The 56,134-nt window shown below is 60.2% G+C and carries 56 protein-coding genes (1 of these 56 running past the window's edge); 23 read left to right on the top strand and 33 right to left on the bottom strand.

Annotated elements, in window-relative coordinates:
- The first annotated feature begins 283 nt into the window (after positions 1-283).
- Entirely contained in the window at positions 284-787 is a 504-nt protein-coding gene (locus K5R88_RS28140) for an inclusion body family protein (RefSeq protein WP_008025740.1), read from the top strand.
- A gap of 126 nt (positions 788-913) precedes the next feature.
- Entirely contained in the window at positions 914-1,450 is a 537-nt protein-coding gene (locus K5R88_RS28135) for an AidA/PixA family protein (protein WP_226300292.1), read from the top strand.
- A 98-nt stretch (positions 1,451-1,548) separates the two neighbouring features.
- Here K5R88_RS28135 and K5R88_RS28130 read toward each other — a convergent pair whose 3' ends face one another.
- From K5R88_RS28130 to K5R88_RS28090, 9 genes are all read right to left on the bottom strand, one after another.
- Positions 1,549-2,052: a DUF4142 domain-containing protein gene (locus K5R88_RS28130; RefSeq protein WP_223416125.1), complete on the bottom strand. Its 504-nt coding sequence runs from the start codon at positions 2,050-2,052 to the stop codon at positions 1,549-1,551.
- 73 nt (positions 2,053-2,125) lie between these two features.
- On the bottom strand, positions 2,126-2,284 hold the full coding sequence (locus tag K5R88_RS28125; protein ID WP_008025734.1) for a KGG domain-containing protein: 159 nt from the start codon (positions 2,282-2,284) through the stop codon (positions 2,126-2,128).
- A 117-nt stretch (positions 2,285-2,401) separates the two neighbouring features.
- Entirely contained in the window at positions 2,402-3,751 is a 1,350-nt protein-coding gene (locus K5R88_RS28120; protein ID WP_008036168.1) for a sensor domain-containing protein, read from the bottom strand.
- 87 nt (positions 3,752-3,838) lie between these two features.
- Entirely contained in the window at positions 3,839-4,477 is a 639-nt protein-coding gene (locus tag K5R88_RS28115; RefSeq protein ID WP_008036165.1) for a LysE family translocator, read from the bottom strand.
- 17 nt (positions 4,478-4,494) lie between these two features.
- On the bottom strand, positions 4,495-4,959 hold the full coding sequence (fos, locus tag K5R88_RS28110) for a fosfomycin resistance glutathione transferase (RefSeq protein ID WP_226298760.1): 465 nt from the start codon (positions 4,957-4,959) through the stop codon (positions 4,495-4,497).
- 332 nt (positions 4,960-5,291) lie between these two features.
- The gene (locus K5R88_RS28105) at positions 5,292-6,623 is read right to left on the bottom strand and encodes an MFS transporter (RefSeq protein ID WP_008025730.1); all 1,332 of its coding nucleotides are present in this window, start codon (positions 6,621-6,623) and stop codon (positions 5,292-5,294) included.
- Between the two features lie 193 nt (positions 6,624-6,816).
- Positions 6,817-7,743 (bottom strand): hydroxymethylglutaryl-CoA lyase, encoded by a 927-nt coding sequence (locus tag K5R88_RS28100; protein ID WP_226298759.1) that lies wholly within the window; start codon positions 7,741-7,743, stop codon positions 6,817-6,819.
- Positions 7,740-8,933 (bottom strand): CaiB/BaiF CoA transferase family protein, encoded by a 1,194-nt coding sequence (locus K5R88_RS28095; RefSeq protein WP_223553555.1) that lies wholly within the window; start codon positions 8,931-8,933, stop codon positions 7,740-7,742. The genes K5R88_RS28100 and K5R88_RS28095 overlap by 4 nt, the downstream gene beginning before the upstream one ends.
- A gap of 224 nt (positions 8,934-9,157) precedes the next feature.
- Positions 9,158-10,066: a LysR family transcriptional regulator gene (locus K5R88_RS28090; protein WP_008025723.1), complete on the bottom strand. Its 909-nt coding sequence runs from the start codon at positions 10,064-10,066 to the stop codon at positions 9,158-9,160.
- A gap of 243 nt (positions 10,067-10,309) precedes the next feature.
- Between K5R88_RS28090 and K5R88_RS28085 the strand changes: the two genes are divergently transcribed.
- Positions 10,310-11,545 carry an aminotransferase class I/II-fold pyridoxal phosphate-dependent enzyme gene (locus K5R88_RS28085; RefSeq protein ID WP_223553553.1) on the top strand — a complete coding sequence of 412 codons (1,236 nt, stop codon included), beginning with the start codon at positions 10,310-10,312 and terminating at the stop codon, positions 11,543-11,545.
- Between the two features lie 15 nt (positions 11,546-11,560).
- Positions 11,561-12,727, top strand: a complete 1,167-nt coding sequence (locus tag K5R88_RS28080) for an MFS transporter (RefSeq protein ID WP_226298758.1) — start codon at positions 11,561-11,563, stop codon at positions 12,725-12,727.
- Here the strand turns inward: K5R88_RS28080 and yiaY are convergent.
- Positions 12,724-13,872 (bottom strand): L-threonine dehydrogenase, encoded by a 1,149-nt coding sequence (gene yiaY / locus K5R88_RS28075; protein WP_008025719.1) that lies wholly within the window; start codon positions 13,870-13,872, stop codon positions 12,724-12,726. The two genes, K5R88_RS28080 and yiaY, sit on opposite strands and share 4 nt — an antisense overlap.
- A gap of 156 nt (positions 13,873-14,028) precedes the next feature.
- On the opposite strand from yiaY, the gene K5R88_RS28070 reads away from it, so the two are divergent.
- Complete coding sequence (locus tag K5R88_RS28070; RefSeq protein WP_008025718.1) at positions 14,029-15,048, top strand: DUF4917 family protein; 1,020 nt, start codon at positions 14,029-14,031, stop codon at positions 15,046-15,048.
- 133 nt (positions 15,049-15,181) lie between these two features.
- On the opposite strand, the gene K5R88_RS28065 is transcribed toward K5R88_RS28070, so the two are convergent.
- A complete protein-coding gene (locus K5R88_RS28065) occupies positions 15,182-15,724 on the bottom strand; it encodes a helix-turn-helix domain-containing protein (RefSeq protein WP_008039507.1) in 543 nt (180 codons plus the stop codon).
- Positions 15,725-15,882: 158 nt separating this feature from the next.
- On the opposite strand from K5R88_RS28065, the gene K5R88_RS28060 reads away from it, so the two are divergent.
- Both K5R88_RS28060 and K5R88_RS28055 read left to right on the top strand, forming a co-directional pair.
- Positions 15,883-16,665: an aldolase gene (locus K5R88_RS28060; protein ID WP_008025714.1), complete on the top strand. Its 783-nt coding sequence runs from the start codon at positions 15,883-15,885 to the stop codon at positions 16,663-16,665.
- 29 nt (positions 16,666-16,694) lie between these two features.
- The gene (locus tag K5R88_RS28055) at positions 16,695-17,582 is read left to right on the top strand and encodes a dihydrodipicolinate synthase family protein (protein ID WP_223449612.1); all 888 of its coding nucleotides are present in this window, start codon (positions 16,695-16,697) and stop codon (positions 17,580-17,582) included.
- 143 nt (positions 17,583-17,725) lie between these two features.
- Here the strand turns inward: K5R88_RS28055 and K5R88_RS28050 are convergent, their stop codons facing one another.
- The 3 genes from K5R88_RS28050 to K5R88_RS28040 form a co-directional block, all read right to left on the bottom strand.
- Positions 17,726-18,070 carry a YegP family protein gene (locus tag K5R88_RS28050; protein ID WP_226298757.1) on the bottom strand — a complete coding sequence of 115 codons (345 nt, stop codon included), beginning with the start codon at positions 18,068-18,070 and terminating at the stop codon, positions 17,726-17,728.
- A 165-nt stretch (positions 18,071-18,235) separates the two neighbouring features.
- Positions 18,236-18,541 carry a ribbon-helix-helix domain-containing protein gene (locus K5R88_RS28045; protein ID WP_226298756.1) on the bottom strand — a complete coding sequence of 102 codons (306 nt, stop codon included), beginning with the start codon at positions 18,539-18,541 and terminating at the stop codon, positions 18,236-18,238.
- Between the two features lie 14 nt (positions 18,542-18,555).
- Positions 18,556-19,137 (bottom strand): DJ-1/PfpI family protein, encoded by a 582-nt coding sequence (locus K5R88_RS28040; protein ID WP_192228667.1) that lies wholly within the window; start codon positions 19,135-19,137, stop codon positions 18,556-18,558.
- Between the two features lie 268 nt (positions 19,138-19,405).
- Here K5R88_RS28040 and K5R88_RS28035 point away from each other — a divergent pair, with 268 nt between their 5' ends.
- The gene (locus K5R88_RS28035) at positions 19,406-20,296 is read left to right on the top strand and encodes a DMT family transporter (protein ID WP_226298755.1); all 891 of its coding nucleotides are present in this window, start codon (positions 19,406-19,408) and stop codon (positions 20,294-20,296) included.
- A gap of 139 nt (positions 20,297-20,435) precedes the next feature.
- On the opposite strand, the gene K5R88_RS28030 is transcribed toward K5R88_RS28035, so the two are convergent.
- The 4 genes from K5R88_RS28030 to K5R88_RS28010 form a co-directional block, all read right to left on the bottom strand.
- Entirely contained in the window at positions 20,436-21,650 is a 1,215-nt protein-coding gene (locus tag K5R88_RS28030; protein ID WP_223453174.1) for a class I SAM-dependent methyltransferase, read from the bottom strand.
- Between the two features lie 228 nt (positions 21,651-21,878).
- Complete coding sequence (locus K5R88_RS28025) at positions 21,879-22,496, bottom strand: TPM domain-containing protein (RefSeq protein ID WP_008025698.1); 618 nt, start codon at positions 22,494-22,496, stop codon at positions 21,879-21,881.
- A 28-nt stretch (positions 22,497-22,524) separates the two neighbouring features.
- On the bottom strand, positions 22,525-23,280 hold the full coding sequence (locus K5R88_RS30750) for a TPM domain-containing protein (protein WP_268945181.1): 756 nt from the start codon (positions 23,278-23,280) through the stop codon (positions 22,525-22,527).
- A gap of 34 nt (positions 23,281-23,314) precedes the next feature.
- Positions 23,315-23,923 carry a LemA family protein gene (locus K5R88_RS28010; RefSeq protein WP_008025694.1) on the bottom strand — a complete coding sequence of 203 codons (609 nt, stop codon included), beginning with the start codon at positions 23,921-23,923 and terminating at the stop codon, positions 23,315-23,317.
- Positions 23,924-24,162: 239 nt separating this feature from the next.
- Here K5R88_RS28010 and bglX point away from each other — a divergent pair, with 239 nt between their 5' ends.
- A complete protein-coding gene (gene bglX / locus K5R88_RS28005; protein ID WP_226298754.1) occupies positions 24,163-26,454 on the top strand; it encodes a beta-glucosidase BglX in 2,292 nt (763 codons plus the stop codon).
- A 211-nt stretch (positions 26,455-26,665) separates the two neighbouring features.
- On the opposite strand, the gene K5R88_RS28000 is transcribed toward bglX, so the two are convergent.
- From K5R88_RS28000 to K5R88_RS27980, 5 genes are all read right to left on the bottom strand, one after another.
- A complete protein-coding gene (locus tag K5R88_RS28000; RefSeq protein ID WP_223450943.1) occupies positions 26,666-27,823 on the bottom strand; it encodes a phospholipase D-like domain-containing protein in 1,158 nt (385 codons plus the stop codon).
- A gap of 1 nt (position 27,824) precedes the next feature.
- A complete protein-coding gene (locus K5R88_RS27995) occupies positions 27,825-28,415 on the bottom strand; it encodes a YceI family protein (RefSeq protein WP_223436427.1) in 591 nt (196 codons plus the stop codon).
- A 268-nt stretch (positions 28,416-28,683) separates the two neighbouring features.
- Positions 28,684-29,013: an amidase gene (locus K5R88_RS27990; protein WP_226300291.1), complete on the bottom strand. Its 330-nt coding sequence runs from the start codon at positions 29,011-29,013 to the stop codon at positions 28,684-28,686.
- Positions 29,010-30,104, bottom strand: coding sequence for a serine hydrolase domain-containing protein (locus K5R88_RS27985; RefSeq protein ID WP_226298753.1), 1,095 nt, complete (start codon positions 30,102-30,104; stop codon positions 29,010-29,012). Before K5R88_RS27985 ends, K5R88_RS27990 begins: the two co-directional genes overlap by 4 nt.
- 156 nt (positions 30,105-30,260) lie before the next feature.
- Positions 30,261-31,139, bottom strand: a complete 879-nt coding sequence (locus tag K5R88_RS27980) for an acyl-CoA dehydrogenase (RefSeq protein ID WP_008039481.1) — start codon at positions 31,137-31,139, stop codon at positions 30,261-30,263.
- Positions 31,140-31,293: 154 nt separating this feature from the next.
- Here K5R88_RS27980 and olsB point away from each other — a divergent pair, with 154 nt between their 5' ends.
- The gene (gene olsB / locus K5R88_RS27975; RefSeq protein ID WP_008025682.1) at positions 31,294-32,049 is read left to right on the top strand and encodes an L-ornithine N(alpha)-acyltransferase; all 756 of its coding nucleotides are present in this window, start codon (positions 31,294-31,296) and stop codon (positions 32,047-32,049) included.
- On the top strand, positions 32,049-32,840 hold the full coding sequence (locus tag K5R88_RS27970) for a lysophospholipid acyltransferase family protein (RefSeq protein WP_008025680.1): 792 nt from the start codon (positions 32,049-32,051) through the stop codon (positions 32,838-32,840). Before olsB ends, K5R88_RS27970 begins: the two co-directional genes overlap by 1 nt.
- 106 nt (positions 32,841-32,946) lie before the next feature.
- On the opposite strand, the gene K5R88_RS27965 is transcribed toward K5R88_RS27970, so the two are convergent.
- Positions 32,947-33,525 carry an acyl carrier protein phosphodiesterase gene (locus K5R88_RS27965; protein WP_223416337.1) on the bottom strand — a complete coding sequence of 193 codons (579 nt, stop codon included), beginning with the start codon at positions 33,523-33,525 and terminating at the stop codon, positions 32,947-32,949.
- 156 nt (positions 33,526-33,681) lie between these two features.
- Between K5R88_RS27965 and K5R88_RS27960 the strand changes: the two genes are divergently transcribed.
- The 5 genes from K5R88_RS27960 (at position 33,682) to K5R88_RS27940 (ending at position 37,886) form a co-directional block, all read left to right on the top strand.
- Complete coding sequence (locus K5R88_RS27960) at positions 33,682-33,984, top strand: ArsR/SmtB family transcription factor (RefSeq protein WP_226298752.1); 303 nt, start codon at positions 33,682-33,684, stop codon at positions 33,982-33,984.
- Positions 33,985-34,018: 34 nt separating this feature from the next.
- Entirely contained in the window at positions 34,019-35,185 is a 1,167-nt protein-coding gene (locus tag K5R88_RS27955; protein ID WP_192228657.1) for an MFS transporter, read from the top strand.
- A 29-nt stretch (positions 35,186-35,214) separates the two neighbouring features.
- Positions 35,215-36,264 (top strand): alkene reductase, encoded by a 1,050-nt coding sequence (locus K5R88_RS27950; protein WP_226298751.1) that lies wholly within the window; start codon positions 35,215-35,217, stop codon positions 36,262-36,264.
- 164 nt (positions 36,265-36,428) lie between these two features.
- Positions 36,429-37,127, top strand: coding sequence for a hypothetical protein (locus tag K5R88_RS27945; protein WP_226298750.1), 699 nt, complete (start codon positions 36,429-36,431; stop codon positions 37,125-37,127).
- Between the two features lie 111 nt (positions 37,128-37,238).
- Positions 37,239-37,886, top strand: a complete 648-nt coding sequence (locus K5R88_RS27940; protein WP_226298749.1) for a hypothetical protein — start codon at positions 37,239-37,241, stop codon at positions 37,884-37,886.
- Positions 37,887-38,077: 191 nt separating this feature from the next.
- On the opposite strand, the gene emhR is transcribed toward K5R88_RS27940, so the two are convergent.
- Positions 38,078-38,710: an efflux system transcriptional repressor EmhR gene (emhR, locus tag K5R88_RS27935; protein ID WP_008039456.1), complete on the bottom strand. Its 633-nt coding sequence runs from the start codon at positions 38,708-38,710 to the stop codon at positions 38,078-38,080.
- Positions 38,711-38,978: 268 nt separating this feature from the next.
- Here emhR and emhA point away from each other — a divergent pair, with 268 nt between their 5' ends.
- The 7 genes from emhA (at position 38,979) to K5R88_RS27900 (ending at position 49,070) form a co-directional block, all read left to right on the top strand.
- Complete coding sequence (gene emhA, locus K5R88_RS27930; RefSeq protein ID WP_008025666.1) at positions 38,979-40,136, top strand: efflux RND transporter periplasmic adaptor subunit EmhA; 1,158 nt, start codon at positions 38,979-38,981, stop codon at positions 40,134-40,136.
- Positions 40,137-40,139: 3 nt separating this feature from the next.
- Positions 40,140-43,301 carry an efflux RND transporter permease subunit EmhB gene (emhB, locus tag K5R88_RS27925; protein ID WP_226298748.1) on the top strand — a complete coding sequence of 1,054 codons (3,162 nt, stop codon included), beginning with the start codon at positions 40,140-40,142 and terminating at the stop codon, positions 43,299-43,301.
- Positions 43,301-44,761, top strand: a complete 1,461-nt coding sequence (gene emhC / locus K5R88_RS27920; RefSeq protein ID WP_008039450.1) for an efflux RND transporter outer membrane subunit EmhC — start codon at positions 43,301-43,303, stop codon at positions 44,759-44,761. Before emhB ends, emhC begins: the two co-directional genes overlap by 1 nt.
- Before the next feature lie 432 nt (positions 44,762-45,193).
- Positions 45,194-46,447 carry an OprD family porin gene (locus K5R88_RS27915; RefSeq protein ID WP_226298747.1) on the top strand — a complete coding sequence of 418 codons (1,254 nt, stop codon included), beginning with the start codon at positions 45,194-45,196 and terminating at the stop codon, positions 46,445-46,447.
- Positions 46,448-46,640: 193 nt separating this feature from the next.
- Positions 46,641-47,831 (top strand): NAD(P)/FAD-dependent oxidoreductase, encoded by a 1,191-nt coding sequence (locus tag K5R88_RS27910; RefSeq protein ID WP_226298746.1) that lies wholly within the window; start codon positions 46,641-46,643, stop codon positions 47,829-47,831.
- Positions 47,832-47,853: 22 nt separating this feature from the next.
- Positions 47,854-48,231: a DUF1641 domain-containing protein gene (locus K5R88_RS27905; protein ID WP_226298745.1), complete on the top strand. Its 378-nt coding sequence runs from the start codon at positions 47,854-47,856 to the stop codon at positions 48,229-48,231.
- A gap of 20 nt (positions 48,232-48,251) precedes the next feature.
- Positions 48,252-49,070: a methyltransferase domain-containing protein gene (locus tag K5R88_RS27900; RefSeq protein ID WP_223450956.1), complete on the top strand. Its 819-nt coding sequence runs from the start codon at positions 48,252-48,254 to the stop codon at positions 49,068-49,070.
- A gap of 112 nt (positions 49,071-49,182) precedes the next feature.
- Here the strand turns inward: K5R88_RS27900 and pcaC are convergent, their stop codons facing one another.
- From pcaC to K5R88_RS27860, 8 genes are all read right to left on the bottom strand, one after another.
- Positions 49,183-49,575 (bottom strand): 4-carboxymuconolactone decarboxylase, encoded by a 393-nt coding sequence (pcaC, locus tag K5R88_RS27895; protein WP_008025653.1) that lies wholly within the window; start codon positions 49,573-49,575, stop codon positions 49,183-49,185.
- An 11-nt stretch (positions 49,576-49,586) separates the two neighbouring features.
- Positions 49,587-50,393 (bottom strand): 3-oxoadipate enol-lactonase, encoded by an 807-nt coding sequence (pcaD, locus tag K5R88_RS27890; RefSeq protein WP_223436409.1) that lies wholly within the window; start codon positions 50,391-50,393, stop codon positions 49,587-49,589.
- An 11-nt stretch (positions 50,394-50,404) separates the two neighbouring features.
- Positions 50,405-51,769 carry a 3-carboxy-cis,cis-muconate cycloisomerase gene (locus K5R88_RS27885; protein WP_226298744.1) on the bottom strand — a complete coding sequence of 455 codons (1,365 nt, stop codon included), beginning with the start codon at positions 51,767-51,769 and terminating at the stop codon, positions 50,405-50,407.
- A 45-nt stretch (positions 51,770-51,814) separates the two neighbouring features.
- The gene (locus K5R88_RS27880) at positions 51,815-53,119 is read right to left on the bottom strand and encodes an MFS family transporter (protein ID WP_226298743.1); all 1,305 of its coding nucleotides are present in this window, start codon (positions 53,117-53,119) and stop codon (positions 51,815-51,817) included.
- 199 nt (positions 53,120-53,318) lie between these two features.
- Entirely contained in the window at positions 53,319-53,885 is a 567-nt protein-coding gene (pcaG, locus tag K5R88_RS27875) for a protocatechuate 3,4-dioxygenase subunit alpha (RefSeq protein WP_008025646.1), read from the bottom strand.
- A 1-nt stretch (position 53,886) separates the two neighbouring features.
- Positions 53,887-54,591: a protocatechuate 3,4-dioxygenase subunit beta gene (pcaH, locus tag K5R88_RS27870; protein WP_008039436.1), complete on the bottom strand. Its 705-nt coding sequence runs from the start codon at positions 54,589-54,591 to the stop codon at positions 53,887-53,889.
- Between the two features lie 36 nt (positions 54,592-54,627).
- Entirely contained in the window at positions 54,628-55,833 is a 1,206-nt protein-coding gene (pcaF, locus tag K5R88_RS27865; RefSeq protein ID WP_226298742.1) for a 3-oxoadipyl-CoA thiolase, read from the bottom strand.
- A protein-coding gene (locus tag K5R88_RS27860) for a CoA-transferase subunit beta (RefSeq protein ID WP_008025640.1) crosses the window boundary here: on the bottom strand, positions 55,830-56,134 show its 3' portion. 475 nt of this gene lie beyond the right edge of the window; only the last 305 of its 780 coding nucleotides appear in the window; its start codon lies beyond the right edge, outside the window — the gene reads right to left on this strand; the stop codon is at positions 55,830-55,832. The genes pcaF and K5R88_RS27860 overlap by 4 nt, the downstream gene beginning before the upstream one ends.

Below are 56,134 nucleotides of genomic sequence, written 5' to 3'. Positions count from 1 at the left end.
CAGGTCGTTTCTTATCGCCAAATGATCAGAATCCATAACCATATCGACCGTTCGTCGAGCCACCACCAAAGCAGTTTTGACAGCCTGAATTTCACTTCTATAGTCCAATCGCGGCCCGTCGGAAGGAACCCGAACCCGTTGGTTTGTACTCAAGGAGCAAGGCCAGCTCATGCCCGTGACAGGTGGGTTCCGTCCGTAGTGTTTGCGCAACGACCGCAAGGCAAGCAAGCGTTGTTGAGCCTGGAAAGATGCCAGGCATTCACTATGAACAAGGAGTTTCACTATGTCTCGAGTCACGGATGTACTGGTTTCCATTGACACCGAAACCATTCTGAAAAACTACCCGAACATCAGCAAAAACCCTGCTGCACCAACGCTGATCGACGTCAATCACGTGTACATGGTGACCAACCAGAACAACGTGGTGAGCGGCCAGGCCGGCGGCGAACTCAACTTGAAGGCCCAGGTGGGCGACCTGATTCGCTGGCGTGAAACCAGCCTGTCGCAGAGCTTCGAGACCGCAGTGATTTTCTACAAGTTCGTCGGCAATATCGGCCTCGACTTGATCTCCACACCCACGCCACGCAAGGCTGTCGCCTGCGTTGCCGTGCCCAACACCAGCAATCCATCGGTGCCCAGCTGCCAGAAAGTCGATAACCATTACTGGTCTTCGGAAACCCTGTCCAGCGGCAGCGTGACGTATCACTTCCACTTCCTGATCGTGGATCGCGAGTGCAAGATCGTCGGCTGCTGCTCGTGGGACCCGTTCATTACCATCCGCAACTGACGAGCGTCAGGCCCCTTGGCAACGAGGGGCTTTTGCTGACTGCGTTGCCGCCTCGACAGGAACGGAATGCCTTGCATAAACCGAAGCGGCTACCGTCAAGTGTCACCATCATGAAAGGAATCCATGATGACTTCCGAACCGATCAAATCTCCTTCCTCAAGCGTCGCGACTGCCAACAATGTGTTGCTGATCGTCGATGCCGAATCACTGCTTCTACGCTACCCGGACCCGAGTCTTGAGGCGGACAATCCGACACCCATTTCCGATGGATTCGTCTTCAGCATCAACGGATCGCCAGAACCACAAAGTACAACAAATGACAGCCTGATCACGTTGACCGCTGGCAGCAATGCGACTTTCCATATCCGTGGAAGAACCGTCAGCTTGCTCGCTGAGCACAGCGTGGTGTTTTACGAGATGTCTGTGGGTGACGCCGGCGTATTGTCGACGCCGGAACTGGTGGTACGGGGCAGCCTGACAGTGCCAGCACCCGACGCTGAAAACCCGACTGAACCGGGCACTCACCAGGCCGATGATCATTATTGGGCATGCACCCGACTCGCCGCCGGAGTTGAGGCGTGTGAGCTGCATTTCATGCTGGTTGATAAAAACTGCGAGGCGTTGGGGTATTTCAGTTGGGCGGTTGAAGTAAGGGTGCCCTGATCTGTAGGAGCCGGCTTGCTAGCGATGGCATCACCGCGGTTAATCAGCCACACCGCGTTGTCCGGATCGCCAGCAAGCCGGCTCCTACAGAAAGCGCGTCAGCAATCTGCTTGCAGCGCCCTGGCCATTTGCAGGTGGTTCTGCAGTTTGGGCAGGGTTTCTTCAGCGAAGGCTTTGATTTCCGGTACGTCCGTGCTCTGCGCCTCCTGCTCCAGTTGTTCGATGGCTTCCTGCGTGGTTTTCACCTGGCTGGCGGCGTATGCCTGATCAAAAGAATCGCCCTCCTGCACTTGCGGCATCAAGGCTTTGGCCTTGTCGACCACCTCTTCCCGTGGCGCTACCGGCAGATCCAGTTGCCTGGCGATTTTCGCCAGGTGCTGGTTCGCAGTGGTGCGGTCGTTGATGACGATGATGGTGAAGTCCTTGATCTCTTTGGATTCGGATTTCTGGTGCGCCAGGCGACTGGCTTCGATGTCGGCCATGCCTTTGGCCGAGGCATCGTTGATGAATTCGGCGGGGGACTGGGCAAAGGCACTGCTGGCACACAGGCCCAGTAACGTGGCAAATCCGGTGCTGCATAATCGGGTGGCCATCTGGCTCATGGTCGCGCCCTCCTCTCTATAAATTCAAACGGGAGCTTTCGCTCCCGCCTCTCAATCAAAACCACTTTCACCACTACTTGGATTTCTGGCCACCTTTGCGGCCCATGTCGGGTTTCAAAGGTTCTTTATCGACAGTCGTGGTGGTCGTTTTCCCACCTTTGCGACCGGCTTCAGACGCCTTCGTTCGATCGTTGGCGAAACTTCCCGAGTTCGAGTTTCTTGAGTTAGGCATGATTCTCTACCTCTTGGTGATGATCGCAGCGAGCAGGAGCCCGCATAGGATCTGAATTTCCATCACCGCAAAGGTTTAAAAAAAAAGGGATCGACGCGACGAACGGTGCCGTGGTTTTCAGGCCCCGAGTCGCAGGTGATGCTGGCGTTTGGCTGTGTACATCGCCTCGTCGGCATGGCGGAACAATTGCTTTTCTTCCGTGCCATGCTCGGGAAAATGTGCGACGCCGATGCTCAATTGAATGTTCAGGCTGTGCCCATCCAGCCGCAGCGGTTGCGCCAGGATATGACGGATTTTGCCCGCCACGCTGTCGGCATCTTCCGAGGCCTGAATGGTGTGCAGCAGCACCACGAACTCATCGCCGCCGATGCGCGCCACGGTGTCGGTTTCCCGCACGCAGCCTTTCAGACGATTGGCGACCGCTTGCAGCAGCATGTCGCCGACTGCATGGCCGTGGGTGTCGTTGACTTCCTTGAAGCGGTCGAGGTCGACGTACAACAGCGCCATGCGCCCGCTTTCCGACTTGGCCAGTGCCAGTGAGGCTTTCAGCCGGTCCCGGAGCAACTCGCGATTGGGCAGTTGGGTCAGTTGATCGTATTGGGCCATGCGCTGCAGTCGGGCGTGCAACTGCTTGCGCTCGATGGCGGTGGCGACCTGGGCGCACACGAACTGCAACAGTTCCTTGTCTTGCTCGGTGTAGCGCTCGCCGCCCGCCACGCTTTTGACGATCAGCGCGCCGATGGTGCCTTTCTGGGAGTTCAACGGCACGCCCAGCCAGCATGGCGAATGCTGGCCCGTGACCAGCGCCTCGAATCCAGCGGGGGTGTTTTCCTGATTCGGGGTCAGCAGGATCGGTTGACCGCTGCGGATCACTTCGGCACACAAGCGTCCGGTCACCGTTCCAGGCTGTTCGGGTTGCTGCTCGTTGTCGTCGACGTGGTAAGGGAAATTGAGCTGCGCGCAATGCTCGTCATACAGCGCCACGGAGAAGTTCAGCGCCGGCAGCCATTCACCGATGATCAGGTGGATGCGTTTGAACAACGCCAGCAAATCCTCCGCCGCGTGGGCCGCTTCGGAGATCGCGTACAGCGCCGCTTGTCGGGACTCGGCCTGCTTGCGTTCGGTGATGTCACGGGCCACGGCGATGCGCAGTTGATCGACTTCCGACCAGCGTGCGGACCACAGGATATGCACCACCCGGCCATCCTTGCGCACGTAGCGGTTTTCGAAGTTGAGTTTGGGGTCGCCGCCCATGATCTCCCGCGCGGCGTCGAGGGTGCGCTGGCGGTCGGCGGGATGCACCAGTTCGATCATCGGCTGGCCGACCAACTCGTCAGGCGTGTAGCCGAAAATGCGCTCGCAGGCCGCGCTGACAAAAACGAAGCGACCCTGTTTATCGACCGCGCAAACGGCGTCCAGCAGTAGATCGATGTAACTCGCCGACGGCGCGGAATTTCTGGTTGCCATGGTGCAGAGAGCATGTCCGAACAATGCAGCAATAAAGAACCATCCCTGACCAGTGATGATGCCGCTGACGCGTCCCTGCGATCAGTTTCAAGCCTTGTTCGGCATCAACCCCGGCAAGGCATGCACCAGGGCGTTGATGGCGAAACCGATAAACATCACCCCGCACAACCGGGTGATCGCCAGTTCATGCCGTTGATACAGGCTGCGCACCTGCCGTGCACCGACGATGCCAATGAGGATAGCGTAGGCGATCAAACCGCCAACGAAGCTCAGAACGATCAGCCACGGCAACATCGACCAATGCAGCAGTTCCGCACGACTGGACAGCAACGCCGTAAAAGTCGCCACCGCCACCGGATAGGCTTTGGGATTGGTCAGACCGAACAGAATGCCGTGCCAGAACGGCTGCCGCGCCGGGCCTTGCGGCGCTTCGGCGCTGCTGCGTTTGGCCCGCACCGCGCGCAAACCGAGCCAGAACAGATAGAGCCCGCTGAGCACGCCCAACACGTCAAACGCAGTGCTGCCGATTTCCCGCGCACCGACAATCGCGATCAGCGCGGTGCTGCACCAGACCACGTCCCCGAGCAAATGCCCGCACAAAAAGCCTGCCCCTGCCCTTCGCCCACGCGCTGCACCAATACCGAACACCGCCAAAACGCCGGGCCCGGGCGTGATGCCGTAGATAAAGCCCGAGGCGAGAACGGCCATTAGCAGCGATGGGGTCATCGGGAAATCCTTTTGTACTATCCGGTGAATGGGCGCAAGTCTATATCAGGTCCCGGGGAATCGACTGACTGATCGTCGAAGAACTTCATTCCTGCGTACGGCCGCTGACGACAGGCGGCCAATCGCGACGCCAGGTCGCCGACATGGGCTTCGAGCTGGTGGCCGTCGGGGTCGAGGAAGTAGAAGGACGCACCTTCGCTGCGGTTATCGCGCCATTCGCGGACGTTGGCGGCACGAAGACGTTCGACGAATGGCAGGAAGCCGGATGCGCTGATGCTGAAGGCGTAATGGGTGTAGTCGGTGGCGGGCTCGGTGTTGCGCAGAGGGTCGAGGGAAAGGCACAGCCACAGGCCGGGTAGCGAAAGATAGGCGCCGGAGTCCCATGTGGCTTCGAGCTTAAGTTGCAGGAGGTCGTGATAGAACGCCACGCTGCGGTTCAGGTCGGTGACGGCGAGGGTCAGGTGGTTGAGGCCGGTTAGCAATCTGATTACCTCGAACGTCGGAAGACAGGCTGTGCAATATCTCCTCCTCAATCCGCTCATACAACCTGTTCAATGTCTGATTCAGGACCAGATCCCTTGTATGAGCTGGCTTGCCAGCGATGGCGGTCTGAAGTTGCAATGCGGTTTTCGAGGGACTCATCGCCAGCAAGCCGGCTCCTACGGGGTTGTGCGTGCTTTGGGAGCTATCGTTACTGCCTGCACGCTGCGGTTCTGTGGGAGCTGGCTTGCCAGCGATGGCGGTCTGAAGTTGCAATGCGGTTTTCGAGGGACCCATCGCCAGCAAGCCGGCTCCTACAGGGTTGTGTACTTCCCTAGAATTTGTCGAGTGTGCGCAGTTTTTGCGGCAGCCCCCACAACAACAGCGCAACCGCGATCAGCGCGCAGACGCCGATGACGTACAGCGCCGGTGTGGTGCTGCCGGTCAGGTCTTTGATTCGCCCGACCATGACCGGGCTGACGATGCCGCCGAACTGGCCGAGGGTGTTGATCACCGCGATCCCGCCCGCAGCCCCTGCGCCGGCACCGGCCAGCAGTTTCGGTGGCAGGGTCCAGAAGCTCGGAATCGAGGCGATGATCCCGGCGCCGAGCAAGCCCAGCGCGACGATCAGGAAAGTCGTGTGGTTAGCGAAGATCCCGGCACAGAAGAACCCCAGCGCGCCCACCGCCACCAGCCCGGCGACAAACTTGCGCCGCTCGCCGGTCGAGTCGGACAACCGCCCGATCACCACCATGCTGATCGCGCCGCAGATGTACGGAATCGCCGTCAGCAAACCGATCATCACCGGGCTCTCGGTGCCTGCACTGCGGATCAGTTGCGGTGCCCAGAAGTTCAAGCCGTAGGACGCCACCTGAATCAGGAAGTAGATCAGGCCCAGCGTGAGAAAACCGGGAATCCGCAGCGCGGCGAGCAGCGAGCCACCGCTCTTGTGCGGTTCGTGGTGGGCGATGCGGCTGGCCAGCAATGTCTTCTCCGACGGTGTCAGCCAATGGGCGTCTTCGATGCGGTCCTTGAGCAAGGTCAGCACCAGCAAACCGAGGCCGATGCAAGGCACGCCGCCGAGCAGAAACAGCCAATGCCAGCCGCGCATGTCCAGGAAACCATCGAGGTGTTGCAGCACCAACCCGGAGAACGGTGCGCCGACCAGCCCGGCAAATGCTGATGACAGGAACAGCATCGAGGTGATGCGCCCACGATAATGCTGCGGGAACCACAGCGTCAGGTAATACAGGACGCCCGGCGCAAAACCCGCTTCCATCGCGCCGATCACGAAGCGCAGCGCGTAGAACTGCCATTCGCTGTTGACGAAGACCATCGCCGCCGTCGCAAGACCCCAGGACATCATGATTCGGGCGATCCAGCGTCGGGCGCCGACCTTGTACAGCATCATGTTGCTCGGCACTTCGAAGATCACGTAACCGACCACGAACAGCCCGGCGCCGAGGCCGTATGCGGTGTCGCTCAGGCTCAGGTCGGCCTGCAACTGGAACTTGGCGAAGCTGATGTTGATGCGGTCGAAAAAGGCGAACAGGTAGCAGACCATGATCAGCGGCATCAGGCGCCAGGCGACTTTGCTGACCAGGGCTTTTTCTTCGTCGTGGCTAACGGACGGGCTCGCGCCCGCCTCCAGTACATTGAGGCTCATGGTGCTTTCTCCAGGCGGACTTCCCGTAGGTGTCCGATTGTTTTTGTTGTCTGGTTTGTTGTGGTTCGTTCTGTAGGAGCGAGGCTTGCCCGCGAAGGCGGTGTGTCAGTCGTTAGAAATGTTGAATGACAGGCCGCCTTCACGGGCAAGTCGGATCGCCGCACCGCTCGCTCCTACAGGGGTATTGGGTGGGTCAGGAAGGCAACGGGTGTAGGTCGCAATTGCGGCCGGCCTTGGCCAGTTGGCCGGGGACTTCGTGGCCGAGCAGCGCGGGCAATCCTCGCGAAAGCTTCAGCAACAACGGCAGATCAATGCCGGTGTGAATACCGACTTCATCGCACAGGTTGACCAGGTCTTCAGTGCAGATATTGCCCGAGGCACCGGGGGCAAACGGGCAACCACCGAGCCCGCCGAGGGCCGCGTCGAAGCGTCGGGCACCCGCCTCGTAAGCCGCAAGCACGTTGCACAAGCCGAGGCCGCGGGTGTTGTGGAAATGCAGGGTCAGATCCGCTGGCGAAACCCGCTGCAACACCCGCCGCACCAGCCGATCCACCTGCCGTGGATTGGCCATGCCAGTGGTGTCGGCCAGGGTGATGCCCTGAATCCCGAGCTCCTGATATTCATCGACGATTTGCAGCACGCGGTCCTCATCGATCTTGCCCTCGAACGGGCAACCGAAAGTGGTGGCGATGCTGCCGTTCAATCGAACCTTGGTGTCTCCCACGTATTGCACGATCTCGCCGAACGCCGCCAATGAAGCTTCGCAACGCATGCGCATGTTGGCCAGGTTGTGAGTCTGGCTGGCGGACATCACCAGGTTCAGCTCATCGGCGCGACACGCCAACGCCCGCTGCGCGCCCTCGAGGTTGGGGATCAACGCAACATAGATCACCCCCGGTTGGCGGGTGATGCCCTTGAACACCAGCTCGCCATCGCGCAGTGCGGGAATGGCCTTGGGCGACACGAACGAGCCGGCTTCGATGCGGCTGAATCCAGCCAGTGACAGCTGATCGATCAACGCGATTTTGTCGACCGTTTCCACCCAGGTCGGCTCTATCTGCAGGCCGTCGCGCGGGGAGACTTCCTGAACGATCAGGCTCTCGGAAAAATCAGTGATCATTGCACCACCCCTTCAGTTTTCAGGCGTTCGATGTCCGCATCCGTCAGGCCCAGCCCCGCGAGAATCCCGTCGGTGTGCTGGCCCAGGCTTGGCCCCGACCAGTTCACACCCCCGGGGGTTTCGGAAAGTTTGGGCACGATGCCCGGCATCTTCACTTTCGCACCACCGGGCAGGTCGGCGCTGAGCAACATGTCCCGCGCCTGATAGTGCGGGTCGGCGACGATGTCGGCCACGGAATAGATGCGTCCGGCCGGTACTTCAGCGGCTTCCAGTGCCGCCAGCACGTCATCGATGGGCAGGCTGCTGGTCCAGTGGGTGATGGCGGCGTCGAGCACATTACTTTTCAATGCGCGGCCATCGTTGTGAGCAAACTCTGGCGCTTCGGCCAGATCGCGGCGACCGATCACTTCCATCAATCGTTTGTAGATCGGGTCGCTGTTACCGGCGATCACCACGTAGGCGCCATCGGCCGTCAGGTAGGTGTTGGACGGCGCGATGCCCGGCAAGGCGCCGCCGCTGCGTTCACGGACATGACCGAGCATGTCGTATTCCGGCACCAGGCTTTCCATGACATTGAACACGCTTTCGGCCAGCGACACATCGACCACTTGCCCCCCGCCCTGCCCAGTCTTGACCCGCAGCAGCGACATCAACGCACCAATCACCGCGTGCAAAGACGCCAGGGAATCACCGAGGCTGACACCCACCCTCGCCGGCGGCGAACCGGGGGTGCCGGTGGTGTAGCGAATGCCGCCCATGGCCTCGCCGATGGCGCCGAAACCCGGGCGGTCGCGGTAGGGGCCGGTCTGGCCGTAACCGGAAATGCGTACCAGCGTCAGGTTGGGATTGAGCGCGTGCAGCACGTCCCAGCCCAGACCGAGTTTTTCCAGGGCGCCGGGGCGCAGGTTTTCGATCAGCACGTCGGCGCTGGTCGCCAGTTGCTTGACCAGTTCGATGCCTTCAGGGGATTTCAGGTTCAGCGCCAGAGACTTCTTGTTGCGCGATTGCAGGTACCACCACAGCGAGGTGCCCTCGTGCAGCTTGCGCCATTTGCGCAGGGGGTCGCCCTGGCCCATGGCTTCGATCTTGATCACTTCGGCGCCGAACTCGGCGAGCATGCGGGCGGCGAACGGCGCGGCGATCAGCGTGCCGATTTCGATCACTTTGATTGCGCTCAGGGGGGCAGTCATCGCGGGGTACCTCTTATTCTTGGAATATGCGCCAAGGCTAGAGGAGCGAGGGGAATGGAATCCAACCTTCAGTTGGCAACGGGCGTTCGCCAAACGCGAACGCTCTGGAAGATTGTCGCGACCTCAGGTCCGCCTTCGCGGGCAAGCCTCGCTCCTACAGGTTTGCGAGATCCCTGTAGGAGCGAGGCTTGCCCGCGAAGGCGCCGGACCAGCCAACAATAATCTCAACCCTGCCCGCGCAACTGCTCAAACAACATCCGGCTCACCGGCGACAACGCCGCTTCATCGCGCACGACGATGATCAACGCCCGATCCGACCAGTCATCCGTCAACGGCACCGCATGCAAACCCAACGCCCGGCCAAACAACTCGTAAGCCTTCTGCGGCAAAATCCCGATGCCCATGTTGGCCTGGACCATCCGGCACATCGCATCGAACCCCGGCACATGAATCCGCAGCCGCAGCACTTTGCCCGCCTGACGCGCGGCTGCGTGGGTGCGCATGTTGATGGAACTGGCGGCGTGCAGGCCGACGTAATCGCTGTCCAGCGTATCGGCGAACGCCAGGCTGGAACGGCTGGCCAAGGGATGATCCGGCAGCATCAGCACCACCAGTTTGTCCTGGCGATACAGCACGCTGTGCAGACCTTTCACATCGCTGTCGCTGGAACAGATCCCGAGGTCCGCCACGCCATCCAGCACCCCTTGAATCACCCCGCTGCTGGGGCGTTCTTCGAGGTCGGTCTTGACCTGCGGATGACGTTCTGAAAAGTCCCGCAGGTCTTCCGGCAGGAATTGAATGATCGCCGACAGGTTGGCGAGCATCCGCACATAGCCGCGAATACCGTGGCTGTGCTCGCCTAACTCCAGGCCCATTTTCTCGACGTTGAACAACATCTGCCGAGCGTGGTGCAACAGGGTTTCGCCGGCCGGTGTCAGGGTCATGCCTTTGGCCTGACGCACAAACAGACTGATGCCCAGCGCCTCCTCCAACTCCATCAACCGCTTGCTCGCCGCCGACACCGCAATCGCTTCGCGCGCAGCGGCACGGGTCAGCGTGCCTTCTTCGTGGACGGCGACAAACAGTTGAAGGGTCATCAGATCGAGACGGCGGATCAGGCTTTTTTGCAGCATGGAGGGCTCGATTGTTTGGGGAGTGGCTGAATCGGGAGGATAGCCCGGTTTTTGTGCAACTCGGCAAAGCAATTGACCCACAACCTCACGAGGCATCGCCCTACACACTTATCTCTTGTAACACTCAGGTGTACCGGAAACGGCTGATTCAAAGCCCCTGACCACACGCTGTAAAGTCTGGGAACGTACACCGCTTGCTTCAAAGCAATGGATCGCTTCGCACTCAAGGAAAGAAACGCACACATGGACCAGACAGCGCACGCGGCAAACACCTTTACCAACTATCGAAAACTTGTCTCGCTAGCCGATCACGACTGGGAGACCGCTGAAGCCGGGAAAATTGCGGGGCTGAATGTTGAGGTCAAAAGCCCAAACCAGATGGTTGACCAGTTCGGGCGCTCGTTCCATCACTTCTGTACCACGTCCTATTTAGGACTGGATCATCATCCCGCCCTGCTTGAAGGCGCCATGACTGCGTTGCGGGAAGTCGGCACGTTGCGCATTGCCAACTCAAAAAACCGCTGCAAACTGGCCGCTTTGGAACGGTACGAAAGCGAACTGTCGGAGTTGTTCGGCGCTACCTGCCTGAGCACCCTGTCATGCAGCGCCGCGAGTGCAGGGATACTGCCAATGCTCGCCAGTGGTGTATTTACGCAAAACCGGCCTCCGCTGATGGCGTTCGACCGACTGGCCCATTATTCGATGAACCACTTGAAATCGGCGTGTGCGGATGAAACCCGGGTGGTGACGTGCCCGCACAACGATATGGATTTCGTCGAAGACCTGTGTAAACGACACGCCAACGTTGCGTACATCGCCGACGGTGCGTACAGCATGGGCGGAGTCGCAGACATGAACAGCCTTTTGTACCTTAAGGAACGCTATGGGCTGTTTCTCTATCTGGATGATTCCCACGCACTTTCAGCGGTTGGAACCTTCGGTGCCGGTCTCGTCCGTCCCTGGATGAACGCCCTTGATGAAGACAGCCTGATCGTCGCGTCCCTGGCCAAATCGTTTGGCGCCAGTGGTGGACTGGTGATGCTCGGCAGCGATCGGCACAAGACCCTCATTCAGCGTTATGGCGGCCCCAGCAATTGGTCGCAAAGTCTGAACAGTGCAGCGATTGGTGCGGGCAGAGCGTCCATCCAGTTGCACCGCACACTGGAGTTCGCTGCATTGCAGGAAAAACTTCAGGTTAATATCCGGCTTTTTGACACGCTGATTCGAACCGCACAATGCGGCAGCAACATGGCCATTCGATTGATTCGCTGCGGTAAAGCGTCGTTGGCCAATAGCGTTGCCATTGAACTGGCCAATCACGGATTCTTTACCTCGGCCGTATTTTTTCCGGTGGTTGCACAAGGCAATGCTGCGATCAGAATCACTCTGCGTGCCGACATGGAGCCGGTGCTGATTCGCCAGTTTTGTGAACGCGTGACCGAGCTGTTGCACTCACACGCCGCAGATGTCAGCGACTGAAGCCAGGGAACATTCATGAAGAGCAGCACCACCCTCCTCGTCACCTGCAGCACGGTTTTTCTCGCGCAGTTAGGCATGAGCATTTACCTGCCGGCGCTGCCGGAGATGGCTCGGTATCTGTCTGCCGACGCCTCGCAGGTTTCGTGGGGACTGGCCGTGTATCTGATCGGCATGGCGCTGCCGATGCTGTTCTGGGGCAGCCTTGCTCAGCGCATCGGCCGAAAACCGGTGCTGCTGGCGGCGCTTGGTATTTATGGGGTGGGCAACCTTGCGCTGCCCTTGGGCCAGACGCTGGAATCCTTTCTCTTTTTCAGACTGGTTCAGGGCATCGGCGCCAGCGGAATTTCGGTCATGGCCCGGGTGTTGATCCGTGACAGTTTTCGTGGCGACCTGTTGGCCAAAGCGCTGTCCTGGCTTTCGATTTCTTTCGTGGTGGCGCTGGGGATCGGCCAGTACCTGGGGTCGGTCATCCAGGTCGCGTTGGGCTGGCCGGCGATTTTCTACCTGCTGGGCAGTGTAAGTCTGTTGCTGGCGATGGTCGTGGCACGGGTCACGTTCCCGGTGCGGGTGGAAGACACCGTTCAGTCGTCCGCGTGGCCAAGCTATTGGCACATTCTGCGTGATCGGGCCTTCCTGCTGCCGGCGCTCACCGGCGGGCTGGGTTATGGGGTGATCATCGCCTTCAACACCGCGGCGCCGCTGATTCTGCAAGGACCGTTCAACTGGTCGGCCGTGGAATACGGGCTGTTGGGCTGGCCCATCAGCGCGGGGTATTTTCTCGGGGCATTGGCGGTCAACGGTCTGGTGCTGCGCACCGGTCAGCGTCGGATGATGACGGCGGTGGTGGGGCTGGTGCTGGCCGGCAGTGCGGTGATGTTGCTGGGGAGCATCGCCGGCACTTCGATTGCGCTGTTGTTCTGGTTGCCTTACTGCGTAGCGGTGTTCGGCCAGTCGTTGAATTACCCGATCAGCCTGGCGCTGGCCAACGACGGTTCGCCGGTCGGCGGTGCGTATGCGATGGCGTTGAGCGGGTTCATCCATCAACTGATGGCTGCCGTCATCGGTGGTATCGCGAGCCTGATCGCCAGCCAGCAGGCATGGCCGTTGTCACTGTTATGCACGTTGCTGTCCCTGGGCGCGATGCTCTGCGTGATCATCGCGCCCGGCCGTAAAACCGCTTAGAACGCGCTGCGGAAAATCTCCTCGATCTGCCGCTGATCCGCTGCACGTGGGTTGGTCACGCCGCACGCGTCTTTCAAGGCGTTGCTGGCGAGCGTCGGGATGTCGTTGAGGCGGGCACCGAGTTCACGCAATCCGGCGGGGATTTCCACATCCCTGGCCAGGCTGCGGATCGCCGTGATGGCTGCCTGCGCGCCCTCTTCCGGGCTGAAGCCGCGAATATCGGCGCCCATTGCGTGGGCCACGTCGGTCAGGCGCTCGGCGCATACCAGCGCGTTGAAACTTTGCACATGCGGCAACAGCACGGCGTTACAGACGCCATGGGGCAAGTCGTAGAAACCACCCAACTGGTGAGCCATGGCATGCACGTAGCCAAGGGACGCATTGTTGAACGCCATACCTGCGAGGAACTGTGCGTAAGCCATGTTCTCCCGCGCGGCCAGGTCGCTGCCATCGCGCACGGCCAGGCGCAGGTTGCTGCTGATCAGCGTCATCGCCTTCAGCGCGCAGGCGTCGGTGATCGGGTTGGCGGCGGTGGACACGTAGGCTTCGATGGCGTGGGTCAGCGCGTCCATGCCGGTGGCGGCGGTCAGGCTTTTGGGCATGGCGACCATCAGCGCCGGGTCGTTGACCGATAGCAGCGGCGTGACGTTGCGGTCGACGATGGCCATTTTCACGTGACGGGTTTCGTCAGTGATGATGCAGAAACGCGTCATCTCGCTGGCGGTGCCGGCGGTGGTGTTGATGGCGATCAACGGCAGTTGCGGCTTCTCGGATTGATCGACGCCTTCGTAATCGCGAATCTGCCCGCCATTGGTCGCGCACAACGCGATGCCTTTGGCGCAGTCGTGGGGCGAACCACCGCCCAGCGACACCACGAAATCACAGCGACTTTCCTTGAGCAGGCCCAGCCCGCTCTCGACGTTGGCGATGCTCGGGTTGGGCTTGGCGCCGTCGAAGATGACCGAGTCGATGTCTTTCATTGCCAGCCTTTCGGCGATCATCGCAGCCACGCCCGCCTTGGCCAGCCCGGCGTCGGTGACGATCAGCGCCTTTTTAAAACCGTACTTGCCGATGGCGTCCATGGCCTCGTCGAGGCAACCAATACCCATGATGTTCACGGCGGGGATGAAAAACGTGCTGCTCATGGCGAATCTCCAGGTCTGGGCCGTATCGGTGGTTCGATCCGGCGGATACCCACAGGATCGACCCATCGGCGCGGCGTTAACTTGATCTGGCTCAAGTCCGGGTCGTGATAAAGTCGCCGCCCATCCGACCTTTTGCTTTTTGAGACGACGACCGCAATGACCGATTTCCAGGATGTCGATGCCCAACTTGAAGACTGGAACGCCCTGCGCGCCACCGCCTCGATCAGCGGCCTGCTGGTGGGCAACGGCGCCAGCCGCGCGGTCTGGGACGATTTCGGCTACGACTCGCTGTTCGAAAACGCCCGCACCGTCGAAGAAAAACCCCTGAGCCAGTCCGAGCTCAGCGTGTTCGATGCGATGCAAACGCGCAGTTTCGAGCAGGTGCTGGGTGCGCTGAAAACCACCAGCCGGGTGAACAAGGCCCTGGCCGTCAGCTCCGCCGCGCCGCGCAATCGCTACTACGCGATCAAGGAAGCGCTGATCAACACCGTGCACGCGGTGCACATCCCGTGGCGACTGGTGGTGCCTTCGACACTGGCGACGATCAATCAGGAACTGGGGCGTTACCGGACGGTGTTCACCACCAATTACGACTTGCTCAACTACTGGGCGATCCAGCACCAGCCGGATGCGATCACCGACCTGTTCCAGGGTGCCGAGCCAGGGTTTGATTTGAGCGCCACGGCGACCGATAAAACCCGTCTGCTGTACCTGCACGGCGGTTTGCATCTGGTGCGCAATCAGGACGGCACGGCACGCAAACTGATGTCGACCGAAGGCACGCTGCTGGGCAGCTTTGCGATCAACAACACGATCAAGACGCTGGATGACGTGCCGCTGTTTGTGAACGAAGGGCCGAGCGCAGACAAGCTCAAGACCATCCGCAGCTCGGATTATCTGTCGTTTTGCTATGACCAGTTATTGGGGCATGCCGAGGGCTTGTGCATCTTTGGGCATGCGCTGGGCGAGCAGGACAGCCACATCATTCATGCGTTGCGCCAGGCGAAACCCAAGGTGGTCGCGATTTCGATTTATCCGCGCAGCAAGGCGTTTATCCAGCATCAGAAGCGGCATTACGCGAAGGTGTTTGAGGGGACCGGATCAGAGCTGCGGTTTTTTGATTCGAAGACGCATGCGCTTGGAAGTCCCAAGCTCACCGTTCCCGTCGAGGTGTAACACCGATTTTGTAGGAGCCGGCTTGCTGGCGATGGCGGTGGCGGTGGCGGTGGGTCAGTCGACGCATTTATCGCCTGATCGGACGCAATCGCCAGCAAGCCGGCTCCTACAGGGGTGCGCGGTGTTATGCAGCTCACTCTTCAGCGCTATGCACCACCACCAGCAACTGCGCCTGAACCTCGCCCACTGAGCGGATCCGGTGCGGTTTCTGCGCATTGAAGTGCAGCGCATCACCGCGCTCTAGCAGCACGCGCTCGTTCATGAAGTCCACTTCCACCTGCCCTTCGTGGACAAACAGAAACTCCTCCCCCACGTGTTCCTTGAAGGTTTTGTCCGCGAATTCGAACGGCGGATAAATGATGAACGGCAGCAGACTGCGCTCACTCACCTGATGCGCCAGCACCGCATAGCCGGGGCTCTCATCATTGGCCGCCAGCGACTGACGCTCATGGCTGCGCACCAGGCTGTAGCTGTCGAGGCTGACGCTGTCTTCGGAGAACAATTCCTCGACCTTGACGTTCAGCGCCTTGGCCAGCTTCAGCGCAGCCGCGATGGACGGCGTATTCAACCCGCGCTCGACTTTCGACAGATAGCTCTTGGTCATCCCGGATTTTTCAGCCAGGGCCTCGAGCGTCACGCCCAGTTTTTTTCTCAGTAATTTCAAACGGATAGACATGCAGAACGATTAATCCATCGAGGAGGCAACGATTCATCCTTGCCAATGACACAAAGTGTCATATAGCATCATTTGTGTCATTTGCATTCACCAAGGCCTTGCGAGCAACGAGTGAACGGCAAATCCGACGTCCATTGAACCACCCAAAGGACACCGATATGGCCAAGACCTTAGCATTACCCAAAGAGCAACTGGTCAAGCAAGCGCTGACCCAGATGCAAAATACCCTGGCAGATAATACGTGGACCGACCGGCAAAAGCTGGCCCTGACCTGCCGCATTCTGTTCGAGCACGGCCACGACTCCGGCCTGGCCGGGCAGATCACCGCCCGTGGCCCGCAGCCCGGCACTTACTACACTCAACAACTGGGCCTGGGTTTCGACGAAATCACCGCCAGCAACCTGCTGCTGGTCAACGAAGACCTGGAAGTGCTTGAAGGCCACGGCATGCCCAACCCGGCCAACCGTTTCCACAGTTGGGTGTACCGCGCCCGGCCGGACGTGAATTGCATCATCCACACGCACCCGACGCACGTCGCGGCGCTGTCGATGCTCGAAGTGCCGCTGCAGATTTCCCACATGGACCTCTGCCCGCTCTACGACGATTGCGCGTTTCTCGAAGGCTGGCCGGGTGTGCCGGTCGGTAACGAAGAAGGCGAGCTGATTGCCGGCGCCCTCGGCGACAAGCGCGCGGTCCTGCTGTCGCACCACGGTCAGTTGTCCACCGGCACGACCATCGAGGAAGCCTGTGTGATCGCGCAACTGATCGAACGCGCCGCGAAGCTGCAACTGTTGGCCATGAGCGCCGGGACCATCAAGCCGATCATTCCGGAACTGGGTCGTGAAGCCCACGACTGGATCTCGAAACCCAAGCGCCATGGCGCTGCGTTCAACTACTACGCTCGGCAGAACCTGCGCCAACACGCCGATTGCCTGAACTGAACCCACGCATTTTCAAGAGGAGCGTCGCCATGTCGACCCCAACGATTCACGGCATCATCGGCTACACCATCACCCCGTTCACCGCCAATGGCGAAGGCGTTGATCTCGACGCGCTCGGACGTTCCATCGACCGCCTGATCGACGACGGCGTCCACTCGATCGCGCCGCTGGGCAGCACCGGCGAAGGCGCTTACCTGAGCGACGCGGAGTGGGACCAGGTCAGCGAATTCAGCATCAAGCACGTGGCCAAACGGGTGCCGACCATCGTCAGCGTATCCGACCTGACCACCGCCAAAGCGGTGCGCCGCGCACGTTTCGCCGAAGCCCATGGCGCCGACGTGGTGATGGTCTTGCCGACGTCTTACTGGAAACTCAGCGAGGCGGAAATCCTCGCCCATTACCGGGCCATCGGCGACAGCATCGGCGTACCGATCATGCTCTACAACAACCCGGCCACCAGCGGCACGGACATGTCGGTCGACCTGATCCTGCGCATCGTCAACGCCGTGGACAACGTGACCATGGTCAAGGAGAGCACCGGCGACATCCAGCGCATGCACCAATTGCAACGGCTCGGCGAAGGTCAGGTGCCGTTCTACAACGGCTGCAATCCGCTGGCGCTGGAGGCTTTTGCAGCGGGTGCGAAAGGCTGGTGCACGGCGGCGCCGAACCTGATTGCGCAGCTCAATCTCGATTTGTATGAAGCGGTTTTGGCCAATGATCTGAGCAAGGCGCGTGAACTGTTCTATCGCCAGTTGCCGTTGCTGGACTTCATTTTGAAGGGTGGGTTGCCGGCGACGATCAAGGCCGGTTTGCGTGCGACCGGGCTGGAAGTGGGCGATCCACGGTTGCCGGTGTTTCCGTTGGGTGAGGATGGCCTTGGTCAGTTACAAACCTTGTTGAAAGCATTGCGCTGATCTCGAAGTTCACAAAAAACCAATGTGGGAGCTAGCCTGCTAGCGATAGCGGCCTGACATTCAACATCTTCGTCGAATGTTCAGCAGCCATCGCTAGCAGGCTAGCTCCCACAGTGGATTTGTATTGGGTCTGGAAGATGTGCTCAAAGCACCGGCAAGGTCTTGTCCTTGATCACGGTGGTCGGGCCGTTGGCCTTCACGCTGGCGATGCCTTTTTCCCGCGCAGCCTCGGAAGAATAGGCCTCGCTGCTGCCGATGATCTCGTGGTTGGCAGCCTTGAGGTTGAAATACGGATGGCCATCCTTGGTAGTCTTTTTCTCGTAGCGCTCATCCAGCGGGCTGTTCTTCTGCACTGAGGCGATGCCGTTTTCGGCGGCGCTGCGAGTGGTGTAGTGCTCGCTGTTCAGAATGGTTTCGGCATTCGCCGCTTTCAGCACGAAACGAAACTGGCCGTTGCTGGTTTTGCTCAACTCATACCATCCAGACATAATTTTTCTCCTTGGCGATTGAGGGGTTTCGCGCTTCAGAGTAAAGACCAGTCATGGATTTTTGTCGCCTGAACCGGCCCCATCGCGAGCAGGCTCGCTCCCACAGGGGAACGCATTCCCCTGTAGGAGCGAGGCTTGCCCGCGAATGGATCGACACGGTCTACGCTATTTCACCGCAGCACGAACCACTGACAACTCCGGCGTCTGCACCCGCCGTTGCGACAAATACCGCGTACAACTCACCCGCAAGAACGAAGCAAAATTCACCACTTCCCCGCGATAATCCATCACCTCTTCATACAGCTTGGCGATCAACTGGTTGGTGGTCATGCCGTCGACCTCGGCGATTTCGCTGAGGATGTCCCAGAACTGATTCTCCAGCCGCAGGGTGGTGACCACCCCGCAGATGCGCAGCGAGCGGGAGCGCGATTCGTAGAGAATCGGGTCGGCCTTGACGTAGAGCTCGCACATGGAAAAGTCCCTCGTTACAGCGTGATTTTGGTGCCCAGCAACCCGAGGAAACCGGCGAGCCAGCTCGGGTGGGCCGGCCAGGCCGGAGCAGTGGCCAGATTGCCTTGAACGTGACCTTCCGTCACCGGGATATCGATAAACGTACCGCCGGCCAAGCGTACTTCCGGTGCGCAAGCCGGGTAGGCGCTGCATTCGCGACCTTCCAGAATGCCTGCCGCCGCCAGCAATTGCGCACCATGGCACACGGCGGCGATCGGCTTGCCGGCCTTGTCGAAGGCACGCACCAGGTCCAGGACTTTTTCGTTCAGGCGCAGGTATTCCGGGGCACGACCGCCGGGGATCAGCAGCGCGTCGTAGTCGGCTTCAGCGACCTTGGCAAAATCGAAGTTCAAGGCAAACAGATGGCCGGGCTTTTCGCTGTAGGTCTGGTCGCCTTCGAAATCGTGGATCGCCGTGCGCACGGTCTGGCCGGCGGACTTGTCCGGGCACACCGCGTGCACCGTGTGGCCGACCATCAGCAATGCCTGGAACGGCACCATCACTTCGTAGTCTTCGACGTAATCGCCGACCAGCATCAGGATTTTCTTGGCAGCCATGGGGAGGACTCCTCTGGGAAATAGGCAGGAGTATTCAAGGTAGTCGTTATCCAGAGGGGCGGGTAATAACCAGCTACTACGGCGTTATCGTTCTTCGCGGGCAAGCCTCGCTCCTACAGGTTATGCGTGATCCCTGTAGGAGCGAGGCTTGCCCGCGAAGGCGTCCTCAACTGTACGGATAACTCTGTGCCTAGCTGTAACAGCAGTGGCGACCGGGTTTATGGCTAGATGAAGACACTTCCCGCCACCCTGAATTCTGGTTGCCCTCATGTCCACGCGCGAAAACACCGGCATGGCCCTCGGCCTGCTCGGCGTTGTGATTTTCAGCCTGACCCTGCCCTTCACACGGATCGTCGTGCAGGAACTCCATCCGTTGCTCAACGGCCTCGGCCGTGCGTTGTTCGCGGCGATTCCGGCGGCGCTGTTGTTGCTGTGGCGCAGGGAAAAATGGCCGACCTGGAAACAGGTCAAAGGCCTGACGCTGGTGATCGCCGGCGTGATCCTCGGCTTCCCGGTTTTATCCGCCTGGGCGATGCAAACCTTGCCCGCGTCCCACGGCGCACTGGTCAACGGCCTGCAACCCTTGTGCGTGGCGCTGTACGCCGCGTGGTTGTCCCACGAACGCCCGTCGAAAGCCTTCTGGGCCTGCGCCGCGCTGGGCAGTGCGCTGGTGCTGGGTTACGCGCTGATCAGCGGTGCCGGGAGCATTCAGGCTGGGGATCTGCTGATGCTCGGCGCGATTGCCGTGGGCGGTCTGGGGTATGCCGAAGGGGGACGTTTGGCCAAGGAGATGGGTGGCTGGCAGGTGATCTGCTGGGCGCTGGTGTTGTCGACGCCGCTGTTGATCGGACCGGTGGTGTACCTGGCGCTGCAACACCAGGGCGAAATTTCGGCCAAGACCTGGTGGGCCTTTGGTTATGTTTCACTGTTCTCGCAGTTCATCGGCTTCTTCGCCTGGTACGCCGGGTTGGCCATGGGTGGCATTGCCCGGGTCAGTCAGATCCAGCTGTTGCAGATCTTCTTCACCATCGCGTTTTCGGCGTTGTTTTTCGGTGAACACATCGAGCCGATCACCTGGCTGTTTGCTTCCGGGGTGATTGTTACCGTGATGCTCGGACGCAAAACCGCGGTCAAACCCGCACGTGTTGCCACTGCATAACCCGAACGGACACACACCTTTGTAGGAGCCGGCTTGCTGGCGATGGCATCACCGCGGTGTATCTGACAGACCGAGGAGATACCATCGCCAGCAAGCCGGCTCCTACAGTTCAGTGGTAGTCGTCGGCACGCAGCAAGGTTTAGAGGTAGTTGTCAGCGCGCAGCAGGGTTTCCAGGCAATGTTCGGTGATGTGGTAGAAATCCTTCAGCTCCTGAATTTTCACCAACAACTGCGCCGGGTCCACCGGCTCGGCGCGCTTGACCGCCAGGATCATCTTGTTCTTGTTGGTGTGGTCCAGTGAGATGAACTCGAAGACCTTGGTTTCATAGCCGCAGGCTTCAAGAAACAACGCACGCAAACTGTCGGTGACCATTTCCGCTTGCTGACCCAGGTGCAAACCGTATTGCAGCATCGGCTTGAGCAGCGCCGGGCTCTGGATTTGCAGGCGGATCTGCTTGTGGCAGCACGGCGAGCACATGATGATCGACGCGCCGGAACGTATGCCGGTGTGGATCGCATAATCAGTGGCGATGTCGCAGGCATGCAGCGCGATCATCACGTCCAGCTCGCTCGGCGCCACACTGCGCACGTCACCGCACTTGAACACCAGCCCCGGGTGTTCCAGTTTCGCGGCGGCGGCGTTGCACAGGTTGACCATTTCTTCACGCAGTTCGACGCCGGTCACTTCGCCTTCGGCGTTCAAGGTGTTGCGCAAATAGTCGTGGATCGCGAACGTCAGGTAGCCCTTGCCCGAACCGAAGTCCGCGACCCGCACCGGTTTGTCCAGCGCCAGCGGCGAAGTGGTCAGGGCATGGCTGAAGACTTCGATGAACTTGTTGATCTGCTTCCACTTGCGCGACATCGCCGGGATGAGCTCGTGCTTGCTGTTGGTCACACCGAGGTCGGCAAGGAACGGCCGGCTGAGGTCGAGGAAGCGGTTTTTCTCGCGGTTGTGCTCGGCGGACGGCACTTCGCGCAATTGCTGAGGTTTGCTCTTGAACAGCGAAGACTTGCCCTTTTTGCTGTATTCGAGCTGGGCTTCGTCGGTCAGCGACAACAAATGCGCATTTTTGAACGAGGCCGGCAGCAACGCAGCGATGGTCGCCACGCCCTCGGCCAGCGGCAGGTTCTTGGTGATGTCGCGGGTTTTGTAGCGATAGACGAAGGACAGGCAAGGCTGATCCTTGACCGTCAGTTGCTTGATGATCAGCCGTTGCAGATCCGCTTCGGTGCCGACGTACTTGGCCAGCACCAGTTTGATGAAGGCATTGGCGTCGAGGCTGGTTTGCAGCAGGTCGATGAACTGGGCATGGTGATCCGGCGCGAGGCTGGCGGGAGTGGCGGTGACGGACATGGAAAAAACGGCCTCGGGCGGAGCGAATCGGGAATGGCGGGTATTTTAGGGGGGATGGCCGTTCAGGGCACGGCTAATTTCCCGAACGGTTCAGCATGTGAACGCATTCCCCTGTGGGAGCGAGGCCGGCTTGCCGGCGATGGATTCAAGAGCACCGCGATTTTCCTGCAACCCCGCGTCATCGTTGACGACCATCGCGAGCGGGCTCGCTCCCACAGGGGATCAGCGTCAGCCTAGAACCACCAACCGGTTCGGCAACTCATTGCGTACATGCGTCACCGGCACGTGCACCTTGAGCAACTCGCCGCACGCTTCCACGCACGTCACAAAGCCCTGCAACGTCTGCCCCTGTTTCACCTGCTGGGTGAACGCCGCCACAATGGCGTCCCAGTTCTTGTTGTCCAGCCGTTTGGAAATCCCTTCGTCCACCAGGATTTCCACATAGCGCTCGGCCTCGCAAACGAAAATCAGCATGCCGGTGCTGCCGACGGTGTGGTGCAGGTTTTGCTCCAGGAACTGCCGGCGCGCCAGGTTCGAGGCGCGCCAGTGACGCACCGAGCGCGGGATCAGGTGCGTGGTGACTTTCGGAATGCGGAACACCAGGCACAGCACGATGAAGGTGAGCCATTGCACCAGCAGCAGGCTGTGCATGGTCAGCCAGCCGGTTAAATAATGCACGACACCCGGCACCACCAGCGCCAGCAGGCTGGCCCATAGCAGCGGGATGTACGCATAGTCGTCGGCGCGGGCTGCAAGCACCGTTACCAGTTCGGCGTCGGTGTCGCGCTCGACCCGGGCGATTGCCTCGGCGACTTTGCGTTGTTCGTGTTCAGTCAGTAATGCCATGTCTTAAAGTGCCCGTTCATTATTGTTATCACCAGCCGCCCGACGAACCGCCGCCCCCGAAACTGCCCCCGCCGCCGCTGAAGCCCCCGCCTCCACCACCGCCACCAAAACCACCACCGCCGAAACCACCACTCGAACCACCCGACCCGCCTCGACCCGCCGGCAGAATCCCGAACATCTGCAAGACGAATATCGTCAGGATGAACAGCACCACCAGAAACACGAAAATCCCCGGGTGTCGGGAAACAAAATCACCGTCCTGATCGCCGCCCGACTCATAAATAGTCGACGGTTCATCCAGCGGGCTGCCGCCCAACACCACCAGCATCGCCGCGACCCCGTCGCTGATGCCCTTGCTGAAGTTACCGGTCTTGAACGCCGGGGTGATCACCTGATGGATGATCACCGAACTCTGCGCATCGGTCAGGCGATCTTCCAGGCCATAACCGACTTCAATCCGCAGCTTGCGCTCATCACGGGCGACGATCAGCAGCGCGCCATTGTTCTTGTCCTTCTGGCCGATGCCCCAATGGCGCCCGAGTTGGTAACCGAAGTCGGCAATCTCGGCGCCCTGCAAGTCCGGCAACGTCACCACCACCAACTGCTCGCCAGTGGCCTTTTCATGGGCATTGAGCTGTTGCGTCAACTGCTCGCGCACCGACGGCTCGATCATCCCGGCGTTGTCCACCACCCGCCCGGTCAACTCCGGAAACTTCAGCTCGGCCTGGGCCGTGGCAGCAAACACCCAAAGCAACAGCGCCAGGCCCACATTCAACACGCGCATTGGCAACCTCATCCGTGGTAATGCTTCAAGCCGGTCAGAACTTCACTTCAGGCGCTTTCTCAGCACCGGGGGTGGTGGCTTCAAAGGTTTCGCGGATCGGCAAGTCGCTGTACATCACGGTGTGCCACAAGCGTCCCGGGAAAGTGCGGATTTCGGTGTTGTAGTTCTGCACCGCGAGAATGAAATCCCGACGCGCCACGGCGATGCGATTCTCGGTGCCTTCCAGTTGCGATTGCAACGCCAGGAAATTCTGGTTGGCCTTGAGGTCCGGGTAACGCTCGGACACCACCATCAAACGGCTCAAGGCGCCGGTCAACTGATCCTGCGCCTGCTGGAACTGCTTGAGTTTCTCGGGGTTGTCGAGGGTGCTGGCATCCACCTGAATGGACGTCGCCTTGGCCCGGGCTTCGATCACCGCGGTCAGGGTTTCCTCCTCGTGTTTCGCATAGCCCTTGACGGTTTCCACCAGGTTGGGGATCAGGTCGGCGCGGCGCTGGTATTGATTCTGCACCTGGCCCCAGGCGGCCTTGGCCTGTTCGTCGAGGGTCGGAATATTGTTGATGCCGCAACCGGCCAGCAACGTGGTCAGCAACATCAAGGCTGCGACCTGCAGGCTCGACCGAGTGTGATGTCGTACATTCATCTGGTTGACGCTCCCGTGCACATTCCGTTGAAAAAACAACCAGCAACCTCCTGACCGGACACTTCGGGCATAATCTGCCGCCGCTACTGGATTGCATCGAGCCAATGGGCTAAAAGATGCCCCTGCGCGAAAACACTGCGCAAGTGTGCCCGCATTTACCTGAACAACAATAGTCGCTCCCTAAATTTTGGCTGACCGGCGCGTATTCACTGCCGTTTGGGCTTTTGAGAAAACCATTCATGAAGAAGCTGTGTTTGCTGGGCCTGTTCGTCAGCCTGGCCAGTCATAACGTATTGGCCGCCACGACGCCCACACCTCTGGAAAACAAGGACGCTTTCATCAGCAACCTGATGAAGCAGATGACCCTCGATGAAAAAATCGGCCAGTTGCGCCTGATCAGCATCGGCCCGGAAATGCCTCGGGAGATGATCCGCAAGGAAATTGCCGCCGGTAACATCGGCGGTACGTTCAACTCGATCACCCGCCCGGAAAACCGTCCGATGCAGGACGCGGCGATGCGTAGCCGGTTGAAGATCCCGATGTTCTTCGCCTACGACGTGATCCACGGTCACCGCACGATTTTCCCGATCCCTATCGCCCTCGCTTCGAGCTGGGACATGGACGCCATCGGCCTGTCCGGGCGCATCGCCGCCAAGGAAGCCGCGGCGGACAGCCTCGACATCACCTTCGCGCCGATGGTCGACATCTCCCGTGACCCGCGTTGGGGCCGCACCTCCGAAGGCTTCGGCGAAGACACCTATCTGGTGTCGCGCATTGCCGGCGTCATGGTCCGGGCCTTCCAGGGCACCGGCGCGAACGCGGCCGACAGCATCATGGCCAGCGTCAAGCACTTCGCCTTGTACGGCGCGGTCGAGGGTGGTCGCGACTACAACGTCGTCGACATGAGCCCGGTCAAGATGTACCAGGACTACCTGCCACCGTACCGCGCGGCGATTGACGCCGGTGCCGGCGGCGTCATGGTTGCGTTGAACTCGATCAACGGCGTGCCGGCCACCGCCAACACCTGGCTGATGAACGACCTGTTGCGCAAGGAATGGGGCTTCAAAGGCCTGGCGGTCAGCGACCACGGGGCGATTTTCGAGCTGATCAAGCACGGTGTTGCCGCTGACGGTCGCGAAGCTGCGAAGCTGGCGATCAAGGCCGGCATCGACATGAGCATGAACGACACCCTGTACGGCAAAGAACTGCCGGGGCTGTTGAAGGCCGGTGAGATCGAGCAAAGCGACATCGACAACGCCGTGCGTGAAGTGCTCGCCGCCAAATACGACATGGGCCTGTTCAAGGACCCGTACCTGCGCATCGGCAAGGCGGAAGATGATCCGGCTGACACCTACGCCGACAGCCGCCTGCACCGCGCCGAGGCCCGCGACGTTGCGCGCCGTAGCCTGGTATTGCTGAAGAACCAGGGCGAAACCCTGCCGTTGAAGAAAACCGCGAAGATCATGCTGACCGGCCCGCTGGCCAAGGCTCCGATCGACATGATGGGCAGCTGGGCCGCCGCCGGCCGCCCCGCGCAATCGGTGACACTGTTCGACGGCATGAACGCTGCCGTGGCCGACAAGGCGACGCTTGTCTACGCCCGTGGCGCCAACATCACCAGCGACAAGAAGGTCCTCGACTACCTGAACTTCCTCAACTTCGATGCACCGGAAGTGGTCGATGACCCGCGCTCGGCACAAGTGCTGATCGACGAAGCGGTGAAAGCCGCCAAGGATGCGGACGTGATCGTCGCGGCGGTCGGCGAATCCCGTGGCATGTCCCACGAATCCTCCAGCCGCACCGACCTGAATATTCCGGAAAACCAGCGTGAACTGATTCGCGCCTTGAAGGCCACCGGAAAACCACTGGTGCTGGTCTTGATGAACGGACGTCCGCTGTCGATTCTCCAGGAAAAGGAACAGGCTGACGCGATTCTGGAAACCTGGTTCAGTGGCACCGAAGGCGGCAACGCCATCGCCGACGTGCTGTTCGGCGACTACAACCCGTCGGGCAAACTGCCGATCACCTTCCCGCGTTCGGTGGGCCAGATTCCGACCTACTACAACCACCTGAGCATTGGCCGGCCGTTCACGCCGGGCAAACCGGGCAACTACACCTCTCAGTATTTCGATGACACCACCGGGCCCCTGTTCCCGTTCGGCTTCGGTCTGAGCTACACCGATTTCAGCCTGACCGGCATGGCCCTGTCATCGACCACGCTGAACAAGACCGGCAAGCTCGACGCCAGCGTCATGGTGAAAAACACCGGCAAGCGCGACGGCGAAACCGTGGTGCAGCTGTACATCCAGGACGTGACCGGCTCGATGATCCGGCCACTGAAGGAACTGAAGAACTTCCAGAAAATCACGCTCAAGGCCGGCGAACAGAAAGTCGTGCACTTCACCATCACCGAGGATGACCTGAAGTTCTTCAACGCTCAGTTGAAGTACGCAGCAGAGCCAGGCAAGTTCAACGTGCAGATCGGCCTGGATTCCCAGGACGTGACGCAGCAGAGCTTCGAACTCCTGTAACCCCCGATCTCCTGTAGGAGCCGGCTTGCTGGCTCCTACAAGGGATGGGTCGACAAAAAAATCACGATCCAACCTCTATTCCCTGTGGGAGCGAGACCGGCTTGCCGGCGATGGCGGCCTGACAGTCAACTGAGATGTTGAATGTCAGGACCTCATCGCCGGCAAGCCGGTCTCGCTCCCACAGTGGTTTGTGGTGTTCAGAAGAGCGGGATCAGCCTCTACGATCCAGCAGATTCACCACCAGCCGATCCACCCATCCCCAGATCCTTTGCTTTACCCGCCGCCACAGCGGCCGGCGTTGCCAGGCCTCCAGGCTGACTTCCTGGCTCAATGCGAAGTCCCGCTCGAAACTCGCCGCCACCGCACGCGTCAGCCCCGGGTCCAGCGCCTCAAGGTTGGCTTCCAGGTTGAATCGCAAATTCCAGTGATCGAAGTTGCACGAGCCAATGCTCACCCAATCATCGACCAGCACCATTTTCAGGTGCAGGAAACACGGCTGGTATTCGAAGATCTGCACCCCGGCCTTGAGCAATCGCGGGTAGTAACGATGCCCGGCATAACGCACCGACGGGTGATCGGTGCGCGGGCCGGTCAACAACAGACGCACATCAACGCCTCGAGCTGCCGCCCGGCGCAACGAGCGGCGGACTTTCCAGGTCGGCAGGAAATACGGTGTGGCCAGCCAGATTCGCTTTTGCCCGCTGTTCAGCGCACGAACCAGCGATTGCAGGATGTCGCGGTGCTGGCGGGCGTCGGCATAGGCGACCCGGCCCATGCCCTCGCCCATTGGCGGCACGCGGGGCAATCGCGGCAAACCGAAATGCGAGGCCGGTTTCCACGCGCGGCGATGGCGGTTGGCGATCCATTGGCGATCGAACAACAACTGCCAGTCGATGACTAGAGGACCGGTGATTTCCACCATCACTTCATGCCATTCGCTGACGTCTTCGCCCGGCGTCCAGAACTCATCGGTGACACCGGTGCCGCCGACCACGGCCATGCTCTGATCGACCAGCAACAACTTGCGATGATCGCGGTAGAAATTGCCGACCCAGCGCCGCCAGCTCAGGCGGTTGTAGAAGCGCAGCTCTACGCCGGCCGCCATCAGCCGCTGACGCAAGGTCAGGGTAAACGCGAGGCTGCCGTAATCATCGAACAGGCAGCGCACCCGCACGCCGCGCTCGGCGGCCTGGACCAGTGCCTGAACCATGGCCTCGGCACACGCGCCCGCCTCCACCAGGTACAGCTCCAGTTCGACTTGTTCCTCGGCGCGCGCAATCGCGACCAGCATCCGCGGAAAGAACTGCGGACCGTCGATCAGCAGTTCGAAGCTGTTGCCTTCACGCCAGGGAAAAATCGCGCCGGCCATGTCAGCGCGCCGTGAAAATCAGCACCGCACCCACCGGCACCGACAGACTGATGGCCGACAACCCGGCGACCTTGCGCAAGCTGTCCAGCCCCGGCGCCAGATCAAAATCCTCGGCGTTGATCACCAGCGGTTCGAGCGTCACCACTTGAAAGCGTCGGTCATCAAGGCGAGTCGCCAACAACTCGGCGTTGTACTCACGGGTTTTGCCATGAAGGTTGACGGTGACCGGCAAGCGCAGCTCGAGTTGCGCACCGGGGGCGAGGTCGTTGATCGGGCGCAAATCAATCTGCGCAGTGATCAACGCTTCGGGAAAGGTCTGGATCTCGAACAGTTCCTTGCGCATGCGTTCGTCACGCAAGGGGATGCCGCTGTTTATCGAATCCAGCTCGACTTCCACCTCGGCCAGTCCTTTGGGACTGACCTTGCCGTGCAGCACCAGGAAGCGCTGCACTTCGGAAACATTGGCGTTTTTGGTGCTGACGAACGACAGCCGCGAGGATTCGCCGTCCAGGTACCAATTGGCCTGAGCCGACAAAGTAGCGCTGGCCAGCAGCACAAAGGCGAGGGTTTTGGTGAGGGACCGCTTGAACATAAAGACTCGTGGGGCAGATAAACCTGAACGAACCTTAACCGTCCGCGAGCGCATTGCAAACCGCGAAGATTGAAGACCACCCTTGTAGGAGCCCGGCTTGCCGGCGATGGCGTTCCTGAGATCGCTATCGCCAGCAAGCCGGCTCCTACAGGTTTGGCGTGAACCTTCAATTCTTGAGCACACCGCAAATCCGTAGGAGCCGGCTTGCCGGCGATGGCGTCCCTGAGATCGCCATCGCCGGCAAGCCGGCTCCTACAAAGACGACCTGTCAGGGTTGCAGGCGGCAGCCTTGGTGTTCGCCGATCCATTGCGCGCTGTTGCTGCGCCCCATGCCGCTGACCGTCACGCGTTTGCCGGCGGCGTCATCGGCAAAACCGCTGAAGGGCAGCCATTGCTTCACATAGCCACGGCAATACTCGGCGTCGTTGTTCATCACGTATCGGCACGAGCAGTATTCCTTGGCGGTGTAGGCGCTGATGATGTCCGGGAAGGCCCAAAGCGCCACACGCTCGTGCCACATCCAGCCAAGCAAGGCGATCAGCAGGATCAGCAACACCGAGCTGAACGGTCGGCGGCGGACAAACGGGAGACGGCTTATGGCTGCACCTTCCCGGCGAATGCCTTGCGCGCAAGGTTGAGCAATGCGTTGTGGCTGTAGCTACCGTCGCGGTCATCGCCGTAGCGCACTATCACCAGTTTTTCGCTGGGGATCACGTACATCGCCTGACCCCAATGGCCAAGGGCGGCGAAGGTGTCGGGGGGTGCATCGGGCCAGGGTTGTGCGGCGCCATCCACGGCGCGGTTGAGCCACCACTGACCGCCTGGCACAGCATCGTCCTGATTCGCTTGATAGTGAGCGAAGGGCTCACGATTGAAGGTGACCCAGTCTTTGGGCAGCAATTGCCGGTCCCCCCAACGGCCGTCACGCGCCATCAACAGGCCGACTCGCGCCAGGTCGCGGGCGGTGAGATAGGCATAGGACGAGGCAACGAAAGTGCCCGTGCCGTCGGTTTCCCACACCGCGTGGCGAATCCCCAGCGGCTCAAACAGCGCGGTCCACGGATAGTCGGGATAACGCGCCGGGCCGACGATGTTTTTCAGCGCCGCGGACAACAGATTGCTGTCGCCGCTGGAATAGCGAAAAGCCTGGCCGGGCTTGGCGTACTCGGCGTGATCGGTGGTGAAGGCGGCCATGTCGTGATGGCCGCGGGTGTAGAGCATCGCCACCACCGAGGACTTCAACGGTGCGTATTCATAGTCTTCCTGCCAGTCCAGGCCCGAGGCCCAGTGCAGCAGATCGGCCAGGGTGATCGCCGGGTGTTTTTTCAGCGCTGGATAGAACTTCAGCACCGGGTCCTTCAATTTGAACAGGCCTTCGCCATAGGCGACGCCGAGCACCGTGGCCATGAGGCTCTTGCTGATCGACCAGGTCAGGTGCGGCGTGTCGGCGCTGGTCGGGCCGGCGTAGCGTTCGTAGATCAACTGACCGTCGCGGATCACCAGCAAGGCGTCGGTGCGGATGCCCTTTCGGCTGATGTCATCTCGGGGTGGGAAGGCGTAGGTTTCCAGGGCTTGCAGCGCCGGGCCGCTCAGGGTCGGGCCAGTCGACCATTGCTCGGCGGGCCAGGTTTCGGCCTGGGTCGAGAGGCTGAGCAGCAGCATGAAAAACAGGGACAAGCCTTTGAACATGGCGGGGGCTCGGCGGATTTGATTGCTGAGCCTAGTTGAGGTTTATGACAGATCTGAAATTTGTGTCGTCAATGAAGACGCCTTCGCGGGCAAGCCTCGCTCCTACAGAGGTATGCGCTCTCCTGTAGGAGCGAGGCTTGCCCGCGAAGAGGCCCGTCAGATCGCCGCCAACGCCTTGGCCAACCGCTTGCCCCGCGCCCCCGCCGCCAAATCCATCACCGCCTGATCCCGCTGCCACATCGCCGCCCACTGCGGCGGGCCATCGGCCAATGCCTGGTTCACCTCAACCTTCAACCCGTCGAACTGCGCAAACAACCCGCCCAGCAACACATGCCCCGCCGGATTGTTCGGTGCCTGCCGGCTCATTTCCGCACACCCGGCCAACAGCGCCAGCAAACGCAACTGCAAGGCCTGCGGCCAGTCGCTGTCCTGGCCGACGCCATACAACCACGCTGTCATCGCGCTCAACACATAGACGTCTTCCAGCGTTCTGAACGGTTTGACGTACGCATCCCAGCCATCCCCCGCCAGCAATTCACACAAGGCATGGTCGAGAAACAGCCGGCCATGACTGATGTCCGGCATCAGCGGGATCGGCGGGAGTTTTTCCAGGCGCACACCCGGCTCACCGGGATAAACCACCGCCAGGCTCAGGCGTGGCGACTCGCCAGGCGCTTCACTGCGCGCAGCGATCAGCAGCCAGTCGGCCGCATCGCCGGCGGTCACGAAATCCTTGCGTCCGCTCAGGCGCAGTTCGCTCAGGCGCGTCTGCATGTCCGCCACCCGCAGGCTGCGTTGCTCGGTCGCGCACAACGCGCCAAGACTCGGCGGCGCGCTCGGCCACAGCATGCGTAAAGCCGCCTGATAGCCCACCAGAAACGCCAGCCCCGGTGTCGCCATCAGGCGTCCACCGCCCACCGCCAACTCAAACGGCGTGACCGTGCCCAACTGCTGCAACAAGGTCGCGAAGCCTTCACCGAGGTCCGGATTGGCGGGCAAGCGATCGCGGCGTTTCAACAGGGTTTGCCAGGGCATAAGAGGCTCCTTGTGGGCTGTCATATAAGCATCACCAAAGCTTCATGGCGATGACACCGGGGCTACATAGCCTGACTTTGCACAACACGGCCGCATAAAGAAAGTCGATCGGCTCTAACCCAAGACGGGTGACCAGCCCGCACGGAGAATCGCAATGACTCAGATCGCCCGCATCAGCGACACCGGCAATGAACGCCGCCTGCAAGCCGAACGCCTGGTGGGCGCCGAGGCCTTGCAGGAAGCCCAGGCTTTGCGCTTCAACGTGTTCAGCGGCGAGTTCAACGCCAAGCTCAAAGGCGCGGAACTGGGTCTGGACATGGATGACTATGATGTTCACTGCGCCCACATCGGCGTGCGTGACCTGAACACCGGGCGCCTGGTGGCGACCACCCGTTTGCTTGATCACACCGCCGCCAGCAGCCTGGGCAAATTTTACAGCGAAGAAGAATTCAGCCTGCACGGCCTGATCCAACTCAAAGGCCCGATCCTCGAAATCGGCCGTACCTGTGTCGACCCGGCCTACCGCAACGGCGGCACCATCGCCGTGCTCTGGGGTGAACTGGCCGAAGTCCTGAACCAGGGCGGCTACAGCTATCTGATGGGGTGCGCGAGCATCCCGATGCAGGACGGTGGCATTCAGGCTCACGCGATCATGCAGCGTCTGCGCGAACGTTACCTGTGCACCGAGAACCTGCGCGCCGAACCGAAAAAACCGTTGCCGGTTCTGGACATTCCCTCCAACGTCATCGCCGAAATGCCGCCGCTGCTCAAGGCCTACATGCGCCTCGGTGCGAAGATCTGCGGCGAGCCGTGCTGGGACGAAGACTTCCAGGTCGCCGACGTGTTCATCCTGCTCAAGCGCGACGAACTCTGCCCGCGCTACGCCAAACACTTCAAGGCGGCTGTGTAATGAGCCGCTTGCGGGTGTACGCGCGGATTGCGCGAGTGTTGGTCGTGGTGGCATTGGGGTTGAGCATGGCCAGTGTCTTCGGCTTGTTCGAGCGCTTGGGCATCGCCCATTCGATGGTCCGCCGTCAGCGCTGGTCGCGATTTTTCATGGCACGCCTGGCGAATGCCCTGCCCTTTCGCGTGACCGTGCACGGTGAGTTGCCGAAGGAGCCGATGCTCTGGGTCAGCAACCACGTGTCCTGGACGGACATTCCGCTGCTGGGCATGCTCACGCCGATGTCATTCCTGTCCAAGGCCGAAGTGCGTACCTGGCCGGTAGCAGGTTGGTTGGCGGCCAAGGCCGGCAGCCTGTTTATCCGCCGTGGTTCGGGTGACAGTCAGTTGATCCGCAAACAGATGACGCGCCACCTGGAGCAAGCGCATCCGCTGCTGATGTTCCCGGAAGGCACCACCACCGATGGCCGTTCGTTGCGCACCTTCCATGGTCGCTTGCTGTCGGCGGCGATTGATTCGCAAGCGAAGCTGCAACCGTTGGCGATTCGTTACCTGCGCGAGGGTGAAATCGATTCGCTGGCGCCGTTCATTGGCGATGATGACTTGCTCTCGCACCTGATGCGCTTGTTTGCCAATGACCGGGGCGATGTAGAGATTCATCTGCTCAAGCCGATTGCCTGTGAGGGCCGCGAGCGTGCGGCGCTGGCGTTCGAAGCGCAGCAGGCGGTGCAGAAGGTGTTGTTTGGCGCTATTCCCGAAAAACAGCAAGCGCCAATGCGCCCTGCCATCGCTGCCTGAACACATACCCCTGTAGGAGCCAGCTTGCTGGCGATGACGGCATAACATTCAACAGAGATGTTGACTGATACACCGCCATCGCCGGCAAGCCGGCTCCTACAGGGATTTATGGTGTTGGGTAGTTTTGGGCGAAATCCTGGAGCTGTGGATAGAACAACCGAAAATCCTCGCTCAACGGCTCATACAACACCCGCAACTCCTGCATCGCCGCCGCCAGTTCCTCGGGCCTGGTCAGCCGCCGCGAAATCCCCCGCAGTACCTGCTCCAACACGTCGAATTCCCGGTAAGAACCCAACCAGTCATTCGCCACCATGTGCGGCGCAATCCTCGCCAGGCGTTCCGGTAATTGCGGCTCATTGGACAGCACCCGATACACGTCGCCGGTGAACAGCGCCAGCGGCCGGTCGGCATACAGCGTCCAGTCCCGCGCCAGGCAATGGTCAAAAAACACATCGAGCACGATCCCGGCATAACGCCGGCGGGTCAGGGAAAACCGCGACAACGCCACGTCCACCATTGGATGGCGGTCGGTAAACACGTCGATGCTGCGATGCAACTGGATAGCCGCCTCGATCTCCGGGTCGAACTGCCCTTGCAGCCGTCCTTTGACGAAATCGCCATACAGACTGCCGAGCAATTGACCGGGACGCTGGCCACCGAGGTGAAGATGTGCGAGATAGTTCATGCCGCCCAGCTTAACACTGCGGCATTCATATCGTTATAACCCGATATACCGATTTATGCGGTCATCAGATCAAAATCATATTGGTATATCGCGAAATACCGATTTAAAGTTCGCCTCATCGCGATATAGCGTTTTACTCATCACGAGCCCCAAGCCATGAACCTCGACCTCGACGAAATAATAAAAGCCCTGGCACACCCAGTACGGCGAGAAATCCTGCACTGGCTCAAAGACCCGGACGTCGAATTTCCCGACCAGACCCACAGCAACGAGCACGGCGTCTGCGCCGGGCAGATCGATCAACGGTGCGGTTTGTCGCAGTCCACGGTGTCCGCACACCTGGCGACCCTGCAACGCGCCGGCCTGATCAGCAGCCGCAAAGTCGGCCAGTGGCACTTTTTCAAACGCAACGAGGAAACCATCCAGGAATTCCTCCGCACCTTCAGCAAAGAGCTCTGACCCTTAAAGTCAGTCAGCCGACAAGGAATCAACAATGCCCCTCTCGCTCCTCATCCTGGCCTTGAGCGCCTTCGCCATCGGCACCACCGAGTTCGTCATCATGGGCCTGCTGCCCGATGTGGCGGCTGACCTCGGTGTGTCGATCCCCGGTGCCGGCTGGCTGGTGACCGGTTACGCCCTGGGCGTGGCCATCGGTGCGCCGTTCATGGCACTGGCCACCGCCAGGCTGCCGCGCAAGGCCGCACTGGTGGCGTTGATGGGGATATTCATCATCGGCAATCTGCTCTGCGCAGTGGCCAGTGACTACAACGTGCTGATGTTCGCCCGAGTGGTGACTGCCCTCTGCCACGGTGCGTTCTTCGGTATCGGTTCGGTAGTGGCTGCGGGCCTGGTGCCAGCCAACAAACGCGCTTCGGCCGTGGCCCTGATGTTCACCGGCCTGACCCTGGCCAACGTCCTCGGCGTGCCGCTGGGCACAGCGCTGGGTCAACAAGCCGGCTGGCGCTCGACGTTCTGGGCGGTGACCGTTATCGGCGTAATCGCCTTGATCGGCCTGATCCGTTTCCTGCCGGCCAAGCGCGATGAAGAGAAACTCGACATGCGCGCCGAACTGCGTGCCCTCAAAGGCGCCGGCATCTGGCTGTCGTTGAGCATGACCGCGCTGTTCGCCGCGTCGGTGTTCACCTTGTTCACCTACGTCGCCCCGCTGCTGGGCGAGGTGACCGGCGTCTCGCCACGCGGCGTGACCTGGACGCTGATGCTCATCGGCCTGGGCCTGACGGTCGGCAACATCATCGGCGGCAAACTGGCCGACAAAGGCCTGGCGGCGACGCTGGTCGGGGTGTTCATCAGCATGGCCGTGGTGTCCACCGTACTGACCTGGACCAGCGTCGCGCTGATCCCGACCGAAATCACCCTGTTCCTCTGGGCCACCGCGTGCTTTGCCGCCGTGCCCGCCCTGCAAGTGAACGTGGTGACCTACGGCAAGGCTGCACCGAACCTGGTCTCAACCCTGAACATCGGCGCCTTCAACGTCGGCAACGCACTCGGTGCCTGGGTCGGCGGCAGCGTCATCGCCCACGGCTACGGCCTGACCAGCGTGCCACTGGCGGCCGCCGCACTGGCGGTACTCGCCCTGCTGGTGACCCTGATTACTTTCCGTCAGAGCGGTAATCCCGAACTGGCCCCTGCTACCAACTGACTCACTGATACCTCACGAGGGTGCATTTCATGACGACTATTTTCGATCCGATCAAACTGGGCGACCTCGAGTTGGCCAACCGCATCATCATGGCTCCGCTGACCCGTTGCCGCGCCGACGAAGGCCGTGTGCCGAACGCGCTGATGGCCGAGTACTACGTTCAACGCGCCTCGGCCGGCCTGATCCTCAGCGAAGCCACCTCGGTCACGCCGATGGGCGTTGGCTACCCGGACACTCCGGGCATCTGGTCCAACGATCAAGTGCGCGGCTGGACTAACGTCACCAAGGCGATCCACGGCGCGGGCGGCAAGATCTTCCTGCAACTGTGGCACGTCGGCCGGGTTTCCCACGAGTCGTACCTGAACGGCGAAAAACCGGTCGCACCGAGCGCCATCCAGCCCAAAGGCCATGTCAGCCTGGTTCGCCCTCTGGCCGATTACCCGACGCCGCGCGCCCTGGAAACCGCTGAAATCGCCGACATCGTCGACGCCTACCGCATCGGTGCCGAAAACGCCAAGGCCGCCGGTTTTGACGGCGTGGAAATCCACGGCGCCAACGGTTACCTGCTCGACCAGTTCCTGCAAAGCAGCACCAACCAACGCACCGACCAATACGGCGGCTCCGTGGAAAACCGTGCACGCCTGCTGCTGGAAGTGACCGATGCCGCCATCGAAGTCTGGGGCGCCGGCCGCGTCGGTGTGCACCTGGCACCGCGTGCAGATTCCCATGACATGGGCGACGATAACCTGGCCGAAACCTTCACCTACGTCGCTCGCGAACTGGGCAAACGTGGCATCGCGTTCATCTGCTCCCGCGAAAAAGAAGGCACCGACAGCCTCGGCCCGCAAATCAAGGAAGCCTTCGGCGGTCCGTACATCGTCAACGAACGCTTCACCAAGGACAGCGCCAACGCCTGGCTGGCCAGTGGCAAGGCTGACGCGGTCGCCTTCGGCGTGCCGTTCATTGCCAACCCGGATTTGCCGGCACGCTTGAAAGCCGATGCGCCGCTGAACGAAGCGCGCCCGGAGTTGTTCTACGGCAAAGGCCCGGTCGGTTATATCGACTATCCAGCGATGTAACTTCAACTAAACGATTGCAAAGCCCCGGCTCGAAAGAGCCGGGGCTTTTTTATGCGCGCCATCAACCACGCGCAACAAACAAATACACACCCAACTAACAGACCTTTTGACCCACTGATATATTCAATCTCTCAATTCAATTCAACTCAAGAGAGATCGACATCATGGATGATACCCCTATAAAGGCCGCCTCCGAAGACCAGGAAGTCTACGAAGACATTCAGAATGTGACATTTGAAAAAAACCTCTATGAGCAAGCCAGCACTCTTGCAACTCTTTCCACTTTTCCGATGATACTAAGTTTTCTTCAAAGTGCTGCCACAACTCTTTTTTCTCCTGAGACTCAGGAAAGACTAAGAGCAGAACTGGAAGTCGACAAATACTTTGAGGCCCTTGGCGAGGAAAGCCTCAAGAGGGAGGAAGAAACATGGGCATCCCTTAAACGCATAAAATCTCACACCAGTGTTCTCTTCTACATTTTCAATGCTACCGAAGAAACTTTCAAACTCGATTACTCCAGCTGGAACAACGACAAATCCCCCGCTCAAGACTATGAAATCAAGCCCTTGCAGTACACGTCATTCATACTGCGCAGCGACATACCTCAACGTATCCCCCATCGGCAGATTCATGTGTCGAGCAAAGTGAACCACGGCTTTACGTATCGTAGCGAAAAATTCGCATTCGATTTTTCCTCGCAGCTTTATTTAAGGCATTCGGGCGGCAAGTCAACCCCCTACGCGGATCACCAGATAAACTCTATTGGTAAATCTTCACTGACTTGTACTTCCAGCCTCTCACGAGGCATGAGAGAGAGTCCTTATAGCTACGGCGTGCTAATTACTCTTGGTGAATTAGCCTGAAGAACCCGATTGCGTTCAAAGCGGTGCTCAGCAGCATCTGCGTTTCTTAATAAATAAACCCCCAGGTAAAAGCACCTGGAGCTCACCTACTTAGCAAAATGAAAAATCGACATGAACGACATCAAAGAAGCCAGTAACAAGTACGAAGATCTACTATCGTTTTTCAATTACACTTCCATTGGCACACTTTACAACCTGACACCACTACTATTCAGCGAAGAGAATCAACAAGCACTGGATGAGTTGATCGGGATCGCCCAAGTGGAATTAATCGGCCACCTCGAAAAGATTGAATCAGAGCGCGAGTTGAATCAGAAAATCGAACAGTGGCGACATCAAGATGAAAGCCCGAAAAACACTCGCGTGATCGTCAAACTCATTAACAACACACCGCACACGTTTAAAATCGCACAAACCAGTCTGCCTTTACGCCCATCAGAGCGTGAGTCATTCCTGCTCCAGGCTCACGCAAAGACAGCAATCAAATCCGATTTTGCCTATACGTACGCCGCGCCGTGGCCGAAGAACAAAATCATGTTCAATCAGTTCGTAGATTTTATCGATCAGAACGTCGGAGTACGTTTTGAGCTCGGCATGATCATGAACAAATCCTTCGGCGTTATTTCGCCAATACACAGGGCAACGGTAAAAAACACCGTCACCTCCATTGGCTCATCCAAAATCAATTGTTCCACCAAAATCACCAGCATGGCAGAGGATCAGCCTTTCAACTTCGAGGTGGAAATCACACTGGGCTGAAGCAGCGACCACTGGGGATCGCTCTTACCTTTTCACATCTGCGACACAAATTTCCTACAAAATACGTAGCTCGCTACCTGTCATCCCGGAGCGCGTCCCTATATAAAAGCACCCCAGTACGCCAACGCGGGCGAAGAGTTGATCTTCGCCCGCGTCTATTGACATAAACGGATCCAATTACGCATGTTGCTTCATTTTCGCAGGCTGGGACTGAAACGCAGCATGTCCAGCCCGGTATCGACCCAACGCTCGGCCTCGGTATGCAGCTGGAAACTGTCCGGCGCGAGCAACCATTGGTACAACAGGCCATCTATATAGGCATGAATGCTGATGGCCGCACGGGCGGTGTCGAGGTTTTCCGGCAACTGCCCGCGATTCACGGCATTACGCAAGGTCAGGCCAATGCGCGTGTTGCATTCGAGGCTGGCCGTTCGGCGCTGCTGGCGCAGATCGCACATTTCATCGGTGAATTCGCACTTATGAAACAGAATCTCGTTGATGCGCCGGGTCTTGGGGTCCAACGCAACTTCATGAAACAAATGAATCAGCAGCCGACGCATGCAGCCCAGCGGATCGAGCTCGTCTTCGCTCTCCGCGGCTTTGGCCAGCTCATCAAGGGGCTCATGCAAGCTGTCGAGCATGGCCTGCACCAGATCGGCCTTGTTGCTGAAATGCCAGTAGATGGCGCCGCGAGTGACGCCGGCCAGGGTTGCGATGTCCGCCAGCGTCGTGCGGGCCACGCCCCGCTCGAAAAAGGCTTTTTCGGCCGCCTCGAGTATCTGGCTGCGGGTTTCTTGAGCTTCCTCTTTGGTGCGACGGACCATGGCAGTACAACCTCAATCAGGATGCTTCAGCGATGTCTGAATATCAGCTGAATAAAAGTGGGGCGAGCGCTCTTGGGACTCGTCCCCGGGCCTACAATTCCAACCTTGCGACGGCCTCTGTAACAGCGAGGGTACACAGCCAAGGTATTTACAAACAACCGTGAATGTAAGTATATTCCTTAGCATGCTACTTATCCACCCGGTACCCAATTTTTAACCTTCCATCTTTTCTTGTGCGTTTTTTTGCGCGCCTGACCCGAGGATTTTCATGCAATTCAAGCCAGCTGTTACCGCTCTGGTCACTGCCGTCGCCTTGGCATCGCTGCTCAGCGGATGCAAAAAGGAAGAAGCGGCACCGGCCGCTCCACCGCCTCAGGTCGGCGTTGTCACCCTGCAACCTCAAGCCTTCACCCTGACGTCCGAGCTGCCGGGTCGCACCAGCGCCTACCGCATCGCGGAAGTTCGCCCGCAGGTCAACGGCATCATTCTCAAACGTCTGTTCAAGGAAGGCGGCGACGTCAAGGCCGGCCAACAGCTGTATCAGATCGATCCGGCGGTTTATGAAGCCACGCTGAAAAGCGCCGAAGCCAACCTGCAACAGACCAAGTCGATCTCCGATCGCTACAAGCAACTGGTCAACGAACAGGCTGTGAGCCGTCAGGAATACGACACCGCACAGGCCAACCGCCTGCAATCGGAAGCCGCCCTGCAAAGCGCCCAGATCAATGTGCGCTACACCAAGGTGTACGCGCCACTGTCCGGTCGCATCGGTCGTTCCAGCGTGACCGAAGGCGCACTGGTCACCAGTGGCCAGGCGGACGCCATGGCGGTGATCCAGCAACTCGACCCGATCTACGTCGATGTCACCCAGTCCTCGGTAGAGCTGCTTGAACTGCGCCGCGAACTGGAAAGCGGTCGTCTGCAAAAGGCCGGCGACAACTCGGCGGCGGTCAAGCTGACCCTCGAAGACGGCAGCCAGTACAAGCTCGACGGCAAGCTCGAATTCTCCGAAGTCTCGGTTGACCAGACCACCGGTTCCGTCACCCTGCGTGCGGTGTTCCCGAACCCTGATCACACCCTGTTGCCCGGCATGTTCGTTCACGCCCAGCTTCAGGCCGGCGTGAATGCAGCTGCCATCCTGGCGCCGCAACAAGGCGTGACCCGCGACCTCAAAGGCTCCCCGACCGCGCTGGTCGTCGGTGCGGACAACAAGGTCGAACTGCGTCAGCTCAAGGCCAGCCGCACTGTCGGCAGCCAGTGGCTGATCGAGGACGGCCTGAAAGCCGGCGATCGCCTGATCACCGAAGGGCTGCAATTCGTCAAACCTGGCATTGAAGTCAAGGCCACTGAGGCGACTAACGTTGGCGCAAAGAACCCGGCCCCCGCACAGGCAGCTAACAAGGCTTCCAGCGGCAAAGGGGAGTAAACCATGTCGAAATTTTTTATCGACCGTCCGATTTTCGCCTGGGTAATTGCCCTGGTGATCATGCTGGTCGGGGCTCTATCGATCCTCAAGTTGCCGATCAACCAGTACCCGAGCATTGCGCCTCCGGCGATCGCCATTTCCGTGGCTTACCCGGGCGCTTCCGCGCAAACCGTGCAAGACACCGTGGTTCAGGTGATCGAGCAGCAGCTCAACGGTATCGACAACCTGCGTTATGTGTCCTCGGAAAGTAACTCCGACGGCACCATGACGATCACCGCGACCTTCGAGCAAGGCACCAACTCCGATACCGCGCAGGTTCAGGTCCAGAACAAACTGAACCTGGCCACCCTGCTGCTGCCGCAAGAAGTACAGCAGCAAGGTATCCGCGTGACCAAGGCAGTGAAAAACTTCCTGCTGGTGATCGGCGTGGTCTCGCGTGACGGCAGCATGACCAAGGACGACCTGTCCAACTACATCGTGTCCAACATGCAGGATCCGATCTCGCGGACAGCCGGCGTGGGCGACTTCCAGGTGTTCGGTTCCCAGTACGCCATGCGTATCTGGCTCGACCCGGCCAAGTTGAACAACTTCAACCTGACCCCGATCGACGTCAAAACCGCCATCGCCGCGCAAAACGTCCAGGTATCGTCCGGCCAGCTCGGCGGCCTGCCGGCCCTGCCCGGCACTCAGTTGAACGCGACAATCATCGGCAAGACCCGCCTGCAGACCGCTGAGCAATTCAACAGAATCCTGCTCAAGGTCAACAAGGACGGCTCCCAGGTTCGCTTGAAAGATGTCGCCGACGTCGGTCTGGGTGGCGAGAACTACAGCATCAACGCCCAGTTCAACGGCGCCCCGGCTTCCGGCCTGGCAGTGAAGCTGGCCAACGGTGCCAACGCCCTCGACACCGCGAAAGCCCTGCGCAAGACCATCGACAGCCTCAAGCCGTTCTTCCCGCAGGGGATGGAAGTGGTGTTCCCGTACGACACCACGCCAGTGGTGACCGAGTCGATCAAGGGTGTGGTTGAAACCCTGGTCGAAGCGATCGTGCTGGTGTTCCTGGTGATGTTCCTGTTCCTGCAAAACTTCCGCGCCACCGTCATCACCACGATGACTGTGCCGGTGGTATTGCTGGGTACGTTCGGCATCCTCGCGGCGTTCGGTTTCAGCATCAACACCCTGACCATGTTCGGTATGGTGTTGGCCATCGGCCTGCTGGTGGACGATGCCATCGTCGTGGTGGAAAACGTCGAACGGGTCATGAGCGAAGAAGGCCTGTCACCCAAGGAGGCCACCAAGAAATCCATGGGGCAGATCCAGGGTGCGCTGGTCGGTATTGCCCTGGTGCTCTCGGCGGTACTGTTGCCGATGGCGTTCTTCGGCGGCTCCACGGGTGTGATCTACAAGCAGTTCTCGATCACCATCGTCTCGGCCATGGCCCTGTCGGTACTGGTCGCGCTGATCTTCACCCCGGCCCTCTGCGCCACCATGCTCAAAGCCATTCCCAAGGGCGAGCACGGCGTGCCGAAACGCGGCTTCTTCGGCTGGTTCAACCGCAACTTTGACCGTAGCGTGAAAAGCTACGAGCGTGGCGTCGGCAACATTCTGCGCAACAAGGCGCCGTACCTGCTGGCCTACGTGATCATCGTCGTCGGCATGATCTGGTTGTTCATGCGTATTCCTTCCTCGTTCCTCCCGGAGGAAGACCAGGGCGTACTGTTTGCTCAAGTACAAACCCCGGCCGGCTCGACTGCCCAGCGCACTCAGGTCGTCGTGGACGAGATGCGTGAATTCCTGCTGCGTCCAAGCAAGGATGGCGGTGAAGGCGATGCGGTGAACTCGGTGTTTACCGTGACCGGCTTCAACTTCGCCGGCCGTGGCCAGAGTTCGGGTATGGCGTTCATCATGATGAGGCCGTGGCACGAACGTAACGCCGACAACAACGTGTTCAAGGTCGCGGCCCGTGCCCAACAGCACTTCTTCACCTTCCGTGACGCCATGGTGTTCGCGTTCGCACCGCCAGCGGTACTGGAGCTGGGTAACGCCACCGGTTTCGACGTGTTCCTGCAAGACCGCGCCGGTATCGGTCACGAAAAGCTGATGGCTGCCCGTAACCAGTTCCTCGGCATGGCGGCGCAGAGCAAAGTGCTGGCGCAAGTGCGCCCGAACGGTCTGAACGACGAGCCGCAATTCCAGTTGGAAATCGACGACGAGAAGGCCAGTGCGCTGGGCGTTACCATCGCCGACATCAACAACACCCTGTCGATTGCCTTGGGCAGTAGCTATGTGAACGACTTCATCGACCGTGGTCGTGTGAAGAAGGTTTACGTGCAAGGCCAGCCCGGCGCGCGCATGAGCCCTGAAGACCTGAAGAAGTGGTACGTGCGCAACAGCACCGGGACCATGGTTCCCTTCACCGCGTTTGCCAAGGGTGAGTGGATTTACGGTTCGCCAAAACTGGCCCGTTACAACGGCGTAGAAGCGATGGAAATCCTCGGCTCCCCTGCCCCGGGTTATTCCACCGGTGAAGCCATGGCCGAAGTCGAGGCGCTTGCTCTGAAACTGCCGGCCGGTGTCGGTATTTCCTGGACCGGTCTGTCGTATGAAGAACGACTGGCGGGCTCCCAGGCGCCGGCGCTGTTCGCGCTGTCGATTCTGATGGTGTTCCTGTGCCTGGCGGCGCTGTACGAAAGCTGGTCGATTCCGATTGCCGTCGTGCTCGTGGTGCCACTGGGGATTATCGGTGCGTTGATGGCCACCAGCCTGCGGGGTCTGTCCAACGACGTGTACTTCCTCGTGGGTCTGTTGACCACCATCGGTCTGGCGGCGAAAAACGCCATTCTGATCGTCGAGTTCGCCAAGGATCTGCATGAACAGGGCAAGAGCTTGCAGGAGGCAGCCATCGAGGCTTGCCGCATGCGTTTGCGCCCGATCATCATGACCTCCCTGGCGTTCATTCTCGGCGTAGTGCCGCTGGCCATTTCCAGCGGCGCCGGCTCGGGCAGCCAACACGCCATCGGTACCGTGGTAATTGGCGGTATGATCACCGCCACCGTATTGGCGATCTTCTGGGTCCCGTTGTTCTTCGTCACCGTGTCGGCCATGGGTCAGCGAAAAATCGCCGATCAGGACGACGCTATTGAACCTTCTAAAGAGGCTGGCTAATGAGCAAGTCGCTACTCTCCATCGCAGTCGCGGCCTTCGTGCTGAGCGGCTGCTCGCTGATACCCGATTATCAGCAGCCTGAAGCACCGGTGGCCGCCCAGTACCCGCAAGGCCCGGCGTATTCGCCGGCCCAGGCGCCGAGTCAGGCCGCCGCTGAACAAGGCTGGAAGCAGTTTTTCCATGACCCGGCGCTGCAGCAGCTGATCCAGCTGTCCCTGGAAAACAACCGAGACCTGCGTGTCGCGGCGCTGAACATCGACGCGTTCGCTGCGCAATACCGCATCTCGCGCGCCGACCTGTTCCCGGCGGTTTCGGCCAACGGTACCGGCAGCCGTCAGCGGGTTCCGGCTGACGCTTCACAGAGCGGTCAGGCAGGCATCACCAGTTCCTACTCGGCCACCGTCGGCATCAGCGCCTATGAACTCGACCTGTTTGGTCGGGTTCGCAGCCTGAACGAAGAAGCCCTGCAGAAGTACTTCGCCACCGAAGAAGGCCGTCGCAGCACACAAATCAGCCTGGTGGCCAGCGTGGCGAATGCCTACCTGACCTGGCAGGCCGACAAAGAGCTGCGCAAGCTGACTCAGGACACCCTCGCTGCGTTCGAGGAGAGCTACAAGCTCACCGCACGCAGCAACGAAGTGGGCGTAGCCTCGGCACTGGACCTGGCGCAGTCGCGCACCTCTGTAGAAAACGCCCGTGCGCAACTGGCCCGTTACACCCGTCAGGTCGCCCAGGATGAAAACAGCCTGGTACTGCTGCTCGGCACTGGCATCCCGGCCAATCTTCGAGAAGCCAGGCCGCTGTCTGACGATTTGCTGAGCGACGTACCGCCCGGCCTGCCGTCGGACCTGCTGCAACGTCGTCCGGACATTCTGCAAGCCGAATACAACCTGAAAGCGGCCAACGCCAACATCGGCGCGGCGCGCGCAGCGTTCTTCCCGAGCATCAGCCTCACCGCCAATGCCGGTACGTTGAGCCCGGACCTGTCCGGTCTGTTCAAGGGTGGTTCGGGCACGTGGTTGTTCCAGCCGCAAATCAACCTGCCGATCTTCAACGCCGGCAGCCTGCGTGCCAGCCTGGATTACTCGAAAATCCAGAAAGACATCGGCGTGGCGAACTACGAGAAGTCCATTCAGACGGCCTTCCAGGAAGTCGCCGACGGCCTGGCCGCCCGCCAGACCTACACCGAGCAGTTGCAGGCCCAGCGTGATTTCGTCACCGCCAACCAGGACTACTACCGTCTGGCCGAGCGTCGTTATCGCATCGGCGTCGACAGCAACCTGACCTTCCTCGATGCCCAGCGTCAGCTGTTCAGTGCCCAACAGGCGCTGATCACCGACCGCCTGGCGCAACTGACCAGCGCCGTGAATCTGTACAAGGCACTGGGCGGTGGCTGGAACGAGCAGACTGCGAAAGTCGAGCCGCTGAAAGAAGAAGCGCCGAAGCTGAAGTTGTTCTGATCCAACGGCTGTAAACACGAAGCCCACCGTTTGGTGGGCTTTTTGTTGTCTGCTGGAAAAGTTGTGGTGTCTGTTATGGCCCCATCGCGAGCAGGCTCGCTCCCACAATGGATTGCATTCGTTCGGAAGGAACTCGGTTTACTGTGGGAGCGAGCCTGCTCGCGATGGGGTCAGTATTGCCAACACATAATCCAAGCCAATCTTGGTTCGATAATCGCCCAAAACCCGCTTTTACCAATTGAACCATCCAGTTCATTCCCCGCACCATTCGCCACACAAAACCAATAACAACAGGTTCGACACCATGCCCCCGCGCCCCGCCCTGTCCGGCTGATCTCGCCCCGCTTCATTTGAATTCGAATCTTTTTGTCTGCAACCCGACGGTTGCGGCATCGCCCCGTTTCATCTCCAAGAATTAGAGAGACCGAGCCCATGACGCCTTCCACTTATTTCGTTCCCAGCCTGATCGCCCTCGCACTGGCCGGCGCCGCCCTGCCCGCCTCGGCCGAAGAGGCGGGTTTTGTCGAAGGGGCCAAGGTCAACCTGAACCTGCGCAACTTCTACATCAACCGCAACTTCACCAACCCGACCAAGGCACAGGGCAAGGCTGAAGAGTGGACGCAAAGTTTCATCCTCGACGCCAAGTCCGGGTTCACCCAAGGCACCGTCGGCTTCGGCATGGATGTGCTGGGGCTGTACTCGGTGAAACTCGACGGAGGTAAAGGCACCGGCGGTACGCAGTTGCTGCCGCTGGACCACGATGGTCGCCCGGCGGACAACTTCGGTCGCACCAACGTGGCGTTCAAGGCCAAGCTGTCGCAGACCGAAGTGAAGGTCGGCGAATGGATGCCGGTGCTGCCGATCCTGCGTTCGGACGATGGGCGCTCGCTGCCACAAACCTTCCGTGGCGGTCAGATCACCTCAAAGGAAATCAACGGCCTGACGCTCTACGGCGGCCAGTTCCGCCAGAACAGCCCGCGTGACGACAGCAGCATGAATGACATGTCGATGACCGGCAAAGCGGCGTTCACCTCCGACCGCTTCAACTTCCAGGGCGGCGAATACCTGTTCAACGAGAAGCGCACCCAGATCGGCCTGTGGAACGCCGAACTCAAGGACATCTACAGCCAGCAATTCGTCAACCTGACCCACAGCCAACCCGTCGGCGACTGGACCCTGGGTGCCAACCTCGGTTTCTTCTATGGCAAAGAAGACGGTAGCGCCCGCGCCGGCGATCTGGACAACAAGACCTGGTCGGGAATGTTCTCCGCGAAGTACGGCGGCAACACTTTCTATGTCGGCCTGCAAAAACTCACCGGCGACAGCGCCTGGATGCGGGTCAACGGCACCAGCGGCGGCACACTGGCCAACGACAGCTACAACTCCAGCTATGACAACGCGCGGGAAAAATCCTGGCAGGTGCGCCACGACTACAACTTCGTTGCGCTCGGCGTACCGGGCCTGACCCTGATGAACCGCTACATCAGCGGCGAAAACGTACACACCGGCACCATCACCGACGGTAAGGAATGGGGCCGCGAAAGTGAACTGGGCTACACCGTACAAAGCGGTGCGCTGAAAGACCTGAACGTCAAATGGCGCAACTCGACCATGCGCCGCGATTACAGCAACAACGAGTTCGACGAGAACCGGTTGATCATCAGCTACCCGATCAGTTTGTTGTAAGCCTCAGCGCCAGCGTTGACTCCTTGGGGGAAACGCTGGCGCTGACCGCTGGTCGCGATGAACTGGCGAATTATTGAACCGCAGATACAGTCATCAAGGCGTTCAAGTTCTCCAGCCTGATGTAGGAGCCCCCATTTTCTTCCGTTATCTCCGGATGCTGTACGCGAAGCTGCCATGACCACGGAGGTCAGGTATGAGCAAGCGAATAGTTATCGTCGGTGGCGGCGTCGGTGGAACCATGCTGGCCAATCAACTGGTCAACAAGCTGTATCCAGAAATCCTGCGCGGCGAAGTCCTGATTACCCTGCTGTCCAACTCCCCCGATCACTACTACAAACCTGCGTTCATGTACGTGGCGTTCAACCTGTTTTTTCAGGAAGAACTCAAACGCCCGGAACGCTCATTGTTGCGCCCGGAAATCACCTTCAACGTTGAAGAGGTGACGCGTTTCGATTTCGCCGGGCAACGCCTCAAGACCCGCAGCGGTAAAGTCTACGACTACGATTTTCTGGTCATCGCCACCGGTTGCGTGCCCGCCCCGGAACGTATCGAAGGTTTGAAAGAAGCCGGCGACCACTTCTATCAATACGATCCGGCCCGGCAACTGGCGCAGAAGCTGAGCACCATCGAAAAAGGCCGGATCTTCATTACCGTGTCTTTCCCGCTAACACCCAACGTGCCGCATCAATGCGGTATCGCGCCCGTCGAAACCACCTTGATGCTCGATGATTATTTGCGGCGTCGGGGTGTGCGGGACAAGGTGGAAATTATCTACACCTACCCGACAACCGCTCAGTTACTGCGTAACTGCCTGTTCCTGCAACGACCGACAGGGGAAATTCTGCCGAGTATTTTCGAGCAGAAAAACATCCGTTTTCAGCGTGGGTTCACCCTGGATCGTGTCGATCCCGACAGCAAAATCGCCTACTCCGCAGAAGGCGACTCTCAGCCCTACGACATCCTGATGGTAACGCCGCCGATCCGCGCCGTGGATGCCGTGCTGGAGTCCGGAGCGTCGCAAGCGCTCAATAATGAAGGCTGGTTGCCCACCAACCATGAAACCCTGCAAGTCTATGGCCAGGAAAACGTCTGGGTGATCGGCGACACCGTCGATTTGCCGGTGAGCAAGGCCGGTGGCGCGTGCCATAACCAGGCACCGGTGATCGCCAACAACATTGCCGCTGAAATCCGCCTCGGTGGTCCCGTCGATGTCTACGACGGACGGGTTCAGGCCGTCGCGCAAATGGGCCTCAATGCCGGCATGCCGCTGTGGTACGACTACGGCTGCGATGTTCAACCGACCCCACCGACCAAACTCGGTGGGCTGCTCAGAAACGGCTTCAATCGTGGCCTGTACTGGGCGGTTGCCCGGGGCATGCTGTGACGGGTTCTGGGAGACAAACACAATGACAAACCTGACAGATGAAACCCTCGCCATCGGCACGGCCGACAGGTCGGAGGGACTCGATGCCTTGATGGCAAAACTGAAACCGCTGATCGATGGCGGGCGACTGGATAACCTTGTCGATTTGCTCTCGTTGACCTCGGACATGGTCGACCTGCTGGACGCCGCCATGGTGGAAAAACTGGCGCGGTTGTTCGAAAACGCTACCGCAGCCACCTGGACCGTCAGTAACGCCGTGCGCATGGCCCGCGCCGAAGTCGCCGCCGCCCCGGAACCACCGGGGGTCTACGCCTTGATCAAACTGCTGAACGAGCCGGACACGCGCAAAGGTGTGGCTGTTGTCCTGAAAACCCTGAACGTCATCGGAAGACAACTGTAACCGCCAGAGAGGACCACCTCATGAGCGTCAAACTTGATAAGGCAGGGAGCGCCTGCACGCACTGGGACGCCAAGGCGTACCAGCAGTTTTCGCGCCTCAGGCAACGACCGGTGAATGAATTGCTCGGTCGTGTCGAACTCAAATCACCCCAACGCATTTATGACCTGGGGTGCGGCACCGGCATCGCCACGCAACTGTTGGCCAAGCGTTGGCCTCGCGCTCAGTTGCAGGGCATCGACAGCTCCGGACAAATGCTCGACGAAGCCCGCCTTCTGCCCATCAAGGCATCGTGGAAACAGTGTGACCTGCTCGACTGGCAGCCCGAACAGCCAGCAGACCTGCTGTTCGCCGCAGCCGTTTTGCACTTCATCAAGGATCACCATCAACTGCTGCCGCGACTGCTCGGGATGCTCAATCCAGGCGGTTGCCTGGCAGCGCACATGCCCGACTGGCGGGATGCGTTGTGGTATCGGTTGGTGCTCGACACGCTGGAAGACGCAGGGGCTTGTGGTCAACCGTTAGGCACGGCGCAACTGCGCGAGGCAATGGCCGCACGAACGCTCTTGTCGCTGGAAGATTACTACCGCTTGCTCGCCCCGATCACCGAAACCCTGGACATCTGGGAGACCGAGCAATTGCAAGTGGTCCGCGGCCATACGCCGATCTATGACTGGGTCAAGGTCTCGGCGCTACGGGCAGTGATGCAGGGACTCAAGGCCGACGAACAGGCGCGCTTCATTTACCACTACCTGATGCGCATACACGCGCATTACCCGCCGGAGAGCGACGGGCGAACGCTGTTTCCGTTCAAGCGCATATTCATCGTCGCGACGGTGTAACACATGACATTGCCTTCGCGGGCAAGCCTCGCTCCTACAGGATTATCACAACCTCTGTAGGAGCGAGGCTTGCCCGCGAAGGCGTCAATTCATGCACCGCAAATCGCGAACATTATTCCCGGGACTCGACGCCCAACTCATCCCAAACCGACTCGGCCAAATGAAACGTCGCATTCGCCGCCGGGATGCCGCAGTAGATGGCGCTCTGCATGATCACTTCCTTGATCTCGCCACGGGTCACGCCATTGTTGGCGGCGGCGCGCAGGTGCAACTTGAGTTCACCCTCACGGTTCATGCCGATCAACATGGCGATGGTGATCAGGCTGCGGGTATGGCGCGGCAGGCCCGGGCGGGTCCAGATGTCGCCCCACGCGTGGCGGGTGATCATCTCCTGAAACTCCGAATTGAACTCGGTCAGCGCGTTCAGGCTGCGGTCGACATGGGCGTCGCCGAGGACTGCGCGACGTACGTTCATGCCCTCGTCGTAACGTTGTTTCTCGTCCACGGATGTTCCCCTCAATGGCCCAGCAAAAAAGCGAGAACGCGATCACTGAACGCATCGCCGGCCTGCACGTTGGACAGGTGCGCCGCGTAGAACTCGGCGTACTCGGCACCTGCCACATGTTCCTGGATGAAGTGCCCACCGGACGGCGGCGTGACCGCGTCTTCGGTGCCGGCGATCACCAGCAGCGGCACCTTGATCGAGGACAGCTGATCACGGAAATCGGCATCGCGTACGGCAGCGCAATTGGCTGCGTAGCCTTGCGGTGAAGTGGCCGCGAGCATGTCGGTAATCCGTTTCGCCGCCGCCGGATTGGCCTCGGAAAAGTCCGGGGTAAACCAGCGCGCAATCGACGCATCGCGCAGCGCAACCATGGCCGCCGCGCCATCACGCAACACGGTCTCGATGCGCGGGTTCCAGATCGACGGGTCGCCGATTTTCGCGGCGGTGTTGCACACCACCAGTTTGTTCAATCGATCACCGGCATTGATGCCCAGCCACTGGCCGATCAGGCCGCCCATCGACAGACCACAGAAATGCGCCTTCTCAATGTGCAACGCATCCAGCAGCGCCAGCACGTCTCGGCCCAGTTGCTCGATGCTGTAGGGCCCCGGCGTGACCAGGGATTTGCCGTGGCCACGGGTATCGAAACGCAGCACCCGGAAATGCTCGGTGAACGCGGCAATTTGCGCGTCCCACATGTGCAGGTCGGTGCCCAGCGAGTTGGACAGCACCAGCACCGGCGCATCGACCGGGCCATCGAAGTGCGGCCCTTCAATTTGGTAGTGCAGTTCGCCCTCGGCGAGTTGTACGAAAGCCACAGCAGTCTCCTTCAGGCAGTTAACGCAGAATGTTCAGCCACCGCTCGCTCGACCCAGGTACGGGCCTGTCCGAGGTAGTGAGCGGGGTCCAGCAGATGATCGAGTTCAGCGGCCGAGAGCTCGGCGGTCACGTGCGGCTCGTCGCCCAGCACCGCGCGCAAATGCCGTTGCTCGGCCACGGCGCGCTTGCAGCACTGCTCCAGTAAATGATGCGCGGTGTCGCGGCCGACCCGTTGCGCAAGGACGATGCTCACCGCTTCGGCCAGCACCAGGCCTTGGGTCAGGTCGAGGTTGCGGGCCATGCGTTCGGCGTCCACTTCCAGTCCGTCTGCCACCAGCAATGCCTGCTTGAGGCTGCCGGACACCAGGCAGCAAATCTCCGGCAGGGTTTCCCACTCGGCATGCCACAGGCCGAGGCTGCGCTCGTGCTCTTGCGGCATCGCACTGAACAGGGTCGAGAGCAGACCGGGAACCCGTGTTGCGGCGCCGATCAGCACGGCGGCGCCCACCGGGTTGCGTTTGTGCGGCATGGTCGACGAACCGCCCTTGCCCGGCGCCGAGGGCTCGAACACTTCGCCCGCTTCAGTCTGCATCAACAGGCTGATGTCACGACCGAGCTTGCCGAGGCTGCCGGCGATCAATCCCAGCACCGAACCGAATTCCACCAAGCGGTCGCGTTGCGTGTGCCACGGTTGGTCGGGCAACGTCAGGTGCAGCTCCGTGGCCAGCGCGTCGGCAATCGGCAGCGCTTGCGCACCGAGGGCCGCGAGGGTCCCGGAGGCGCCGCCGAATTGCAGCACCAGCAGGCGCGGTTTGAGTTCTTGCAGGCGTTGACGGCTGCGGGTGACGGCGCCCAGCCATCCGGCGATCTTCATGCCCAAGGTGACCGGCGTTGCGTGCTGCAACCAGGTGCGACCGGCCAGCGGCGTGGCGACATAACGCTGGGCTTGCGTTGAAAGGGTTTCACCCAATTGCGTCAGATCGCTCTCAATCAGTTCCAGCGCCCGGCGCAATTGCAGCACCAGGCCGGTGTCCATCACGTCCTGGCTGGTGGCGCCCAGATGCACATAGCGCTCGGCGTCGGCATCGGTGGTCGCGATCTGTTTGCCCAACGCCTTCACCAGTGGAATCGCCGAATTACCGGCCGTGGCAATCGCCTCGCCGAGGGCGGCGAAATCGTAGTGCCCGGCGCGGCAAGCCGCTTCGATAGGTGCCACCGCCGTCTGCGGAATCAACCCGACATGCGCCTCGGCGCGGGCCAGCGCCGCTTCGAAATCGAGCATGGCCTGAACCCGGCCCTGATCGCAAAACACCTCACGCATATCGCGCGCAGTGAAATAGGCATCGAACAATTGATTGCCCGGTCGCTGGTTCATAAACAGTCCCTGGAGGCGCGGGCCGCTTGGGCCCGCGGGTGTGGATCAAAGGTCGTTTTCTAGATACTTCGCATGTTTGGGCAGACGCAGGCTGAACAGGAACGCTATCGCCATCATCAACGTCACGTACCAGTAGAAGGAGTTTTCCATGCCGACCGCTTTGAGGCTCAAGGCTACATACTCCGCTGAACCACCGAATATTGCATTCGCCACCGCGTAAGCCAGGCCAACACCCAATGCACGCACCTCGGGCGGGAACATTTCGGCTTTTACCAGACCGCTGATCGAGGTGTAGAAACTGACAATCGCCAGCGCCAGGGTAATGAGCACGAAGGCCATGAACGGACTGGTGACGCTTTTCAGGCTGAGCAGAATCGGCACGGTGCACAGCGTGCCGAGTGCGCCAAACCACAGCATCGAGCTCCGGCGGCCGATCCTGTCCGAGAGCATGCCGAAGATCGGCTGCATGCACATATAAAGGAACAGAGCGCCGGTCATGATGTAGCTGGCGGTCTTGGCATGCATGCCGGCGGTGTTCACCAGGTACTTCTGCATGTACGTGGTGAAGGTGTAGAAAATCAGCGAGCCGCCTGCGGTGTAACCGAGCACGGTAATGAACGCGGCCTTATGGTCGCGGAACAGCGCGCGGATGCTGCCGGCGTCCTTGTTCTCGCGCATTTCCTTGCTGGTGGTTTCTTTCAGCGAACGACGCAGGTACAGCGAAACCAATGCCGCCATGGCACCAACCACGAACGGAATCCGCCAGCCGTAGGCACGCAGGTCATCCTCGGTGAGGAACTGTTGCAGCACCACCACCAGCGACACCGCCAGCAACTGCCCGCCGATCAGTGTGACGTACTGAAACGAGGCAAAGAAACCGCGCTGGCCCTTGAGGGCGACTTCGCTCATGTAGGTGGCGGTGGTGCCGTATTCGCCGCCCACCGACAGGCCCTGGAGCAAACGGGCGAACAGCAGCATGATCGGCGCCCAGACGCCGATATCCTTGTAGGTCGGCAGGCAGGCGATGAGCAACGAACCGAAGCACATCATCAGAATCGATATCAGCATCGAATTCTTGCGCCCGTGCTTGTCCGCAACGCGACCGAAAATCCAGCCGCCAATCGGGCGCATCAGGAACCCGGCGGCAAACACGCCCGCGGTGTTGACCAACTGCACCGTGGGGTTGTCGGACGGGAAAAAGGCGGGTGCGAAATAGATCGCACAGAAGGCGTAGACGTAGAAGTCGAACCATTCGACGAGGTTGCCGGACGAGGCGCCGACAATCGCGAAGATCCGTTTGCTGCGCTCTTCGCCGGTGTATAGCGCGGTTGAAGCGATTGGCGTTGTCATTGTTTTTCACTCAATGGGGACAGTGAGAGTCTAGACACACTTTGCAACAGTCCCGTTCCACAAGAACATTTGGTGGCGTACTTATGGACGCCTTCGCGGGCAAGCCTCGCTCCTACAGGTTTTGAATTGGTCATCACATTTTGTGAACGGCACAAAACCTGTAGGAGCGAGGCTTGCCCGCGAATGATCTCAAGCCAACTCAATAATCGAAGAACACCGTCTCCGCATCCGTGCCTTGCAGAATCACATTCCACTGGTAAACACCGGTCGCATCCTGCTTCGCCAGCAAGGTATTGCGACGCTCGGCCGGCACGCACTCCAACAGCGGGTCGGCGACGTTGGCCGGTTCGCCATCAAAGTAAATCCGCGTCAGCAAGTGCTTCACCAGCCCGCGAGCAAACACCAGCACCACCAGGTGTGGCGCCTGGGTCGAACCTTTCAGGCCTTCCACCGTGCCCGGCTTGATCGTGGTGAAGCGGAAGCGCCCTTCGGCATCCACCGGGATCCGGCCAAAGCCTTCGAAGTTCGGGTCCAGCGGTTTGGCCTGATCGTCTTCGGGATGGTCGTACTTGCCGGCGGCGTTGGCCTGCCAGACTTCCAGCATCGCATCGTTGACGATGTCACCGTTGCCGTCGATGACTTGCCCGGTGATCGCCACGCGCTCGCCCAGGGTTTGTTCGACGGTCAGGTTTTCGCGGTTCAGCCAGGTCAGGCCGATGTGGTAATACGGCCCGACGGTGTGGGACGTGGTCGCAGTCAGCGTCATCTTATTTCTCCATCGGCGTGGCGTCGCGGCCGCGCAATACGATGTCCCAGCGGTAACCGAGGGCATAGGAAGGGATGGTTTTTTCCAGGTCAAAACTGGCGATCAAGCGCTCTTTGGCGCTGGTATCGGGCACGCAGTTGTAGATCGGGTCGTACGCCAGCAACGGGTCGCCGGGGAAATACATCTGCGTGACGAGGCGCGTCAGGATGCTCGGCCCGAACAGCGAAAAATGGATGTGCGCCGGACGCCAGGCATTGTGGTGGTTGCCCCACGGGTAAGCGCCGGGCTTGATGGTCTGGAATTGATACCAGCCATCGGCGTCGGTCACGGTGCGGCCGGTGCCGGTGAAATTCGGGTCCAGCGGCGCGTCGTGCAGGTCGCGGGCATGGTTGTAGCGACCGGCGGCGTTGGCCTGCCAGATCTCCACCAGAATCCCCGGCACCGGCAGACCGTTTTCATCCAGCACGCGGCCGTGAATGATGATGCGCTCGCCCAGCGGCTCGCCCTTGTGCTGGGCGGTCAGGTCATTGTCCTTCTCGTTGACGCGTTCGGCGCCGATGGTCGGACCGGTAATTTCCGACAACGAATGAGGCAAAAACACCAACGGCTTCGACGGTGAGCGACGATTGGTGGATTGATACGTCGGGTGCAGGTACTCCGGCTGGGTGCCTTCCTGCGGGCGACGGTAACCAGGCTTGTCAGTCATTTCGCTTTCCTCAGTTCTTATTGTCACTGCTGTGGGTCAGACCCGTTCGATGGCCAAGGCCAGACCCTGGCCAACGCCGACGCACATGGTCGCCAGACCTTTCTTGCCACCGGTTTTTTCCAGCTGATGCAACGCCGTCAACACCAGGCGCGCACCGCTCATGCCCAACGGATGGCCCAAGGCAATGGCGCCACCGTTCGGGTTGACCTGCGCCGCGTCGTCCGCCAGGCCCAGTTCACGCAGCACCGCCAAGCCTTGGCTGGCGAAGGCTTCGTTGAGTTCGATCACATCGAAATCGCTGACCGCCAGGCCGAGGCGTTCGGTCAGTTTGCGCACTGCCGGCACCGGGCCAATGCCCATGACACGCGGTGCGACACCGGCGCTGGACATGCCCAGCACTTTGGCGCGAGCGGTCAAACCGTGTTTCTTCACCGCGTCGGCCGAGGCCAGAATCAGTGCCGCCGCGCCGTCGTTCACACCCGACGCATTGCCGGCGGTGACGGTTTTGTCGGGACCGTTGACCGGTTTCAGTTTGGCCAGGGTTTCCAGCGTGGTGTCGGCGCGAGGATGTTCGTCCTGGCTGACGACGGTTTCACCCTTCTTGTGGGCAATCCGCACTTCAACGATTTCTTCCGCGAAAAATCCTGCAGCTTGCGCGGCGGCTGTCCGCTGCTGACTGCGCAGGGCGAACGCGTCCTGATCCTCGCGGGACACTTCGTAATCGTCCGCCACGTTGTCGGCGGTCTGCGGCATCGCATCGACACCGTATTGCGCTTTCATCAACGGGTTGATGAAACGCCAGCCGATGGTGGTGTCTTCCAGCTTCATGTTGCGCGAGAACGCCGCATCGGCCTTGCCCATCACGAACGGTGCGCGGGACATCGACTCGACGCCGCCGGCAATCGCCAGTTCCATTTCACCGCTGGCGATGGCGCGGAACGCGGTGCCGATGGCATCCATGCCCGAAGCGCAGAGGCGATTGAGGGTCACGCCCGGAATGGTTTCCGGCAGGCCCGCCAACAGCAGCGCCATGCGCGCCACGTTGCGATTGTCTTCACCGGCCTGGTTGGCGCAGCCGAGGAACACCTCGTCCACGGCGTTCCAGTCCACCGACGGGTTGCGCTCCATCAAGGCCTTGATCGGCACGGCGGCCAGGTCGTCGGCGCGAACCGCCGACAGGCCACCGCCGAAACGGCCGATGGGGGTGCGAATCGCGTCGCAGATATAAACGTCACGCATCACGCTTCTCCGGGTGCTTGGCCGTGGGCGGCGGCAGTGCGGGCTTCCAGATCCCTGAGTGCCTTGAGTTCAACCTCGGTCGGCTCGGCGGTGTGTTCAACAGTGTCAGCGAAACGAATCGCCCAACCGGTGGCCGCAACCACTTGCTCGCGGGTCACGCCAGGGTGCAACGCCGTGACCACGAATTCATGGGTGCCCGCTTCCGGTTCCATGATGCACAGGTCGGTAATGATGCCGACCGGACCGGCGCCCGGCAGACCCAAACGCTTGCGCGAATCGCCGCCCTCGCCATGGCCGACCGAAG

The sequence above is a fragment of the Pseudomonas sp. MM213 genome (assembly GCF_020423045.1).
In the GTDB taxonomy this organism is placed as follows: domain Bacteria; phylum Pseudomonadota; class Gammaproteobacteria; order Pseudomonadales; family Pseudomonadaceae; genus Aquipseudomonas; species Aquipseudomonas migulae.
The sequence above is the reverse complement of the archived record's forward strand: the minus strand, read 5'-3'. Positions and strand labels throughout refer to the sequence as shown.

Bases quoted from the DNA above. Each gene is read 5' to 3' on its own strand.
- K5R88_RS27955 (WP_192228657.1), top strand. From the start codon at position 34,019: ATGCCCCTCTCGCTCCTCATCCTGGCCTTGAGCGCCTTCGCCATCGGC.
- K5R88_RS28130 (WP_223416125.1), bottom strand. From the start codon at position 2,052: ATGAGCCAGATGGCCACCCGATTATGCAGCACCGGATTTGCCACGTTA.
- olsB (WP_008025682.1), top strand. From the start codon at position 31,294: ATGACTCAGATCGCCCGCATCAGCGACACCGGCAATGAACGCCGCCTG.
- K5R88_RS27960 (WP_226298752.1), top strand. From the start codon at position 33,682: ATGAACCTCGACCTCGACGAAATAATAAAAGCCCTGGCACACCCAGTA.
- K5R88_RS28140 (WP_008025740.1), top strand. From the start codon at position 284: ATGTCTCGAGTCACGGATGTACTGGTTTCCATTGACACCGAAACCATT.
- K5R88_RS27965 (WP_223416337.1), bottom strand. From the start codon at position 33,525: ATGAACTATCTCGCACATCTTCACCTCGGTGGCCAGCGTCCCGGTCAA.
- K5R88_RS28050 (WP_226298757.1), bottom strand. From the start codon at position 18,070: ATGTCTGGATGGTATGAGTTGAGCAAAACCAGCAACGGCCAGTTTCGT.
- K5R88_RS28035 (WP_226298755.1), top strand. From the start codon at position 19,406: ATGTCCACGCGCGAAAACACCGGCATGGCCCTCGGCCTGCTCGGCGTT.
- K5R88_RS28080 (WP_226298758.1), top strand. From the start codon at position 11,561: ATGAAGAGCAGCACCACCCTCCTCGTCACCTGCAGCACGGTTTTTCTC.
- K5R88_RS28090 (WP_008025723.1), bottom strand. From the start codon at position 10,066: ATGCTGCAAAAAAGCCTGATCCGCCGTCTCGATCTGATGACCCTTCAA.
- K5R88_RS27885 (WP_226298744.1), bottom strand. From the start codon at position 51,769: ATGAACCAGCGACCGGGCAATCAATTGTTCGATGCCTATTTCACTGCG.
- K5R88_RS27945 (WP_226298750.1), top strand. From the start codon at position 36,429: ATGGATGATACCCCTATAAAGGCCGCCTCCGAAGACCAGGAAGTCTAC.
- K5R88_RS28095 (WP_223553555.1), bottom strand. From the start codon at position 8,933: ATGACTGCCCCCCTGAGCGCAATCAAAGTGATCGAAATCGGCACGCTG.
- emhA (WP_008025666.1), top strand. From the start codon at position 38,979: ATGCAATTCAAGCCAGCTGTTACCGCTCTGGTCACTGCCGTCGCCTTG.
- K5R88_RS28070 (WP_008025718.1), top strand. From the start codon at position 14,029: ATGACCGATTTCCAGGATGTCGATGCCCAACTTGAAGACTGGAACGCC.
- K5R88_RS28055 (WP_223449612.1), top strand. From the start codon at position 16,695: ATGTCGACCCCAACGATTCACGGCATCATCGGCTACACCATCACCCCG.
- K5R88_RS28030 (WP_223453174.1), bottom strand. From the start codon at position 21,650: ATGTCCGTCACCGCCACTCCCGCCAGCCTCGCGCCGGATCACCATGCC.
- K5R88_RS28000 (WP_223450943.1), bottom strand. From the start codon at position 27,823: ATGGCCGGCGCGATTTTTCCCTGGCGTGAAGGCAACAGCTTCGAACTG.
- K5R88_RS28025 (WP_008025698.1), bottom strand. From the start codon at position 22,496: ATGGCATTACTGACTGAACACGAACAACGCAAAGTCGCCGAGGCAATC.
- K5R88_RS27900 (WP_223450956.1), top strand. From the start codon at position 48,252: ATGAGCGTCAAACTTGATAAGGCAGGGAGCGCCTGCACGCACTGGGAC.
- yiaY (WP_008025719.1), bottom strand. From the start codon at position 13,872: ATGAGCAGCACGTTTTTCATCCCCGCCGTGAACATCATGGGTATTGGT.
- K5R88_RS28120 (WP_008036168.1), bottom strand. From the start codon at position 3,751: ATGGCAACCAGAAATTCCGCGCCGTCGGCGAGTTACATCGATCTACTG.
- K5R88_RS28040 (WP_192228667.1), bottom strand. From the start codon at position 19,137: ATGGCTGCCAAGAAAATCCTGATGCTGGTCGGCGATTACGTCGAAGAC.
- K5R88_RS28060 (WP_008025714.1), top strand. From the start codon at position 15,883: ATGGCCAAGACCTTAGCATTACCCAAAGAGCAACTGGTCAAGCAAGCG.
- K5R88_RS28115 (WP_008036165.1), bottom strand. From the start codon at position 4,477: ATGACCCCATCGCTGCTAATGGCCGTTCTCGCCTCGGGCTTTATCTAC.
- pcaG (WP_008025646.1), bottom strand. From the start codon at position 53,885: ATGACGCTGACTGCGACCACGTCCCACACCGTCGGGCCGTATTACCAC.
- pcaH (WP_008039436.1), bottom strand. From the start codon at position 54,591: ATGACTGACAAGCCTGGTTACCGTCGCCCGCAGGAAGGCACCCAGCCG.
- K5R88_RS28085 (WP_223553553.1), top strand. From the start codon at position 10,310: ATGGACCAGACAGCGCACGCGGCAAACACCTTTACCAACTATCGAAAA.
- K5R88_RS27880 (WP_226298743.1), bottom strand. From the start codon at position 53,119: ATGACAACGCCAATCGCTTCAACCGCGCTATACACCGGCGAAGAGCGC.
- K5R88_RS28045 (WP_226298756.1), bottom strand. From the start codon at position 18,541: ATGTGCGAGCTCTACGTCAAGGCCGACCCGATTCTCTACGAATCGCGC.
- K5R88_RS28105 (WP_008025730.1), bottom strand. From the start codon at position 6,623: ATGAGCCTCAATGTACTGGAGGCGGGCGCGAGCCCGTCCGTTAGCCAC.
- K5R88_RS28125 (WP_008025734.1), bottom strand. From the start codon at position 2,284: ATGCCTAACTCAAGAAACTCGAACTCGGGAAGTTTCGCCAACGATCGA.
- K5R88_RS27995 (WP_223436427.1), bottom strand. From the start codon at position 28,415: ATGTTCAAGCGGTCCCTCACCAAAACCCTCGCCTTTGTGCTGCTGGCC.
- emhR (WP_008039456.1), bottom strand. From the start codon at position 38,710: ATGGTCCGTCGCACCAAAGAGGAAGCTCAAGAAACCCGCAGCCAGATA.
- K5R88_RS27915 (WP_226298747.1), top strand. From the start codon at position 45,194: ATGACGCCTTCCACTTATTTCGTTCCCAGCCTGATCGCCCTCGCACTG.
- K5R88_RS28135 (WP_226300292.1), top strand. From the start codon at position 914: ATGACTTCCGAACCGATCAAATCTCCTTCCTCAAGCGTCGCGACTGCC.
- K5R88_RS30750 (WP_268945181.1), bottom strand. From the start codon at position 23,280: ATGCGCGTGTTGAATGTGGGCCTGGCGCTGTTGCTTTGGGTGTTTGCT.
- K5R88_RS27940 (WP_226298749.1), top strand. From the start codon at position 37,239: ATGAACGACATCAAAGAAGCCAGTAACAAGTACGAAGATCTACTATCG.
- K5R88_RS28010 (WP_008025694.1), bottom strand. From the start codon at position 23,923: ATGAATGTACGACATCACACTCGGTCGAGCCTGCAGGTCGCAGCCTTG.
- bglX (WP_226298754.1), top strand. From the start codon at position 24,163: ATGAAGAAGCTGTGTTTGCTGGGCCTGTTCGTCAGCCTGGCCAGTCAT.
- K5R88_RS28065 (WP_008039507.1), bottom strand. From the start codon at position 15,724: ATGTCTATCCGTTTGAAATTACTGAGAAAAAAACTGGGCGTGACGCTC.
- emhB (WP_226298748.1), top strand. From the start codon at position 40,140: ATGTCGAAATTTTTTATCGACCGTCCGATTTTCGCCTGGGTAATTGCC.
- K5R88_RS27970 (WP_008025680.1), top strand. From the start codon at position 32,049: ATGAGCCGCTTGCGGGTGTACGCGCGGATTGCGCGAGTGTTGGTCGTG.
- emhC (WP_008039450.1), top strand. From the start codon at position 43,301: ATGAGCAAGTCGCTACTCTCCATCGCAGTCGCGGCCTTCGTGCTGAGC.
- K5R88_RS27980 (WP_008039481.1), bottom strand. From the start codon at position 31,139: ATGCCCTGGCAAACCCTGTTGAAACGCCGCGATCGCTTGCCCGCCAAT.
- K5R88_RS27985 (WP_226298753.1), bottom strand. From the start codon at position 30,104: ATGTTCAAAGGCTTGTCCCTGTTTTTCATGCTGCTGCTCAGCCTCTCG.
- K5R88_RS27950 (WP_226298751.1), top strand. From the start codon at position 35,215: ATGACGACTATTTTCGATCCGATCAAACTGGGCGACCTCGAGTTGGCC.
- K5R88_RS27905 (WP_226298745.1), top strand. From the start codon at position 47,854: ATGACAAACCTGACAGATGAAACCCTCGCCATCGGCACGGCCGACAGG.
- K5R88_RS28100 (WP_226298759.1), bottom strand. From the start codon at position 7,743: ATGATCACTGATTTTTCCGAGAGCCTGATCGTTCAGGAAGTCTCCCCG.
- K5R88_RS27910 (WP_226298746.1), top strand. From the start codon at position 46,641: ATGAGCAAGCGAATAGTTATCGTCGGTGGCGGCGTCGGTGGAACCATG.